General features: G+C 71.4%; 49 protein-coding genes and 1 riboswitch (2 of these 50 only partly in view). Of the genes, 26 read left to right on the forward strand and 23 right to left on the reverse strand.

Going from position 1 to position 57144, the window contains the following annotated elements; translation table 11 throughout:
* Window positions 1-769, forward strand: the 3' portion of a protein-coding gene (locus AB0B33_RS13205) for an aldo/keto reductase (RefSeq protein WP_360770516.1). The gene continues 71 nt to the left of window position 1, outside the view; the window shows 769 of its 840 coding nt (coding positions 72-840); the start codon falls outside the window, past its left edge; its stop codon occupies window positions 767-769.
* Window positions 770-838: 69 nt separating this feature from the next.
* A complete protein-coding gene (locus tag AB0B33_RS13210; protein ID WP_360770519.1) occupies window positions 839-1303 on the forward strand; it encodes a hypothetical protein in 465 nt (154 codons plus the stop codon).
* A 6-nt stretch (window positions 1304-1309) separates the two neighbouring features.
* On the opposite strand, the gene AB0B33_RS13215 is transcribed toward AB0B33_RS13210, so the two are convergent.
* Window positions 1310-2116 (reverse strand): GAF and ANTAR domain-containing protein, encoded by an 807-nt coding sequence (locus tag AB0B33_RS13215; protein ID WP_360770520.1) that lies wholly within the window; start codon window positions 2114-2116, stop codon window positions 1310-1312.
* 37 nt (window positions 2117-2153) lie between these two features.
* Window positions 2154-2696 (reverse strand): hemerythrin domain-containing protein, encoded by a 543-nt coding sequence (locus AB0B33_RS13220; RefSeq protein WP_360770523.1) that lies wholly within the window; start codon window positions 2694-2696, stop codon window positions 2154-2156.
* A gap of 124 nt (window positions 2697-2820) precedes the next feature.
* Between AB0B33_RS13220 and AB0B33_RS13225 the strand changes: the two genes are divergently transcribed.
* The gene (locus AB0B33_RS13225; RefSeq protein ID WP_360770526.1) at window positions 2821-4317 is read left to right on the forward strand and encodes a CYTH and CHAD domain-containing protein; all 1497 of its coding nucleotides are present in this window, start codon (window positions 2821-2823) and stop codon (window positions 4315-4317) included.
* Window positions 4318-4353: 36 nt separating this feature from the next.
* On the opposite strand, the gene AB0B33_RS13230 is transcribed toward AB0B33_RS13225, so the two are convergent.
* The 3 genes from AB0B33_RS13230 to AB0B33_RS13240 form a co-directional block, all read right to left on the reverse strand.
* The gene (locus AB0B33_RS13230) at window positions 4354-5145 is read right to left on the reverse strand and encodes a SigB/SigF/SigG family RNA polymerase sigma factor (RefSeq protein WP_360770529.1); all 792 of its coding nucleotides are present in this window, start codon (window positions 5143-5145) and stop codon (window positions 4354-4356) included.
* On the reverse strand, window positions 5142-5588 hold the full coding sequence (locus AB0B33_RS13235) for an ATP-binding protein (protein WP_247022954.1): 447 nt from the start codon (window positions 5586-5588) through the stop codon (window positions 5142-5144). Before AB0B33_RS13235 ends, AB0B33_RS13230 begins: the two co-directional genes overlap by 4 nt.
* A gap of 77 nt (window positions 5589-5665) precedes the next feature.
* Window positions 5666-5995 carry a plasmid stabilization protein gene (locus AB0B33_RS13240; protein WP_360770533.1) on the reverse strand — a complete coding sequence of 110 codons (330 nt, stop codon included), beginning with the start codon at window positions 5993-5995 and terminating at the stop codon, window positions 5666-5668.
* A 119-nt stretch (window positions 5996-6114) separates the two neighbouring features.
* Between AB0B33_RS13240 and AB0B33_RS13245 the strand changes: the two genes are divergently transcribed.
* Window positions 6115-7077, forward strand: coding sequence for a TIGR03557 family F420-dependent LLM class oxidoreductase (locus tag AB0B33_RS13245; RefSeq protein ID WP_360770535.1), 963 nt, complete (start codon window positions 6115-6117; stop codon window positions 7075-7077).
* Here the strand turns inward: AB0B33_RS13245 and AB0B33_RS13250 are convergent.
* Window positions 7074-7442: an STAS domain-containing protein gene (locus AB0B33_RS13250; RefSeq protein WP_360770537.1), complete on the reverse strand. Its 369-nt coding sequence runs from the start codon at window positions 7440-7442 to the stop codon at window positions 7074-7076. The two genes, AB0B33_RS13245 and AB0B33_RS13250, sit on opposite strands and share 4 nt — an antisense overlap.
* A gap of 292 nt (window positions 7443-7734) precedes the next feature.
* Between AB0B33_RS13250 and AB0B33_RS13255 the strand changes: the two genes are divergently transcribed.
* Window positions 7735-8466 carry a GAF and ANTAR domain-containing protein gene (locus AB0B33_RS13255; RefSeq protein WP_247025112.1) on the forward strand — a complete coding sequence of 244 codons (732 nt, stop codon included), beginning with the start codon at window positions 7735-7737 and terminating at the stop codon, window positions 8464-8466.
* 749 nt (window positions 8467-9215) lie between these two features.
* On the opposite strand, the gene AB0B33_RS13260 is transcribed toward AB0B33_RS13255, so the two are convergent.
* Window positions 9216-9425: a hypothetical protein gene (locus AB0B33_RS13260; protein WP_360770540.1), complete on the reverse strand. Its 210-nt coding sequence runs from the start codon at window positions 9423-9425 to the stop codon at window positions 9216-9218.
* Window positions 9426-9614: 189 nt separating this feature from the next.
* Here AB0B33_RS13260 and AB0B33_RS13265 point away from each other — a divergent pair, with 189 nt between their 5' ends.
* The 4 genes from AB0B33_RS13265 (at window position 9615) to ligD (AB0B33_RS13280) (ending at window position 12582) form a co-directional block, all read left to right on the forward strand.
* A complete protein-coding gene (locus AB0B33_RS13265; protein WP_360770542.1) occupies window positions 9615-9812 on the forward strand; it encodes a hypothetical protein in 198 nt (65 codons plus the stop codon).
* Between the two features lie 63 nt (window positions 9813-9875).
* A complete protein-coding gene (locus AB0B33_RS13270; protein ID WP_360770545.1) occupies window positions 9876-10781 on the forward strand; it encodes a Ku protein in 906 nt (301 codons plus the stop codon).
* Window positions 10778-11722, forward strand: coding sequence for a non-homologous end-joining DNA ligase (gene ligD / locus AB0B33_RS13275; RefSeq protein ID WP_360770548.1), 945 nt, complete (start codon window positions 10778-10780; stop codon window positions 11720-11722). Before AB0B33_RS13270 ends, ligD (AB0B33_RS13275) begins: the two co-directional genes overlap by 4 nt.
* On the forward strand, window positions 11719-12582 hold the full coding sequence (gene ligD, locus AB0B33_RS13280) for a non-homologous end-joining DNA ligase (protein ID WP_360770551.1): 864 nt from the start codon (window positions 11719-11721) through the stop codon (window positions 12580-12582). Before ligD (AB0B33_RS13275) ends, ligD (AB0B33_RS13280) begins: the two co-directional genes overlap by 4 nt.
* Window positions 12583-12593: 11 nt before the next feature.
* On the opposite strand, the gene AB0B33_RS13285 is transcribed toward ligD (AB0B33_RS13280), so the two are convergent.
* Window positions 12594-13220: a UdgX family uracil-DNA binding protein gene (locus tag AB0B33_RS13285; RefSeq protein ID WP_360770554.1), complete on the reverse strand. Its 627-nt coding sequence runs from the start codon at window positions 13218-13220 to the stop codon at window positions 12594-12596.
* A gap of 84 nt (window positions 13221-13304) precedes the next feature.
* Between AB0B33_RS13285 and AB0B33_RS13290 the strand changes: the two genes are divergently transcribed.
* Window positions 13305-13721, forward strand: coding sequence for a CBS domain-containing protein (locus AB0B33_RS13290; protein ID WP_360770557.1), 417 nt, complete (start codon window positions 13305-13307; stop codon window positions 13719-13721).
* Here the strand turns inward: AB0B33_RS13290 and AB0B33_RS13295 are convergent.
* Window positions 13712-14137 carry a hypothetical protein gene (locus AB0B33_RS13295; RefSeq protein WP_360770560.1) on the reverse strand — a complete coding sequence of 142 codons (426 nt, stop codon included), beginning with the start codon at window positions 14135-14137 and terminating at the stop codon, window positions 13712-13714. The genes AB0B33_RS13290 and AB0B33_RS13295 overlap by 10 nt on opposite strands.
* 176 nt (window positions 14138-14313) lie before the next feature.
* On the opposite strand from AB0B33_RS13295, the gene AB0B33_RS13300 reads away from it, so the two are divergent.
* On the forward strand, window positions 14314-14652 hold the full coding sequence (locus AB0B33_RS13300; RefSeq protein WP_360770563.1) for a malic enzyme-like NAD(P)-binding protein: 339 nt from the start codon (window positions 14314-14316) through the stop codon (window positions 14650-14652).
* Here the strand turns inward: AB0B33_RS13300 and AB0B33_RS13305 are convergent.
* The 6 genes from AB0B33_RS13305 to AB0B33_RS13330 form a co-directional block, all read right to left on the reverse strand.
* A complete protein-coding gene (locus AB0B33_RS13305) occupies window positions 14649-14957 on the reverse strand; it encodes a DUF3040 domain-containing protein (RefSeq protein WP_360770566.1) in 309 nt (102 codons plus the stop codon). The two genes, AB0B33_RS13300 and AB0B33_RS13305, sit on opposite strands and share 4 nt — an antisense overlap.
* A gap of 72 nt (window positions 14958-15029) precedes the next feature.
* Entirely contained in the window at window positions 15030-16796 is a 1767-nt protein-coding gene (locus AB0B33_RS13310) for an IlvD/Edd family dehydratase (RefSeq protein WP_247022968.1), read from the reverse strand.
* Between the two features lie 427 nt (window positions 16797-17223).
* The gene (locus tag AB0B33_RS13315; RefSeq protein ID WP_360770569.1) at window positions 17224-18636 is read right to left on the reverse strand and encodes a GH1 family beta-glucosidase; all 1413 of its coding nucleotides are present in this window, start codon (window positions 18634-18636) and stop codon (window positions 17224-17226) included.
* Window positions 18633-19505 carry a carbohydrate ABC transporter permease gene (locus AB0B33_RS13320; protein WP_247022970.1) on the reverse strand — a complete coding sequence of 291 codons (873 nt, stop codon included), beginning with the start codon at window positions 19503-19505 and terminating at the stop codon, window positions 18633-18635. The genes AB0B33_RS13315 and AB0B33_RS13320 overlap by 4 nt, the downstream gene beginning before the upstream one ends.
* Window positions 19502-20491, reverse strand: coding sequence for a sugar ABC transporter permease (locus tag AB0B33_RS13325; protein WP_247022972.1), 990 nt, complete (start codon window positions 20489-20491; stop codon window positions 19502-19504). Before AB0B33_RS13325 ends, AB0B33_RS13320 begins: the two co-directional genes overlap by 4 nt.
* Window positions 20492-20495: 4 nt before the next feature.
* A complete protein-coding gene (locus AB0B33_RS13330) occupies window positions 20496-21797 on the reverse strand; it encodes an extracellular solute-binding protein (RefSeq protein WP_247022974.1) in 1302 nt (433 codons plus the stop codon).
* A gap of 250 nt (window positions 21798-22047) precedes the next feature.
* Between AB0B33_RS13330 and AB0B33_RS13335 the strand changes: the two genes are divergently transcribed.
* The 4 genes from AB0B33_RS13335 (at window position 22048) to AB0B33_RS13350 (ending at window position 29914) form a co-directional block, all read left to right on the forward strand.
* On the forward strand, window positions 22048-23043 hold the full coding sequence (locus AB0B33_RS13335; RefSeq protein ID WP_360771149.1) for a LacI family DNA-binding transcriptional regulator: 996 nt from the start codon (window positions 22048-22050) through the stop codon (window positions 23041-23043).
* Between the two features lie 512 nt (window positions 23044-23555).
* A complete protein-coding gene (locus AB0B33_RS13340) occupies window positions 23556-26486 on the forward strand; it encodes a glycoside hydrolase family 48 protein (protein WP_360770574.1) in 2931 nt (976 codons plus the stop codon).
* Between the two features lie 10 nt (window positions 26487-26496).
* The gene (locus AB0B33_RS13345) at window positions 26497-28074 is read left to right on the forward strand and encodes a cellulase family glycosylhydrolase (RefSeq protein WP_360770576.1); all 1578 of its coding nucleotides are present in this window, start codon (window positions 26497-26499) and stop codon (window positions 28072-28074) included.
* 31 nt (window positions 28075-28105) lie between these two features.
* Window positions 28106-29914, forward strand: a complete 1809-nt coding sequence (locus tag AB0B33_RS13350; RefSeq protein WP_360770579.1) for a glycoside hydrolase family 6 protein — start codon at window positions 28106-28108, stop codon at window positions 29912-29914.
* 52 nt (window positions 29915-29966) lie between these two features.
* Here the strand turns inward: AB0B33_RS13350 and AB0B33_RS13355 are convergent, their stop codons facing one another.
* Both AB0B33_RS13355 and AB0B33_RS13360 read right to left on the reverse strand, forming a co-directional pair.
* Complete coding sequence (locus tag AB0B33_RS13355) at window positions 29967-30485, reverse strand: GNAT family N-acetyltransferase (protein WP_247022981.1); 519 nt, start codon at window positions 30483-30485, stop codon at window positions 29967-29969.
* A 48-nt stretch (window positions 30486-30533) separates the two neighbouring features.
* Window positions 30534-31805: an ABC transporter substrate-binding protein gene (locus AB0B33_RS13360; protein WP_360770582.1), complete on the reverse strand. Its 1272-nt coding sequence runs from the start codon at window positions 31803-31805 to the stop codon at window positions 30534-30536.
* Window positions 31806-31944: 139 nt separating this feature from the next.
* Between AB0B33_RS13360 and AB0B33_RS13365 the strand changes: the two genes are divergently transcribed.
* A complete protein-coding gene (locus AB0B33_RS13365) occupies window positions 31945-32901 on the forward strand; it encodes a LacI family DNA-binding transcriptional regulator (RefSeq protein ID WP_360770585.1) in 957 nt (318 codons plus the stop codon).
* Window positions 32902-32953: 52 nt separating this feature from the next.
* On the opposite strand, the gene AB0B33_RS13370 is transcribed toward AB0B33_RS13365, so the two are convergent.
* Window positions 32954-34033, reverse strand: coding sequence for a lytic polysaccharide monooxygenase (locus AB0B33_RS13370; protein ID WP_360770588.1), 1080 nt, complete (start codon window positions 34031-34033; stop codon window positions 32954-32956).
* A 156-nt stretch (window positions 34034-34189) separates the two neighbouring features.
* On the opposite strand from AB0B33_RS13370, the gene AB0B33_RS13375 reads away from it, so the two are divergent.
* A complete protein-coding gene (locus AB0B33_RS13375) occupies window positions 34190-35383 on the forward strand; it encodes an AGE family epimerase/isomerase (protein ID WP_360770591.1) in 1194 nt (397 codons plus the stop codon).
* 31 nt (window positions 35384-35414) lie between these two features.
* Entirely contained in the window at window positions 35415-36410 is a 996-nt protein-coding gene (gene mgrA, locus AB0B33_RS13380; protein ID WP_247022987.1) for an L-glyceraldehyde 3-phosphate reductase, read from the forward strand.
* 1 nt (window position 36411) lies between these two features.
* Here the strand turns inward: mgrA and AB0B33_RS13385 are convergent, their stop codons facing one another.
* Window positions 36412-37560, reverse strand: a complete 1149-nt coding sequence (locus AB0B33_RS13385; RefSeq protein WP_360770594.1) for a cellulose-binding domain-containing protein — start codon at window positions 37558-37560, stop codon at window positions 36412-36414.
* A 653-nt stretch (window positions 37561-38213) separates the two neighbouring features.
* Here AB0B33_RS13385 and AB0B33_RS13390 point away from each other — a divergent pair.
* Genes AB0B33_RS13390 through AB0B33_RS13410 form a run of 5 tightly spaced genes read left to right on the forward strand, consistent with a single transcriptional unit; the run spans window position 38214 to window position 43060 of the window.
* Entirely contained in the window at window positions 38214-39662 is a 1449-nt protein-coding gene (locus AB0B33_RS13390; protein WP_360770597.1) for a hypothetical protein, read from the forward strand.
* The gene (locus AB0B33_RS13395; protein ID WP_360770600.1) at window positions 39659-40495 is read left to right on the forward strand and encodes an AfsA-related hotdog domain-containing protein; all 837 of its coding nucleotides are present in this window, start codon (window positions 39659-39661) and stop codon (window positions 40493-40495) included. The genes AB0B33_RS13390 and AB0B33_RS13395 overlap by 4 nt, the downstream gene beginning before the upstream one ends.
* A gap of 35 nt (window positions 40496-40530) precedes the next feature.
* Entirely contained in the window at window positions 40531-41334 is an 804-nt protein-coding gene (locus AB0B33_RS13400; RefSeq protein WP_360770603.1) for a carboxymuconolactone decarboxylase family protein, read from the forward strand.
* Window positions 41331-42032 carry an HAD family hydrolase gene (locus AB0B33_RS13405; RefSeq protein ID WP_360770606.1) on the forward strand — a complete coding sequence of 234 codons (702 nt, stop codon included), beginning with the start codon at window positions 41331-41333 and terminating at the stop codon, window positions 42030-42032. Before AB0B33_RS13400 ends, AB0B33_RS13405 begins: the two co-directional genes overlap by 4 nt.
* Before the next feature lie 26 nt (window positions 42033-42058).
* Window positions 42059-43060, forward strand: coding sequence for an NAD(P)-dependent alcohol dehydrogenase (locus AB0B33_RS13410; protein WP_360770608.1), 1002 nt, complete (start codon window positions 42059-42061; stop codon window positions 43058-43060).
* 283 nt (window positions 43061-43343) lie between these two features.
* On the opposite strand, the gene AB0B33_RS13415 is transcribed toward AB0B33_RS13410, so the two are convergent.
* Entirely contained in the window at window positions 43344-46070 is a 2727-nt protein-coding gene (locus tag AB0B33_RS13415; RefSeq protein ID WP_360770611.1) for a cellulose binding domain-containing protein, read from the reverse strand.
* Window positions 46071-46322: 252 nt separating this feature from the next.
* Between AB0B33_RS13415 and AB0B33_RS13420 the strand changes: the two genes are divergently transcribed.
* The gene (locus tag AB0B33_RS13420) at window positions 46323-47708 is read left to right on the forward strand and encodes a sugar porter family MFS transporter (RefSeq protein WP_360770614.1); all 1386 of its coding nucleotides are present in this window, start codon (window positions 46323-46325) and stop codon (window positions 47706-47708) included.
* Window positions 47709-47789: 81 nt separating this feature from the next.
* Here AB0B33_RS13420 and AB0B33_RS13425 read toward each other — a convergent pair whose 3' ends face one another.
* A complete protein-coding gene (locus tag AB0B33_RS13425) occupies window positions 47790-48647 on the reverse strand; it encodes a TIGR03619 family F420-dependent LLM class oxidoreductase (protein WP_360770617.1) in 858 nt (285 codons plus the stop codon).
* 295 nt (window positions 48648-48942) lie between these two features.
* A riboswitch (S-adenosyl-L-homocysteine riboswitch) is annotated at window positions 48943-49021 on the forward strand.
* 14 nt (window positions 49022-49035) lie between these two features.
* Here AB0B33_RS13425 and metH point away from each other — a divergent pair.
* Window positions 49036-52665: a methionine synthase gene (gene metH, locus AB0B33_RS13430; RefSeq protein WP_360770619.1), complete on the forward strand. Its 3630-nt coding sequence runs from the start codon at window positions 49036-49038 to the stop codon at window positions 52663-52665.
* Here the strand turns inward: metH and AB0B33_RS13435 are convergent.
* Window positions 52647-53798, reverse strand: a complete 1152-nt coding sequence (locus AB0B33_RS13435) for an FAD-dependent monooxygenase (protein WP_360770622.1) — start codon at window positions 53796-53798, stop codon at window positions 52647-52649. The genes metH and AB0B33_RS13435 overlap by 19 nt on opposite strands.
* Window positions 53799-53850: 52 nt before the next feature.
* Window positions 53851-55248: a hypothetical protein gene (locus AB0B33_RS13440; protein WP_360770625.1), complete on the reverse strand. Its 1398-nt coding sequence runs from the start codon at window positions 55246-55248 to the stop codon at window positions 53851-53853.
* A gap of 268 nt (window positions 55249-55516) precedes the next feature.
* Here AB0B33_RS13440 and AB0B33_RS13445 point away from each other — a divergent pair, with 268 nt between their 5' ends.
* Window positions 55517-57144: the 5' portion of an AAA family ATPase gene (locus AB0B33_RS13445; protein ID WP_360770627.1), read on the forward strand. It continues 952 nt past the right edge of the window; only the first 1628 of its 2580 coding nucleotides appear in the window; the start codon lies at window positions 55517-55519; its stop codon lies off the right edge, out of view.

Below are 57144 nucleotides of genomic sequence, written 5' to 3' on the forward strand. Positions count from 1 at the left end.
CGGCGTCTTCCAGATCCCGCCGGAAGAAACCGCCCAGGCCGTGCGGACGGCCCTGGAGGCCGGCTACCGCCACGTCGACACCGCGCAGATGTACCGGAACGAAGCGGGGGTCGGCGCCGGGATCGCGGACGCCGGCTTGAAACGCGAAGACGTGTTCGTCACCACGAAACTGGCGAACGACGCGCACGGCCACGACAACGCGATCACCGCGCTGGAAGGCAGCCTGCGGCGGCTCGGCTTCGACCACGTCGACCTGTACCTGATCCACTGGCCCTTGCCGCACAAGGAGAACTACGTCCGGACGTGGCAGGGCTTCGAGGACATCCTGCGCGCGGGCAAGGCGCGCGCGATCGGCGTGTCGAACTTCCAGCCGGCGCACCTCGACCGGCTGGCGGAGGAGACCGGGACCGTGCCCGCGGTCAACCAGATCGAGCTGCACCCCGCGCTGCAGCAACCGGAACTGCGCGCCTACCACCGGGAGCACGGCATCGCGACCGAGGCGTGGAGCCCGCTCGCGCAGGGCGAAGTGCTCGACGACCCGGTGCTCACCGAGCTGGCGGGCAAGCACGAGCGCACGGCCGCGCAGGTCGTGCTGCGCTGGCACCTGCAGCTCGGGAACATCGTGTTCCCCAAGTCCGCGTCACCCGAGCGGATCCGGCAGAACATCGACGTCTTCGGCTTCGAACTGGACGACGAAGACATGAAGGCGATCGGCGAGCTCGACGCCGGCCGCCGCACCGGGCCGGATCCGGACGCTTTCACGGGGTGACCGCGGCGTTTCCCTGAGCGACGCGGCGGGTATCCCTGCGGCAAGGTCCCCCTGGAAGGAGTGTCCGGCATGACCACGAACGCGTATCTGTCGTTCCTCGCGATCGGCGTCGCGCTGGTCCTGATCGACGGGCAGATCATCTACCGCAGCGGCCGCCGGTACCTGGAGAACTCCTACGGCGATCCGGCGGCGGGCGCTTCGATGACCCGCCTGGTCACGGTGCTGTTCCACCTGGCGACGCTGGGTGTGCTGGCCTTGATCTCGACCATCGACATGGGCGAAAGCGACTTGCCGGGCGTCGTCGGCCGGCTCGGCGTACTACTGCTGATCCTGGCGATCGCGCACGCGATCACCCTCGGCGTGCTGGCCCGCATCCGCGGCGAGCAGGAGGTCGAGGCGGTCGTCCAGCGCGGCGGCCGGCAGCAGCGGGTGGAGCCGCAGACCCCGACGGTCACACCGGTGCCGGGCCAGAACGGCCGGTACCCGGACGTCAGCCCGTCGCTGGAGAACCGGTCCCCGTACTCGGCCCAGTAACCGCCCTCAGCCCTCGCGCCCGGCCGCCGGGAGATCGACCTCGGTGTGCCGGGCCGCGAGCGTTCCGGCCAGGTCGGCGAGTTTGACGTTCAGGTCCTGGGACGCGCGCCGCAGCACGTCGAACGCTTCGTCGGCGCTGATGCCGCGGCGCTGCATCAGGATCCCCTTCGCCTGACCGATGACGTCCCGGCTGTCGACCGCGCGGCGCAGGTGCTCGGCCTCCAGCTCGGCCGTGACGACGGCTTCGGTGTGGGCGAGCGCCAGCGAGGCGTGCGTGGCCAGCAGGAGCGCGGTGTCGATGGCCTGACGGTCGAACGCACCCGGCGTCCGCGAATAGATGTTGAGCGCCCCCGACAGGCGCGGCGGGCGGGCGTCCGGCACCAGCGCCGTCGCCAGCACCGAGTGGTAGCCGTGCCGGGCGGCCCCCGGGCCGAACGACGGCCACCGCGGGTCGCGCCCGACGTCCTGCGACCAGCAGAGGGCCGGGCCGTCCGGGCGGGCCGAATCCACGCAGGGACCTTCGCCGTGGTCGTACTGCAGCAGGTCGAGCTCCACGGCCACCGGATCGGTCTCGATCGGCGTGTGGAACCGGCCGTCCGGGTCGCGCAGGGTGACGCTGACCAGGTCGGCGTCCGGCACGATGGCGACCGCGGCGCCGACGACGAGCCTGAGCACGCCGCCGACGGTGTGCGTCACGTTCAGCAAGGTCCGCGTGAGGTCGGCGAACTGGCTCGCCAAGGGGCCCGGCGCCGGTTCGCCGTCCTGCCCGAACCAGGTCCGGTCCCGGGCCCATTCCTCTTCGCTGACGCTCATCGGTCCTCACTGTGTCGGTGATCGGTGTGGGGCCCATTCAACCCGATGCCGGCGCGTTCTCGCTCGAGCCCGGCCCGCGCAGGGCGTTTCGGGCGCGGTCGACGAACCCCGGGCCCGGCCACAGCTGCTCGGCGGCCGGCACCCGGTCGGCCAGGTCCGGGTGTGGCAGCGTCGCGGCGGCCTCCCGGGCTTCGAGGACCGCCCGGCCCAATGTGGTCCGCCGTTCGGGGGAACAGCGGCGCCGGACCTCGGTCACGGCGGCGGGCCCTTCCTCGCGGACGTGCCGCCGGACCGCGCGGATCAGCCCGCCCAGCAGCCGCTCGAACCGGACCTCCTGCGGCCCGGCGCCCTCCAGCTCCCGCATCAGCCGCTCCGCTTCGGCGAGGTCGCCTTCGCCCTCGAGGAAGGGCTCTTCGGCGACGGCGTGCCGGACCAGCTGCGCGGTCAGGTGGTCCGCGAGGTCCTTGCGGTTCTCCGGGCTGCCCTGGCCGAGTTCGAGCTCGGTGCACAGCCGGTCGAGTTCCCGGTGGTCGCCGGCGAGGACGATCGTCAGGTCGGTTGCGGGGTGGCTGCCGTTCATGCACGCTCCTGGTCCGGCTGGGGATTTTCCGAGACGGATACCCGCTGCTCGCGTGCCGAATCCCGTGTCGGCCGCCGGCGAGCCGGGTATGCCACCGGGAGAACCGGCTCCAGGGAGGACGACCATGGCACCGCCGTCGACGGTGATCGAGCGCGAACGCAAGTACGAGATCGCCGCGGGCAGCGGCGTGCCGCGGCTGATCGGCGTGGCCGGCGTCGCGGCGCAGGACGATCCGGTCGAGCAGATCCTCGACGCTTCCTACTACGACACGGAGACCTTCCGGCTGGCGGCCGCCGGCATCACGCTGCGGCGGCGCGTCGGCGGGCACGACGCCGGCTGGCACCTCAAGCTGCCGGTGTCGGCCGACGAACGGCAGGAGATCCAGCTGCCGCTGGGCGGCGACGCCCGGAAGGTGCCGGGCCGGCTCCGCCGCCTGGTGCGCGCGTACACGCTGGGGGAGAAGCTGGTGCCGATCGCGCACCTGCGCACCGACCGGTTCGCCCACCGGCTGGCCGCCGAAGACGGCCGCACGATCGCCACCCTCACCGACGACCACGTGACCGGCGAGGCGGGCGGGACGGCCGCGCACCTCGACGAGTGGCGCGAACTGGAACTGGAGCTCGACCCGGACACCGAACCTGGCCTGCTCGAGGAGTTCGACCACGCACTGGCCGGCGCCGGAGCCTCGGCCTCGCCGTGGCCCTCGAAGCTGCGCCGCCTGGTCGGCGACCGCGTCCCGGCGACGCCGCGCCCGGGCAAGAAGCCCTCGGCGGGTGACGTCGTGCTGGCGTCGCTGCGCGCGCACTCGGCCGCACTGCGCCGCGCGGACGTCGGGGTGCGCCTCGACGTCGGCGATTCCGTGCACCAGATGCGCGTCGCGGCCAGGAAGCTGCGGAGCACGCTTCGCAGCTTCGGCTCGCTCCTCGACCAAAATAAGACCGCGGGCCTGGCGGCCGAGCTGCAGTGGCTCGGACGGCAGCTGGCCCCGGCCCGGGACACCGAGGTCACCGAGGAGCGGCTGCGCGAGCGGCTCGGCGACGTACCGCCGGAGCTGGTGCTCGGGCCGCTGCGCCAGTTCCTCACCCGCTACTTCGCCCGCGAGGCGGAGGAGGCGCGCACGCGGGCGGCGACGGCGCTGACCGGCAAGCGCTACCTCGCGCTCCTGCGGGAGCTGGACGCGTTGGTCACGGCCCCGCCGTGGACCGCGAAGGCGCGCAAGCCCGCGAAGGCCGGACTGCGCAAGCCGCTGCGCAAGGCGGCCCGGAAGCTGACCCGCGCCGAGGCGGCGACCCACGGCCTGGCGGACGAGCAACTGGAGCACGCCCTGCACGACGTCCGGAAGAAGGCGAAGCGGGCCCGCTACGCCGCCGACACCGTGAAGCCGGTGTCGGGCAAGAAGGTGAAGAAGTGGCGCCGGAACGTCAAGGCGGTGCAGCAGACGCTCGGTGCGCACCAGGACACCGTGGTCGGCCGGGAAGTCCTGCGCCACCTCGCGATCGCCGGGCACGGCGAGGGGCAGAACACGTTCACCTTCGGAGTGCTGCACGCCCGGGACGCCGAGCGGGCGGAGAAGCTGCGCAAGCGGTTCGCGACGGAGTGGCGGCGGCTCCGGAAGGGCTGACCGCGTCCCGTCCCGGCCGGCTCGGCCGGGACGGGCTCAGCCGTCGCCGGTCAGCTTGCCGCGCAGCTGCTCGAGGGTCTGCGACAGCAGGCGCGAGACGTGCATCTGGGAGATCCCGACGCGGTCGGCGATCTGGGTCTGGGTCAACCCGCCGAAGAACCGCATGACCAGGATCGCGCGCTCGCGCTTGGGCAGTTCCTGCAGGAGCGGCTGGAGGGCCTCGTGGTTCTCCACCATGGCCATCTCGTGGTCCGGTTCCCCCATCGTGTCCGCCAGCGACAGCGCCTCGGCGTCGTCGTGGACGGGCTTGTCGACCGAGAGCGCCTGGTACGCGTTGCCCGCCATCAGCCCTTCGCGGACTTCGTCGACGTCCAGGTTGAGGTGCTCGGCCAGCTCCGTCGGCGTCGGGGCGCGGCCCAGGCGCTGCGAGAGCGTCGCCGAGCCCTGGCTCAGCGACAGGTGCAGTTCCTTGAGCCGGCGGGGGACGCGCACGGACCAGCCGGTGTCGCGGAAGTGCCGCCGCACCTCGCCCATGATCGTCGGCACCGCGAAGGACAGGAAGTCGTGCCCGCGGGTGGGGTCGAACCGGTCGACGGCGTTGATCAGGCCGATCCGCGCCACCTGGACGAGGTCTTCCCGGGGCTCGCCGCGGCCGGAAAACCGCGTCGCGATGTGCTCGGCGAGCGGCAGCAGCTCGGTGACCAGCTTGCTGCGGACCACGTCCCGCCGCGGGTCGTCCGCCTCGAGGCGGCCCAGCTCGTCGAACAGCGGCTCGCAGTGGGCGTATTCATCCGGGCGGTGGAGGACGGTTTTGCGCTCGCCGCTCACGCGCTCGTTCCCGGGTTCAGCACCAGCTCGATCGTGACGATCCCCGCGCCTCCTCCGGGAAGGACGTCGCAGTGCGCGGTCACCGATCGGCTGAGGGTGGTCAGGACGTGCCAGCCGAACGTGCGGTCGCTCGGCGGGCGCGGGTCGCTCGACCGGGTCGAGACGACGACGTGCAGCCCGTCGATCGCGAGCCGGAAGCGGCAGTGCAGCTGCGAGCCGAGCTCGGCGAGCTGGACCAGCTGGGCGCACGCCTCGTCGACCGCCATCTTCGCGTCGGCGATCGCGTCCAAGCCGAAGTCCGCGCGCGAGACGACGCCGTGCGTGAGCATGCGTACCAGGGGGATCTGCTCCGCCATGGCGGGGAGCCGCAGCTCGACGAGCTCGTCGAGCATCTCGTCGACGGTGGGTTTACCGCCGAACGAGCCACTTCGTGTTTCTTCCATGCTGGAGGTACTACCCATCCGGGCGAATGCCGACACTTGCTGTTCAGGGGTTTCGGAGTTGTCCATCGGGCTCGACGTCACCGGCCGAGCGCCCGTTCGAGTTCCTTCTTGGTCATCTTCGAGCGGCCGTCGATGTTCTTCTTCTTGGCTTCGTTGTACAACTGGTCCTTCGTGGGGCCGCCCGGGCCCTTGCGGTTGCCGGAACGCTCGCCGCCGCGCTGCTGCGGGGACTTGTCCTTGATCGAGGTCCGGCTGGCTTCCCGGGACTCGCCCGATCGCGCGCGGTTCTTGTTCACGGTGCGGGCCGCGATCTCCTTGGCCCGCCCGGTGCTCGCGCCGCGGTCCTCGGCCGAATCCTTGATGTGTTCGTACTGGCGTTCACGCTTGCCGCTCCACGACTGAGGCATGGCAGCTCCCTTCCTAGCTCAAGCTGGGTACCCGGGTGATCACCGGGTAAACGTCGTCTCCGCGTGGTTACCCACCGCATCGGCCGGGTACGCGACGGACTGACCGAGAGGAGGCGCCGATGCGGATCGGCTACACCCTGATGACCGAGCAGACCGGGCCGAACGAACTGGTCCGGTTCGCCGCCGGTGCGGAAGCGGCCGGCTTCGACTTCGAGGTGATGAGCGACCACTACTCGCCCTGGCTGGCCGAGCAGGGGCACGCGCCCTACGCGTGGAGCGTGCTCGGCGCGGTCACCCAGAGCACCGAGCGCGTCGAGCTGATGACCTACGTGACCTGCCCGATCATGCGGTACCACCCGGCCGTGGTGGCGCAGAAGGCGGCGACCGTGCAGGCGCTCTCGGCCGGCCGGTTCACCCTCGGGCTCGGCGCCGGCGAGAACCTCAACGAGCACGTCGTCGGCCGCGGCTGGCCGCCGGCCAACGTCCGGCACGACATGCTCGCCGAGGCCGTCCAGATCATCGGCGGCCTGTTCGACGGTGGGCACTTCGACTACGAGGGCAAGCACTTCCGCGTCGACTCCGCGAAGCTGTGGGACCTGCCGGAGAAGCGGACGCCGGTCGCCATCGCCGTGTCCGGCTCGCAGTCGGTCCGCCGGTTCGCCCCGGTCGCCGACGCGATGATCGCCGTCGAGCCGAAGGTGGAGCTGTCACGGGAGTGGGACGCGACCCGGCTCGGGCCGCCGACCCGCAAGATCGCGCAGCTGCCGATCTCGTGGGGTCCCGACCGCGAGGCCGCGGTGAAGCGCGCGCACGAGCAGTTCCGCTGGTTCGCCGGGGGCTGGAAGGTCAACGCCGAGCTGCCCGGCCCGGCCGGGTTCGCCGGGGCGACGCAGTTCATCCGCGAGGAGGACGTCGCCGGTTCGATCGCGTGCGGCCCGGACGTGGAACCGATCGTCGAAGGCGTCCGCGAGTTCGAGAAGGCGGGCTTCACCGACGTGGCGCTCGTCCAGATCGGCGGTGACCAGCAGGAGGGCTTCCTCGACTTCGCCGAGAAGGAACTGCTGCCGGCGCTGCGCGGCTAGCGAGCGGGCTCGGGAGCGGGCGCGGGTCCGGCCTCGGTGAGCCGCCGGTCCGCGCCCGTCACCCGCAGGGCGCGGCGGACCGCCGCGCTGGTCCCGGTGACGACGAGCAGTTCGGTGCCACGCTGCTCGGCCTCGAGCGCGGCGTGGAGCAGCACCCGCACGCCCGCGACGCCGAGGAAGTCCACTTCGGACAGGTCGACGGCGAGCTGCTCCGGCGCCGCCCACAGCCGGTCGGTGAGCAGGGCGCCCAAATCGCCGGCGGTCGCGCTGTCGAGTTCGCCGCGCACGGTGACGCGGACGGTGTGCGGGGCGGGCCACGTGGTGCGCAGCCGCAGGGCGGGACATCGGGCTCGGGGAGCGTTCATCGCGGTTCGCCGCCGTCCTGGCGCGGCCGGGCGCCGCGCCCTCGAAGGGGTTCGGGGCCGGCTGCTGGTTGAACCGTCCCCGAAGCCTTGACCAGGTGTGAGCGGCCCGCAACCGCCGTTGCTCCGAACGGGCGCGTGCCGCGCCGAGGCGGTGACCGCTCGTGCCCGCGCTGATCGTGATGCAGTAATCTCGCGCTGGACCCGTTAAAGCGCTAGCGGCCCACTAGTGGCGCGCGCCCGGGTCCTCCCTGGTCTTGAGCGCCCTGAACAGAGGATGGGGGGCGTCGACCAGATGACGGGCGGCCACGAGCAGCTCACCGCGCGGCTGGACGAAGTCACGGTCGCGATGGAATCGCTGACCGCGATGCTGGACACCGAGCTCGACCTCGGCCAGATGTTGCAGGCGGTGTGCGACAACGTGGTGCACGTGGTGCCGGGAGCCGACATGGCGAGCATCACCCTGGTGCGCGACGGCGTACCGGAAACGGTGGCCAGCACCGATCAGCGAGCGGTCAACTTCGACCGCGAGCAGTACCGCATCGGCGACGGCCCGTGCCTGCGCGCGGCGGAGACCGGCCAGCCGGTCCGGGTGGGTGTCGGCGCGGTGGGTGATCTGTGGCCCCAGTTCGTGACGTCGGCGGAGCAGCTGGGCGTGGCGAGTTTTCTGGCGGCCCCGCTGACGGTGGACGAGGACATGTCCGGCGCGGTCAACCTCTTCGGCTTCGGCGAGCACGGTTTCAGCGAGCTGGGCACGAAGATCCTGGAGCTGTACACGGCGACGGTGGTGTTCGGCTTGCGCAGCGCGCGCAGGTATTTCGCGGGCCGGGAGCTGGCGGACCAGCTCAACCGGGCACTGGAGACGCGAGCGGTGATCGACCAGGCGAAGGGGATCCTGATGGCGGCGCACCGGATCACCGCGGAGGAAGCGTTCCAGCGGCTGGTGAAGAGGTCGCAGGACGGGAACCGCAAGCTGCACGAGGTGGCGGCGGAGTTCGTGGCAGCGGTGGCAACGACAACGGCTTGAGTGCCGCGCGGCGGTCGTGGTTCGGTGGCGGCCGGAGTCCGGCGGGACGGAAGTTGCGGTCCGCGACGGTCCGGCGGGCGGCGGTGGTTCCGGTCGTGTGCGGTGGCAACCGGTGGGTGGCGCTGCCTGGATGGGGTGGATGCCGAGTTTGCGGCGCCCCGGACGGGCGCAGAGTTGTTCCCGGCGAGCGGCGATTCCGGCCGTGCGGGGCCGACCGGCGACCCGGCGGGCCGCGGCGATTCCGGCCGTGCGGGGCCGACCGGCGACCCAGCGGGCAACGGCGATTCCGGTCGTGCGGGGCCGACCCGGCGGGCGGCGGCGATTCCGGTCGGGCGACCCGGCGAGCGGTGCTGCCTGGGTGGGGTGGATGCCGAGTTTGCGGCGCCCCGGACGGGCACGGGGTTGTTCCCGGCGAGCGGCGATTCCGGCCGTGCAGGGCCGACCGGCAACCCGGCGGGCCGCGGCGATTCCGGCCGTGTGTGGGACCGACCCGGCGGGGCGGCGGCAGTTCCGGTCGTGTGGGGCCGACCCGGCGACCCGGCGGGCGGTGCTGCCCGGCTGAGGTGGATGCCCAGTCTGCCGCACCCCAAGCAGGCGCGGGTCTGTTCCCACGGCCTCGCTTGGCTGCGGCGGGCACCCTCGGTCCGCGGCAGCCAAGCGGTCACTGCCGGTGGCCGCCCGCATCGAGTCGCCGGGGACACTGTGCCCGTCGACCGCGCCCACAGCGCGTAGTCGCCGCCCCGGCCCACTCACCCCGCCGGTACCTCGTCCGGCGGCGCGTCCGGCTCCACCGCCTGCTCCTGGCGGCCTCGGCCCAGCTGGCACGTCGTGCAGACCAGCGTCCGGCCGAGCACCGTGCCGTCGTCCGCGACCACCTGCGCCACGTGCATCGTCGGGAAGCCGCAGACCTCGCAGGGGAGTGAGCCGCTTTCGCGGCTGATGCGGATCTGGGTGCCCATCCGGCCTCCTGGTGTGACGTGGGTCTCACCTACCTTGCCGTCTCCTGGGCCTGAGCCGGGCGATTTCACTCGTTCGGCGCAACGTTCGGTGTCTCCGGAGGGCGTGCCGGCGCCTCCTGTGTTTCAGGGAGTGATCCGGGGTAACCGGCCGGTGAAAACGCACTGGCGGATGCCCGGAGGGGAGCGGAGATGCGAGACAAGCGGAACGACCTGCGACCGGTGGCCGACCTCCTGCTGGAGGGCGGTGACTCCCCGCAGCAGGAGCGCACCCGGCACAAGGCGGCGCTGGCGGTGGCCGCGCAGGCCAAGGATCCGGAGGACTGCGCCCAGCTGCTGGAGATGCTCGGCCTGCACCGCGGTGGCAGGCGCGCCAGCGAAGTCGCCTGAGCGTCGTCACGCTGAGTTTCGGGCGGCCGCCGGACGGGTATCGCTGCCCGTGAGGAGGTCGACATGGCGAGACCGGTGTGGAGCGGCGCGCTGAGCCTGGGGCTGGTCACCGTCCCCGTGGAGCTGTACCCCGCGGTGGCGGACCACACGATCCACTTCCACCAGTTCGAACGCGGCACGTCGGACCGGATCCGCAACCGCCGCGTCAACGAGCGGACCGGCGACGAGGTCGACCGGGACGAGATCGTCAAGGGCTACGAGCTCGGCGGCGGCGACCACGTGCTCGTCGAGCCGGACGAGCTGGACGAAATTGCGCCCGAACGGTCCCGCCGGATCGACATCGAGCAGTTCGTCGAGCTCGACGACATCGACCCGTGGTTCTTCGACAAGACGTACTGGCTCAAGCCGGCGAAGGACGACTTCGCGAAGGCGTACGGCCTGCTGCTGCAAGCCATGGATCGCAGCGAGAAGGCCGGCGTCGCGAAGTTCGTGCTGCGCGGCAAGGAATACCTCGCGGCGGTCCGCGCCGGCGAGGGCGTCATGGTGCTCAACACCCTGCACTTCGTCGCGGACCTGCGGAAGCCGAAGGACGTCATGGGCGAGCTGCCCAAGCTCCCGAAGCCGCGGCCGAAGGAGCTCGACATGGCGCTCGCGCTGGTCGACGAGATGACCGCGCCCTGGAAGCCCGAGGACTTCCGCGACGAGTACTCCAAGCGCGTCGAAAAGCTGATCAAGGCCAAGAAAGCCGGTAAGGAGATCACGCACGAGGAGGAGCCGGCACCGTCGGCCGACGTCGTCGACCTGTTCGAGGCGCTCTCGCGCAGCGTGAAGAACCGCAAGAAGCCGGCCGGGAAGGGCCTCGCCGAACTGTCCAAAGCGGACCTGGACAAGCTCGCCCGCGAGCAGGGCGTCAAGGGCCGGTCGAAGATGACGCGCGCCCAGCTCGAGAAGGCGCTGAAGGCCTCGTGACCGGACCCGGCTGGCGCGAGCCCACCCTGGCCACGCTCACCGGCCGCCGGTTCTCCGACGCGGACTGGATCTTCGAGCGCAAGCTGGACGGCGTCCGCGCGATCTGCGTCCGCGACGGCGGCCCGCCGACGCTGTACTCGCGCAACCACAAGGTGATGGACAACGCCTACCCCGAGATCGTCGAGGCACTGGCGGCCCAGGGCGGCCCGCGGTTCGTCGCCGACGGGGAGATCGTGGCGTTCGACGGCGCGAACACGAGTTTCGCCGCGCTCCAGCCGCGGATCCACGTGAGCGACCCGGATCGCGCCCGCGCGACCGGTGTGCGCGTCTACTACTACCTCTTCGACCTGCTGTACTTCGACGACCAGGACACGACCGGCCTGCCATTGCGGCAGCGGAAGGCGCTGCTGCGGGACGCGTTCGGCTTCGAGGGCCCGCTGCGGCTGTCGTCGCACCGCAACACCGAGGGCGAAAAGTTCTTCGAAGAGGCTTGCCGACGCGGGTGGGAGGGCGTCATCGCCAAGCGGGCCGACGCGCCCTACCACCACGGGCGGTCACCCGACTGGCTGAAGTTCAAGTGCGCGCAGGGCCAGGAGCTCGTCATCGGCGGCTTCACCGACCCGCAGGGCTCGCGGCACGGCTTCGGCGCGCTCCTGCTCGGCTACCACGAAGACGGCGGCCTGAAGTACGCCGGCAAGGTCGGCACCGGCTTCGACGAGGAGCTGCTGGCGTCACTGCACGCGCGGTTGCGGAAGCGGGAGACGCCGGACTCGCCGTTCGCCGGCGCGGTGGGGGAGCGCGGCGCGCACTGGGTCCGGCCGGACCTGGTGGCGCAGATCGACTTCTCCGAATGGACGCGCGACGGGCGGCTGCGGCACCCGCGGTTCGCCGGGCTGCGCGAAGACAAGAAGGCCGGCGACGTCGTACGGGAGCGGGCATGAAGATTTCGCACGCGGACAAGGTGTTCTACCCGGCCGACGGCGTGACCAAGGGCGACGTCGCCGAGTACTACCGGACCGTCGCGGACGTCATGCTGCCGCACCTGCGCGGCCGCCCGCTGACGTTGCGGCGCTTCCCCGACGGCATCGCGAAGCAGGGCTGGTTCCAGAAGCACCCGGGCGAGCACTTCCCGGACTCGATCCGCGTCGAGAGCGTTCCCCGCAGCGGCGGCGGCACCGACGACTACGTGGTGTGCGACGACGCCGAAACGCTGGAGTACCTGGCGAACCAGGGAACCGTGGAGTTCCACGTCTGGCTGTCCACTGTGGACGTGCCCGGGCAGCCGGACCGCTTGGTGCTGGACCTCGACCCGCCGGACGGCACCCCCGTCGCCGAGCTGCGCGCGGTCGCCCGGCGCAACCGCGACCAGTACGAGCGCGTCGGGTTGACGGCGTTCGTCCAGGCCACCGGCGGCCGCGGCTTCCACGTGCTCGCACCGCTGGACGCGAAGACGGACACGGAGGTCGTGCTGGAGCTGTCCCGCGCGCTCGCCGACCGCGTGGCGGAGTCCGGCCCGGACCGGCTGACCACGGCCCAGCGCAAGGAAAAGCGCGGCGACCGGATCTTCCTGGACGCCAACCGCAACGGGTACGCGCAGACGTTCGTGGCGCCGTATTCGCTGCGGGCCCGCCCCGGTGCGGCGGCGGCGACACCGCTGGACTGGCGGGAACTCGGCAAGGCCGAACCGGCCGGCTGGAGCCTGGCGAAGGAGAAGCAGCGGCTGGCCCGCAAGGACGACCCGTGGCGCGACCTGGACCGGCACGCGGGGTCGGCCGAGGCGGCGCTGAAGCAGCTGGACTGAGGGCGCGCGGCTCAGCCGAGCAGCTTGCCCGCCGCCTTCAGGTCCGCCACGAAAGCCGCGTACGCTTCGTCCCGGTCCGGTGCCCGCAACACCGCCGACGGGTGCACCGTCGCCACCGCGGACGGCACCAGGTCGGCCAGGTCCTCCGGCGGCTCGACCGGCTCCCCGCGGTGCTGGGTGAGCCGGAACTGGGTGCCCAGCAACGACTGCGCGGCCGTCGCGCCCAGCAGCAGCACCAGGTCCGGGCGGACCGCCCGCAGTTCCGCCAGCAGCCACGGGCGGCAGGCGACGACCTCGGTGCGGCCCGGCTTCCGGTGGATCCGGCGCTTCCCCTCGCGCTTGAACTTGAAGTGCTTGACCGCGTTGGTCACGTACAGCGACCGCCGGTCGAAGCCCGCTTCCTCGAACGCGCGGTCCAGGAGCTTCCCGGCGGGCCCGACGAACGGTTCACCCGCCACGTCTTCCTTGTCACCGGGCTGTTCTCCGACGACGAGGACCTTCGCCCCGGTCGAGCCTGCACCGAAGACGGTCTGCGTGGCGTCCTGGTACAGCGAGCACCCTTCGCAGCCGGACGCCGCCGACCGCAACCGGGCGAGATCGGTGGTGTCCGGCGGCTCGGCGCGGCGGTGCTCCGGCATGGGGCGGGAGATTCCCGTTCGCCGCGCCGAGTAAACCCGGCGACCCCGGGTAGCCGCCGGGTAACCGGATGGAAGGAGTTCACGATGACCACCGCACGCGACATCATGACTCCGGACGCGACCTGCGCCCGCGAGTCGGACACCGTGCACGACGCCGCGGTCACCCTGGCCCGCAAGGGAGTCGGCGCGCTGCCGATCTGCGGTGAGGACGACCGGCTGAAGGGCATGATCACCGACCGCGACATCGTCGTGAAGGTGCTGGCCGAGGGCAAGGACCCGCGGGCGCTGCACATCGGCGAGCTGGCGGGGGGCGAGGTCGTGACGATCGGTGCCGACGACGACGTGGCGGAGATCCTGCGCACGATGTCCGAGCACCGCGTCCGCCGGCTGCCGGTGATCGACGGGCACGAGCTGGTCGGGATCGTCGCGCAGGCCGACGTGGCCCGGGCGCTGCCGAACCCGAGCGCCGGCGAACTGGTCGAGGCGCTGTCCTACGACTGATCGCCACGCGGCGCGGGGACCCGAGGGGGTATGACGCGCAGCCGGGGAAAGTGGAAGTGGCGACCCGCGTCGCCCTGGACACGCCGGCGGACCTGGCCGAGCACTACCCGCCGGGCGTCGCGGACCAGGCGAAGCGGGTCGCCGGCGACCCGGCGGTGCTCGGGCGCGAGACGGTCGAGGCCAACTCGGTCGCCATCGTCTCCGACGGCTCCGCCCTGCTCGGGCTCGGCGACGTCGACGCCTGGCCGATCTGCCCGGTCAGCCGCGAACTCGACGACCCGGTCCGCACGGTGAAGGACCTCGCGACCTCGTTCGGCGCGATCGACCCCGAAGACATCGCCGCCCCGCGCTGCTTCACCGTCGAGCGGCGGCTGCACGACGAGCTCGACATCCCCCTCTTCCACGACGATCAGCACGGCACCGCGGTGGTCGTGCTCGGCGCGCTGCACAACGCGCTGAAGCTGACCGGCCGCGACCCGGCCGAGACGTCGGTCGTCATCTCCGGTGCCTGCGGGGCGGGCAGCGCGATCGCCCGGCTTCTGCTGCGCGCGTCAGCGCTGGCGGGATCCTGGCGCCGGCGGACGTGGCGGCCGTGGCCGGCCGCGCCATCGTGTTCGCGCTGGCCAACCCGGACCCGGCGGCGGCCGGGCGGCACGCGGGGATCGTCTCAACCGGCCGCAGCGACTTCCCCAACCAGATCACCAACGTACTGCCGTTCCCGGGGATGTTCCGCGGCCTGCTCGACTCGGGCGCGCCGCGGGTGGCCGCGCACATGCTGCTCGCGGCGGCCCGCGCGCTGGCCGACGTCGTGGGGGAGGACCTGGCACCGGGGCGGATCGTGCCGAGCGTGTTCGACGAGGCATTGGTGCCCGCGATGGCCGAACCCGTGGCGGGCACGGCGAAGGCCGCCGATCAGTCCACTGTGGACTAGTGGGCGCCCGCGGTCGGGGAGGCGCCGTCTTCGGTGGGCTGGCGCTCCGTCTCGGCGCGGGCGATGTGCCACGCGACCAGCGCGCCGGCGCTCACCGTGCCCCAGAGCACGAGGGCGGCGTCCCTGGCGAACAACCCGACGAGCAGCATGACCACGGCCGTGACGTCGCAGAGGACCAGCAACAGGTTGAACCGCCTGGACCCGCGCAGCTCGCGGCCGCTGAAGGCGGCGGCGAACGCCGGGTCGCTCGCCCGCAGCTCGGCTTCGATTTCGCGCAACGCGTGGTGGTCTCGCTCCGGAAGCATGGGTCCTCCTAGCCTCGGCTACCGGAGTGGTACCCGCTCGCGGCCCGTTCGAAGCGGTCCTTCACCGGAAAGTCAGTGGTTGTCGCGCGGAATGCCCTTCGTCTCGGCGATCCGCTGGTACGCCACGGCCGGGCGCAGCACCATGCCGTCGCAGAGCTGGTCGACCATCGACCGCTGGATCTCCTGCCACGGCGTCTGCGACTCCGGCACCGGGTAGCCGCCCGCTTCGGCGAGCTCCTGGTGGCGCGCCGCGAGTTCGTCGTCCGGGATGAGGACGTCGGCGGTGCCCGCGGCCAGGTCGATCCGCACCCGGTCGCCGGTCCGCAGGACGGCCAGCCCGCCACCCGCCGCGGCTTCGGGGGAGGCGTTGAGGATCGACGGCGAGCCGGAGGTGCCCGACTGGCGGCCGTCGCCGAGGCAGGGCAGCTCGTGCACGCCGCGTTTGATCAGCTCCGCCGGCGGCCGCATGTTCACGACCTCCGCGGAGCCCGGGTAGCCGAGCGGGCCCGTGCCGCGCATGACCAGCAGCGAGTGCTCGTCGACGCCGAGACCGGGTTCGTCGATGCGGGCGTGGTAGTCCTCCGGGCCGTCGAAGACGACCGCGGTGCCCTCGTAGACCCCGCCGGCCAGGTAGCGGCGCCGGAACTCGGGGGAGATGACGCTCGACTTCATGATGGCCGCGTCGAAGAGGTTGCCCTTGAGGACGAGGAACCCGGCGTCGGCGGTGAGGGCGGTGTCGAACGTGCGGATGACGTCCCGGTCGCCGGCCTCGGCGTCGCGGCAGTTGTCGCCGAGCGTGCGGCCGTTGACCGTGCGGGCGTCTTCGTGGATCAGGTGGTGCCGCATGAGCTCGTGCACGACGGCCGGGACACCACCCGCGCGGTGGAACTCCTCGCCGAGGTACTTGCCGGCGGGCTGCAGGTCGACCAGCAGCGGGACGGCGTGGCCGAGCCGCTGCCAGTCGTCGAGGGGCAGGTCGACGCCGATGTGCCGGGCGATGGCCCCGATGTGGATGGGCGCGTTGGTCGAGCCGCCGATCGCCGAGCTCACCACGATGGCGTTTTCGAACGCTTCGCGCGTGAGGATGTCCGACGGCTTGATGTCCTGGTGCACCATCTCGACGATCCGGCGGCCGGTCAGGTAGGCGATCCGCGCGCGATCGCGGTGCGGCGCGGGGATGGCGGCGCACCCGGGCAGGCTCATCCCGAGCGCCTCGGCGAGCGCGTTCATGGTGGAGGCGGTGCCCATGGTGTTGCAGTGCCCGGGCGACGGCGCGGACGACGCGACGAGCTCCATGAACCCGGCGTCGTCGATCTCCCCGGCGGCGAGCAGTTCGCGCGCCTTCCAGATGATGGTGCCGGACCCGGTGCGTTCGCCCTTGTACCAGCCGTTGAGCATCGGCCCGCCGGACAGCACGATGGCCGGGAGGTCCACGGTCGCGGCGGCCATCAGGCACGCGGGCGTGGTCTTGTCGCAGCCGGTGGTGAGGACGACGCCGTCGATGGGGTAGCCGTAGAGCGTCTCGACGAGCCCGAGGTAGGCGAGGTTCCGGTCCAGGGCGGCGGTCGGGCGCTTGCCGGTCTCCTGGATGGGGTGCACGGGGAACTCGATGGCGATCCCCCCGGCCTCGCGGATGCCTTCCCGGGTGCGGTCGGCGAGCTGGAGGTGGTGGCGGTTGCAGGGGGTGAGGTCGGAGCCGGTCTGCGCGATCCCGATGATCGGCTTGCCGGACTGCAGCTCCTCCCGGGTGAGACCCCAGTTCATGTACCGCTCGAGGTAGAGCGCGGTCATCCCGGGGTCGGCCGGGTTGTCGAACCAAGCTTCGCTGCGCAGTCCCATACCGTGCAGTCTGTCAACGGCGGCGCCGGAATGCACGCCCCTCCCGGCCACCCCGGCTCCGGCACCAGGCGGCGCAGCGGCGCCGCGTATGACTCATTGGGGGCGTTGGTGGTCGCGAATGAGTCATTCACGACCTTCGGGTGCGCTGGGGGCTGCCGGTGTGGGCGTCCGCCCGGGCCGGTCCTCGGGTCGTGCCGCATCCCTCGCTGGGGATCGTGGCGGCGATCCGCGGCGTCGGGCCGTGGTGCCGCGAATGACTCATTGGGGCGTTGGTGGTAGCGAATGAGTCATTCGCGACCCTCGGGCGAGCCGCGGACCGCCGGGTGCGGGCGTCCGCCCGGGTCCGGATCCCTCGGGCCAGGCGAACGCCCACGGCGCGGGATCGTGGCGGCCACCCGCGCCGGTGGCCGCCACGAATCCCCAGGGCTCAGCCCAGGCCGTTCATCCCGATCACCCGGGAGTACCACTGCGCGCTGCGCTTCAGCGTGCGCACCTGGGTCGCGTAGTCCACGTGCACCAGCCCGAACCGCTTCGCGTACCCCTCGGCCCACTCGAAGTTGTCGAGCAGCGACCAGTAGAAGTACCCGCGCAGGTCCACCCCCGCCGCCAGGGCGTCGTGCGCCGCTCGCAGGTGGGAGTCCAGGAACGTCACCCGGTCGGTGTCGACGATCTCGCCGCCGTCGGCGATCACGTCCGGGTAGGCCGCGCCGTTCTCCGTGATGTACAGCGGCACCCGCCGGTAGCCGCGGTGGACCTGGAGCAACGACTCCGTCAGCCCGGCCGGCTGGACCTCCCAGCCCGAATCCGTGCGCGGGGCCGCCGGGTCCGGGACGAAGTGGACGTCGCCCGCGCCGACCCACTCCGGGCCCGCCGGCTCGCTGCCCGGGACCGGGCGGCCCGCGACGCGGTAGTCGCGGTAGTAGTTCACGCCCAGCCAGTCGACGTGGGCCGCGATGACCGCCGCGTCCTCGTCGCGCACGACGTCGGCGAGCCCGAACGGCGCCAGATCGGCGACCAGGTCGTCCGGGTAGCCGCCGCGCAGGACCGGGTCGAGGAACAGCCGGTTCTGCAGGCCGTCGATGCGCCGGGCCGCCGCGACGTCGGCGACGTTCGCCGGGTCGTGCGGGGCGACCGGGTACAGGTTCAGCGTGATCCCGCCCGGGACGCCCGGTGCGTGGCGGCGGATGGCGTCCATCGCCAGCCCGTGGCCCAGCAGCAGGTGGTGCGTGGCCGCCACGGCGGCGGGGTGGTCCGTGCGGCCGGGCGCGTGGATGCCGCCCGCGTAGCCCAGCATCGCCGCGCACCACGGCTCGTTCAGCGTCGACCAGCTGGCGACGCGGTCGCCGAGGCGCTCCAGCACCGTCTCGGCGTACTCGGCGAACCGGTAGGCGGTGTCCCGCGAGGTCCAGCCGCCCTTCTCCTCCAGCGCCTGCGGCAGGTCCCAGTGGTAGAGCGTCGCCCACGGCTGGACGCCCGCCTCCAGCAGGCAGTCGACCAGCCGGTCGTAGAAGCCGAGCCCGGCGGCGTTCGGCTCGCCGCCGTCCGGCCGCACCCGCGGCCAGGCCAGCGAAAAGCGGTAGGCGCCGAGGCCGAGACGTCGCATCAGGGCGACGTCCTCGCTGTACCGGCGGTAGTGGTCGGCGGCCGGGTCGCCGGTGTCGCCGCCCACGACCGCACCCGGACGGCGCGCGAAGACGTCCCAGACCGAGTCGGTGCGACCGTCGGCCGAGGTGGCCCCTTCCACCTGGAACGCCGCGGTGGCAGCGCCCCAGACGAACCCGGTCGGGAACATCAGCGCTGTCTCCGCCCGAACGCTGTCGGGATGTACGGACATGTTCACCCTTTCACGGCACCTTGCATGATCCCGGCCACGATCTGGCGGCCGAGGAGGACGAAGACGATGAGGATCGGGATGGTGGCCAGGGTCGTGCCGGCCAGCACCAGCGAATAGTCGACGTAGTAACCGCTCTGGAGCTTCTCCAGCGCGACCTGGACGGTGGGGTTGCCCGCGTCCAGCACGACGAGCGGCCACAGGAAGTCGTTCCAGGACGTCATGAACGTGAACATCGCGAGGATCGCCGCGGCCGGGCGCACGGCGGGCAGGCAGACGTTCCAGAAGATCCGGATCATGCTGCACCCGTCGACGCGCGCGGCCTCGATGAGCTCGTACGGCAGGGCGTCCACTGTGTACTGACGCATCCAGAAGACGCCGAACGCGGTGACCAGGTTGGGCACGATCACCGACTGCAGGCCGCCCGCCCAGCCGAGCTCCGACATCGCGATGAACAGCGGGATGATGCCGAGCTGCGTCGGCACGGCCAGCGTGACGACGATGAACACGAACATCCCGTTGCGGCCCTTGAACCGCAGCTTGGCGAAGGCGAACCCGGCCAGCGACGAGAACAGCACCGTCGTGAGCGTCACCGTGCCGGACACGATGACGCTGTTGGCCAGCGCCTTCCAGAACGGGACGGTGTCGAACACCCGGGCGGCGTTGGCGAAGAAGTTGCCGCCGGGCACGAAAGGCGGGATGCGTTCGGTGAGCATCCCGTTGTCACGGCTGGCCACCAGGAACGACCAGTAGAACGGGAACAGCGAGCCCAGCACGAAGATCGCGAGCACGATGTACGTCGCCTTGCGCGGTTTCCCGAGCGTGGCGACGGACTTCCGGATGTCCGCGTTGCGGATTCTGCTCTGCAGGGTCGTCATTTCTTCTTCACCGCCGGGGTGCGCGCCAGCCGGCCGGTGAGGAAGAAGTTCACCAGCGCGATGAGCACGATGATCACGAACAGCACCCAGGCGATCGCCGAGGCGTAGCCGAGGTTGTAGTTCTCGAACGCCGACTGGTAGAGGTACAGCGTCACGGTCTGGAACTGGTTGGTGGAGCCGCCGTTGTTCGACCCGGGCATGGCGTCGAACAGCTTGGGCTCGGTGAAGATCTGCAGACCGCCGATCGTCGAGGTGATGGTGACGAAGATCAGCGTCGGCTTCAGCAGCGGCAGCGTGACGGCGGTGAACCGCCGCCACATGCCCGCGCCGTCGATCAGCGCGGCCTCGTGCAGCTCCTTCGGGATGGCCTGCATGGCGGCCAGCACGATCAGCGCGTTGTAGCCGGTCCAGCGCCAGTTCACCATGATCGCGATGGCGACGTGGCTGCCGAAGCGGCTGGCCTGCCAGTCGATCGGGTCCAGCCCGATGGTCTGCAGGACACCGTTGATCAGGCCGTACTTGGGGCCGAACAGGTTCGCGAAGATGATGCCGATCGCGACGAGGCTGGCCGCGTACGGCAGCAGGATGCCGACGCGCCAGCCGGTCGCGCCGCGCAGCCGGGCCCCGAGCAGGGCCGCCAGCAGCACCGCGATGACGAGCTGCGGGATGCTGGAGAGCAGGAAGATGCTGACCGTGTTGGCCAGCGCGTTCCAGAACTGGCTGTCGGCGAACAGTTCCTTGAAGTTGTCGAAGCCGATGAACTCCGGGTTGTCGTCCCCGGCCTTCCAGTCGAACATCGAGACGTATGCGGTGTAGAGCAGCGGGAACAGCCCGACGATCCCGAACACGATGAAGAACGGCGCGACGTAGAGGTACGGCGATACCTTGACGTCCCACCGGCTCAGCTTGTGCCGGAAGGTGGGCCGGGGAGACGTGCGCTCCCCGGCCTTGCTCCCTTCCGGCGCGACTTTGTCGATGACGGTCATGAGGTCAGCGGGTGATCTTCTTCGCCTGGTCGACCAGTTGCTGCCAGCCGTCCGCCGCCGACTTGCCCTGTTCGACCGCCTGCAGCGCCGGGCTGGAGGCGTTCTCCTGGATCTGGCCGTCGCCCGGGCCCTTGTACTGCGGCTTCTGGACCTTCTTGGCCTGCTCGGCGAACAGCTCGCCGACCTTCGCGCCGCCGAAGTAGGCGTCGGTCTGGCTCAGCAGCGTGGGGTCCGAAAGCGCCTTGACCTGGCTCGGGAAGGTGCCCTTGGCCTGGAACGCCTTGATCTGCTGCTCCGGCGCGGTCAGCCACGCGGCCAGCTCGGCGGCTTCCTTCGGGTGCTTGGACTGCGTCGGCACGGTCAGGTACGAGCCGCCCCAGTTGCCGCCGCCGCCGGGGAACGCCGCGGTGACGGCCCACTTGTTCGCGTTCTCCGGGCCGGCCTGCTCCTTGATCACGCCGAGCATCCACGCCGGGCACACCTTCGTGGCGAAGGCGCCCTGCTTGAAGCCGGAGTTCCACTCGTTGCTGAACGCGGTCAGCTTGGCCGACTCGCCCTTCGCGACGGCGTCGGTGACCTTGGTCCAGGCGTCCTTGATGCCCTGGTTGCCCTCGACGGCGAGCTTGTCGTCGCTGCCGATGTAGCCCTGGGGGAGCTGGTTGACCATGGCGTTGAAGTTCTGCGCGGCCGAGTCGAACCAGGCCTTGCCCTTGGACTTGGCGACGTAGTCGGCGCCGGCGGCGAAGTAGCTGTCCCACGTGGCGAACAGCGGCTTGACGGCCTCGGGGTCGTCGGGCAGCCCGGCGGCCTTGAACATGTCCTTGCGGTAGCACATGGCGAGCGGGCCGATGTCGGTCCCGTAGCCGATGACCTTGCCGTCCTTGGTCTTGGCGGCGTCGTACTTCCAGCCGAGCCAGCGGTCGGGGGAGGCGTCGGCGGGGCCGATCTTGGTCAGGTCGTTGAACTTCGAGCCCTTGTCGAGCACGTCGGACAGGTGGCCCTCTTCCACCGCGGCGACGTCGGCGAGACCCGAGCCGGCGGCCAGCTTGGTGATGAGGTCCTGGTGGTACGGGCCGCCCTGGCCGGTCTTGCGGTGGGTGACCTTGATGTTGGGGTGCAGCCGCTCGTACTCCGGGATGAGTGCCTCGTAGCCGAACTCGGTGAACGTCGACAGCGTGAGCTCGACGTGCTCGTTCGGGTTCGCGGCGGCCGGCGTCTGGTCACCACCGCCACCGCAGGCCGTGGCGCCGAGCGCCGTCATCGTGATGCCCAGTGCGAGGACCAGGCCGTTCCGGATCGTTCTCACGTGTCCAACCACCTTGTTGACGGGAATGAGCGCTCTCACTGCTGGGAGCCGATCTGGGAGCGCTCCCAGGTGTCGCAGAGTCTGCTGGGGCCCTCCACCGGTGTCAAGGGGTCGTAACCGGAGTGTTTCCTGCGAGGAGCGCTCCCGGACTTCGTCCACGCTTGCCGGTTAAGCTGTCGACGTCCGGGTGGTTGAGGGAGCGAGGGCGGTAGGTGTGGGGCCTCGAGCAGGGGATGAAGAGCGGCCGACGCTGGAGGACGTCGCGGCGTTCGCCGGCGTCTCGCGGTCGACGGCGTCGCGCGCGCTGAACGACGACGCGTACGTCAGCGCGGCGGCGCGCGAGAAGGTCCAAGCCGCGGCCCGTGACCTGGGCTATTCCCCGAACCAGGCGGCCCGCTCGCTGGTCACCCGCCGCACCGGCGCGATCGCCGTGGTGCTCTCGGAGCCGGAAGCCCGGCTCCTCGACGACCCGTACCGGACGTCGGTCATGCGCGCCGGGTACCGCGAGCTCGCCGACATCGGCCGCCAGATGGTGCTGATCTTCAGCGACACGCGCGAAGACCTGAGCAAGACGGTCCGGTTCCTCGAGGGCGGCCACGTCGACGGCGCGCTGGTGTTCGCGCCGCACCGCGCCGACCCGCTCCCCAAGGCACTGCGCCTGCTGCGCATCCCGGTGGTGTTCGGCGGCCAGGCGGCCGGCATCCGCCGCGGCGTCCACGTGGTCGACTTCGACAACGAGGGCGGCGCCCGCCTGGCGGTGGAACACCTGGTCGCGGCCGGGCGGCGGCGCATCTGCACGATCGCCGGGCCCCAGGACCAGAGTGCCTCGATCGACCGCCTCGCCGGCTGGCGCAAGACCCTCCTCGACGCCGGCCTCGACCCCGCCGACCTGGTCGAAGAGGCCGACTTCACGCTGTCCGGCGGCGCGAACGCGATGTCCGCCCTGCTCACCCGCCACCCGGACCTCGACGCGGTGTTCGTGGCGAGCGACATGATGGCGGTGGGCGCACTGCGCACCCTGGACGCGGCGGGCCGCCGCATCCCGGCCGACGTGGCGGTGGTCAGCTTCGACGACAACGCGACCCTCGCCCCGGCGATGGACCCGCCGCTGACGTCGGTGCACCAGGACCCGCGCGAGCAGGTCCACGCGATGGTGGAGACGCTGCTGCAGCTGCTCGACGACCAGAGCCTGAAGCCGCGGCAGCAGGTCCTGCCGGTCTCGCTGGCGGTGCGCGCCTCGAGCTGAGGTTCGGTTGCGCGCGCCTCCAGCTGACGTTCGGGCCGCTCCCGCCGGGCGGTCCTCGGCGGTGCGCGCCTCGGGCTGAATTCCCGCACCGGCGGAGGCGAGGGCCGCAGCCGGCGCCCGCGTCGACCCGCCCTTCGAGTCCGCCCGTTTCACGCGCTGCCGCCGTTCGGGCGTGCGCCGATCTCTCGCGTGCTCAAACCGTGGGTCCGGTCGACGGCGTCGATAGGTGTCACCCTTCCGGCCGAGATGTACGCCTTCGGCGCTAAACAGCGTTTCCTCACCACTCCAAGTCACCAGAAGACTGCGCCGAACGAGTGAGGCACCCACCATCGGGTGGAGCTGTTCAGGAGCGTTCAGCGGACCGTCGTTCGCCCCGTGCGCAGAAGTGACGTCGGCGGCCGGGGTGTCCTTCTGACTCGATTCTTTACATCCAGGTTTCCGGCTGGCTACCGTCTGCGCCTGGAAGCGCTCCCAGATCGCTGGCTCCCTACGGACAAAGGAGTTCCGCAGCCATGCGTTCCTCTCCCCGATGGCGCAGAACGCGCCGCTCGCGCGGCTTGGCCCTGGCCACCGCCGTGGTCGCGGCCGCCGCCGCGCTGATCGCCCCACCACCGGCGCTCGGCGCCGATGTCGCCTGTTCCGTCACCTACACCACCAACGACTGGGACTCCGGGTTCACCGCCAACGTCTCGCTGCGCAACGACGGCTCGCCGCTCGACAGCTGGAAGGTCGGCTGGACCTTCCTCGACGGCCAGAAGGTCCAGCAGGGCTGGAGCGCCACCTTCGCCCAGACCGGCGCCGCGGTCACCGCGTCGAACCTGTCCTACAACGGCCACCTCGACACCGGGGCGAGCACCAGCTTCGGCTTCAACGGCTCGAAGGGCTCCGCCAACCGGCCGCCGGCCGACTTCTCCGTCAACGGCACCGCGTGCACCGGCGCCAACAAGGCCCCGACCGTCACCCTGACCGCGCCCACGTCCACCGGCACCTACTACGCCCCCGCGACGATCCCGCTCGCCGCGACCGCCGCGGACAGCGACGGCACCGTCAGCAAGGTCGAGTTCTACGCCGGTGACACGCTGCTGGCCACCGACACGGCCGCGCCGTTCGAGGGCAGCTGGGGCAACGTCCCGGCCGGGACGTACTCGGTCACCGCGAAGGCCTACGACAACAAGGGCGCGAGCACGTCGTCCAGCCCGGTCAGCGTCAAGGTGCTGTCCGGACCCACGATCGTCGCCACCCCGGCGACCGCGCAGGTCAAGCAGGGCGGCACGGCGACGTTCGCCGTCAGCCTCGCCGGCGCGCCGACCGCCCCGGTGACCGTCGCCGTCGCGCGGACGGCGGGCAGCACCGACCTCACCGCGAGCCCCACGAGCGTCACCTTCTCGACGACGAACTGGAACACCCCCCAGAACGTCACCGTGACGAGCGCCGACAACGGGGGAGCGCTGGGCAGCGCCACCTTCACCGCGAGCAGCTCCGGCTACACCGCGGCCACGGTGACGGTGAACGAGATCTCGTCGTCCACTTCGGACTACCAGCTCGCGTTCCTCACGCAGTACAACAAGATCAAGGACCCGAACAACGGCTACTTCCGCAAGTTCGGGAACATCCTGGTGCCCTACCACTCGATCGAGACGCTCATCGTCGAGGCGCCGGACCAGGGGCACGAGACGACGTCGGAGGCGTTCAGCTACTACCTGTGGCTGGAGGCGTCCTACGGCCGGATCACCGGTGACTGGGCCCCGTTCAACCAGGCCTGGACGTCGATCGAGACCTACGCGATCCCGTCCGCGGCCGACCAGCCGGGCAACTCCGGCTACAACGCGAGCAAGCCGGCGACCTACGCGGCCGAGTACCCGAGCCCGAAGCAGTACCCGTCGCAGCTGCAGTCGAACGTCTCGGTCGGGGCCGACCCGATCGCGGCGGAGCTGAAGGCGGCCTACGGCTCGGCGGACGTCTACGGCATGCACTGGCTGCTCGACGTGGACAACATCTACAAGTTCGGCCACTGCGAAGACGGCACGAACACCGCGCCGGCGTTCATCAACACCTTCCAGCGCGGTTCGCAGGAATCGGTCTGGGAAACGGTCACGCAGCCCAGCTGCGACGTGCTGAAGTTCGGCGGCAAGAACGGCTACCTCGACCTGTTCACCGGCGACTCGTCGTACGCGAAGCAGTGGAAGTACACCAACGCGCCCGACGCGGACGCCCGCGCCGTGCAGGTGGCCTTCCAGGCCGAGAAGTGGGCGGCCGCGCAGGGCAAGAGCGCGGACGTTTCGGCGGTCGTCAAGAAGGCGTCGAAGATGGGCGACTACCTCCGGTACTCGCTGTTCGACAAGTACTTCAAGAAGATCGGCAACTGCGTCGGCGCGTCCAGCTGCGCCGCGGGCACCGGCAAGGACAGCGAGCACTACCTCGTCTCCTGGTACTACGCCTGGGGCGGCTCGATGGACTCGTCCAGCGCCTGGGCGTGGCGGATCGGTGACGGCGCGGCCCACCAGGGCTACCAGAACCCCTTGGCCGCGTACGCGCTTTCGGCGGATCCCGGCCTGAAGGTCACCTCGGCCACCGGCGCGAGCGACTGGGCGACCAGCCTCGGCCGGCAGCTGGAGTTCCTGCAGTGGCTGCAGTCGTCCGAAGGCGGGCTCGCCGGCGGCGCGACCAACAGCTGGGAAGGCCAGTACGGCACCCCGCCGTCCGGCACGCCGACGTTCTACGGGATGTTCTACGACCAGCAGCCGGTCTGGCACGACCCGCCGAGCAACCAGTGGTTCGGCTTCCAGACGTGGGGCATGGAGCGGATCGCCGAGTACTACCAGGCGACGAACGACGCCCGCGCCAAGAAGATCCTCGACAAGTGGGTGCCCTGGGCGATCGCGAACACCACGGTCGGGGCCGGCGGGAGCTTCCAGATCCCGGCGGACCTGGGCTGGAGCGGCGCGCCGGACACCTGGAACGCGACCAGCCCGGGCTCGAACACGAGCCTGCACGTCACGGTGAAGAACTACAGCAACGACGTCGGGGTCGCGGCCTCGCTCGCCAAGACGCTGCTCTACTACGCGTCCGGGTCGAGCAACGCCCAGGCGAAGACGGTCGGCGAGCAGCTGCTGACCGCGCTGTCGGCGAACACCGACACCCAGGGCATCGCGGTGCCGGAGACCCGGACGGACTACAACCGGTTCGACGACGCCTACAACGCCACCACGGACCAGGGGCTGTACGTCCCCACCGGCTGGACCGGCACGATGCCGAACGGCGACGCGATCAACTCCAGCTCGACGTTCGGATCCATCCGCTCCTTCTACAAGAGCGACCCGCAGTGGCCGAAGGTCCAGGCCTACCTGGACGGCGGCGCCGCGCCGACGTTCACCTACCACCGGTTCTGGGCGCAGTCGGAGATCGCCACGGCGTTCGCCGCGCACGTCGCCCTGTTCGGCTGAAAGGCACTCGATGAAGCGACTGCTCTCGTTGGTGGTCGCCGCACTGGTCGGGGGCGCCGTTCTCACGGCGTCCCCGGCCGCCGCGGCCCCCACCCCCGCACTTTCACGTGAAAGTGCCCACCTGGGAGCGGCACTTTCACGTGAAAGTGCCGCACTGGGAACCGGCACCGGGTTCTGGCACGCCAGCGGTTCCCAGCTCGTGGACGCGACCGGTGCGCCGGTGCGGATGACCGGCGTCAACTGGTTCGGCGCCGAGACCGGCAACTACTCGCCGCACGGCCTGTGGAGCCGCAACTACAAGGACATGCTCGACCAGATGGCGAGCCTCGGCTACAACACGCTGCGGCTCCCGTACTCCAACCAGCTCTTCGACAGCGGTGTCAAGCCGACCAGCATCGACGCCGTCCAGAACCCGGACCTGCAAGGGCTTTCCGGGCTGCAGGTGCTCGACAAGATCATCGCCTACGCCGGCACCAAGGGCATGCGCGTCATCCTCGACCAGCACCGGCCGGACTCCGGCGCGCAGTCCCCGCTCTGGTACACCAGCGCCTACCCCGAGAGCCGGTGGCTGTCGGACTGGACCATGCTGGCCCAGCACTACAAGGGCAACGCCACGGTGATCGGCGCCGACCTGCACAACGAGCCCCACGCCATCCAGGGCGGCGGGGGAGCGTGCTGGGGCTGCGGCGACACCGCGACCGACTGGCGCCTGGCCGCCGAACGCGGCGGCAACGCCGTCCTCTCGGCCAACCCCGACTGGCTGGTCATCGTCGAAGGCGTCGACTGCGTGAGCGGCACCGGCGACCCGCAGTGCGGCTGGTGGGGCGGGAACCTGTCCGGGGCCAAGCAGTTCCCGGTGCGGCTGTCCAAGCCGGACAAGCTCGTTTACTCGGCGCACGAGTACGCGACTTCCGTGTTCGCGCAGCCGTGGTTCTCCGACCCGTCGTTCCCGGCGAACCTGCCCGCGCTGTGGGACCACTTCTTCGGCTACCTGCAGAAGCAGAACATCGCGCCGGTGCTGCTCGGCGAGTTCGGCAGCACGCTGGCCGACCCGCGCGACAAGACCTGGCTGCAGGAACTGATGAAGTACGCCGGCACCGGGCCCACCGGGATGAGCTTCACGTACTGGTCGTGGAACCCGAACTCGGGCGACACCGGCGGCATCCTCAACGACGACTGGACCACGGTCAACCAGGTCAAGCAGGGGATCCTGCAGCCCTACCTGATCCCGCCGGTGGGATCCGGCGGCGGGACGACCGATCCGCCGCCCGCGGTGAGCTGCGCGGTCACCTACCACGTCGACAACACGTGGCAAGGCGGGTTCGTCGCCTCCGTGACCCTCAAGAACACCGGGACCGCGCCGCTGAAGACCTGGGCGCTCGGCTGGACCGAGCCTTCGGGGGTGCAGATCACCGGGGGCTGGGGCGCCACCGTCACCCAGTCCGGGCAGCAGGCGACCGCCAAGGCGCCGACCTGGGCACCCGACCTCGCCGGCGGCGCCTCGACGTCGATCGGCTTCCAGGCGACCGGCGCCTCGACCGGCTCGCCCGGCGGCTTCGCCGTCGGCGCGACCGCGTGCACCACCTGACCCGTCCACCGAACACGAAGGAGCACACTCGATGAGGAGTGAATTCTGGTCCCCGAAGAGGAAAGTGCGGCTCGCCGCGGCTTCCTCGGTGACGGCCGCCGCGGTCGTCGCGGGGCTGCTGGTGGCCGGCGGCAGCCCGGCGACCGCCGCCACCGGGTGCAAGGTCACCTACACCACCAACCAGTGGGACACCGGCTTCACCGCGAACCTCGCGGTGACCAACCTCGGCGACGCCCTCACGAGCTGGGACGTCCAGTGGGACTTCGCCGGCAACCAGCAGGTGCAGCAGGGCTGGAGCGCCACGTTCAGCCAGAGCGGCAAGCACGTGAGCGCGAAGAACCCGTCGTGGGGCGGCGCGCTCGGCTCGAACGCGACGGCGAGCTTCGGCTTCAACGGCTCGTACTCCGGCACGAACGCCGTCCCCGGCACGTTCACGCTCAACGGCGTCGTCTGCGACGGCAGCACGGGCGGCTCGACGACGACCCCGACGACGCCGACGACCCCCACCACGCCGACCACCCCGACCACGCCCACCGGGCCGACGACCACGCCGCAGCCGGGCACCCATGTGGACAACCCGTACGCCGGTTCGAAGGGGTACGTGAACCCGGACTGGTCGGCCGAGGTGAGCGCGGCGGCCGCGGCCAAGGGCGGCACGCTGGGCGCCCAGATGGCCAAGGTGGCCAACACCTCGACCGCGGTGTGGCTGGACCGGATCGCGGCCATCGAAGGCACGTCGAGCGCGCGCGGCCTGCGCGGGCACCTCGACGCGGCGCTGGCCCAGCAGAGCGGCGGGACGCCGGTGACGATCCAGATCGTCGTCTACGACCTGCCGAACCGCGACTGCGCGGCGCTGGCGTCCAACGGTGAGCTGCAAGCCGGCTCGGACGGCCTGGCCCGGTACAAGAGCGAGTACATCGACCCGATCGCGTCGATCCTCTCGGACGCGAAGTACGCGCCGCTGCGGGTCGTGGCGGTCGTCGAGCCGGACTCGCTGCCGAACCTGATCACCAACACCGCGACGGCCAAGTGCGCCGAAGCGCAGTCGACCGGGGCGTACACCCAGGGCATCCAGTACGCGCTGAACAAGCTGCACGCGATCTCCAACGTCTACAACTACCTGGACATCGCGCACTCGGCGTGGCTGGGCTGGGACAGCAACTTCCAGCCGTTCGTCAACCTGGTCAAGCAGGTGCTGCAGGGCACCACGGCCGGGGTGAGCAGCATCGACGGGTTCATCAGCGACACGGCGAACTACACCCCGCTGACCGAGCCGAACCTGCCGGACTCGAACCTCAACGTCGGCGGCCAGCCCTTGCGGTCGGCGACCTTCTACCAGTGGAACCCGTACTTCGCCGAGGTGCCGTTCGCCACGGCGATGTACAACGCGTTCGTGTCGGCGGGCCTGCCGAGCGGCATCGGCATGCTGATCGACACCTCCCGCAACGGCTGGGGCGGCGCGGCCCGGCCCAGCGGTGCGTCGGGGTCCACTGTGGACAGCTACGTCAACTCCGGCCGGGTCGACCGGCGGCTGCACCGCGGCAACTGGTGCAACCAGAGCGGAGCCGGGCTGGGGACGCGGCCGACGGCCTCGCCCGCGGCGCACTTCGACGCCTACGTCTGGATCAAGCCGCCGGGTGAGTCCGACGGCGCGAGCTCGCAGATCCCGAACGACGAAGGCAAGGGCTTCGACCGGATGTGCGACCCGACCTTCCACGGCAGCGACCAGGCGAACGGCGGCAACCTGACCGGCGCCCTGCCGAACTCGCCGCTGTCGGGCAAGTGGTTCCAGGCCCAGTTCGAGGAACTGGTCCAGAACGCCTACCCGGCGGTGCAGTAACGGTTTCCGGGCCGGGCGGTGCCGCGCAGCCGCCGCCCGGCCCGGGCTCCACTCACAGGTCTTTGCGGAAACTCAGCCGGTCCAGGCCCGGCCCGTCGTAGTCGGGCTGGACCGGCAACCCCTCGAACTCCTTCGGCCCTGGTTCGGTGACGAACCCCATCCGGGTGTGGAACGCGTGCGAACCCTTGTTCACCGGCGACGTGATCGCCCGGACGACCGACCGCCCGTTTTCGCGGCTGTGGGCGAAGAAGCGCTCGTACAGCGCCGCGCCCAGGCCGCGCCCGCGTTCGGCGGGATCGACCCCGACGAAGTGGATGTAGCTCTCGGCCGGCCGCGACGGCGAGAGGAACCCGATCAGGAACGCGACGATCCGGTCGTCGCCGGTCACGAGGAAGCTGCTGCCGGTGAAGTGCTGGAACATGAGCTTCGGCAGGAGCAGCGCCCGTTGACGGGACCCTTCCGCACCGCCGAGCCCGCCCCACCAGGTGTCGAGGACGGCGAGCACGGGCAGGTGGTCGTCCGGCCCGGGGCGGCGGACGGCGTGGCCGAGGAGCGGCGCGAGATCGGTCATGGCGCCCACCCTGCCAACCGGCCCGGGCCGAAGCGAGCGGGTTTCGCCTCACGGCACCAGGCGGTGCACCCCCACCAGCACCTGCTGCCAGACCGCGGCCGGGTCGGCGCCCTGCTCGACGGCCTTGAGCCCGGGCGCGATCACCGTCTCCTGGATCTTGCCGTCACCGGGACCCTTGTACTGCGGCTTCCCGACCTTCTGCGCCTGCGCGACGAAGACCTGCCCGCTCAGTGCCCCGCCGAAGTAGCCGTTCATCTCGCTCAGCAGGTCGGGGGAGGTGAAGGCCTCGACCTGGCTGGGGAAGTTGCCGCTGACCCGGAACGCGTGCAGCTGCTGCTCCGGCGCGGTCAGCCAGGCGGCGAGGGCGGCGGCTTCCTTCGGGTGCGCGCTCGCGGCCGGGACGGTCAGGTAGGACCCGCCCCAGTTGCCACCGCCGTCGGGGAAGGTGTCGGTGATCGCCCACTTGCCCGCGTTGCCCACGCCGGCCTGCTGCTCGATGACGCCGAGCATCCACGAAGGACAGACCTTCGTCGCGAACGCGCCCAGGCGCAGGCCGTTGTTGCCGTCGTCGGCGAACGCGGTGAGCCCCGCCGACTGGCCCTGCTTCACCGCGGTGGTGACCTGGTTCCAGGCGTCCCGCAGCGCGGTGTTCGTTTCCAGCGTCGAGTGGTCTTCGCGGTCGAGGTAGCCAACCGGGAGCTGGTTGACCATGGCGTTGAAGTTCTGCGCCGCGGAGTCGAACCACGCCTTGCCCTTGGAGCGCTTGACGTACCGCTCGCCCGCCTGGAAGTAGCTGTCCCAGGACTCGAACATCGTCTTCACCGAGCCGGGGTCGGTGGGCAGGCCGGCGGCTCCGAGCAGGTCCTTGCGGTAGCACATGGCGAGCGGGCCGATGTCGGTGCCGTAGCCGACGAGCTTGCCGTCCTTGCTGCGACCGGCTTCGTACTTCCACTCGAGCCACCGGCCGGGCCGGACGTCGGCGGGACCGGCCTTCGCCAGGTCGGTGAACTTCCCCGACTGCGCGAGGACGTCGGCGAGGTGGCCTTCCTCGACTGCCTGGATGTCGGCGAGCTCCTGGCCGTTCTGCAGCTTGGCCAGCAGGTCCTGGTGGTACGGTCCGCCCTGCTCGGTGCGGACCTGCCGCACCGTGATCCCGGGGTGGGTGAACTCGTAGCCGGGGATCAGGTCGTCGTAGCCGAACTGCCCGAACGTCGCCAGCGTCAGCGTGATCTTCTCGGGCGTGGCCGGCCCGCAGCCACCGGTCAGGACCAGCAGGACCACTGCGACGGCGCAGGTCAGCCGTCTTCGGATTTGCTTCATGTGCGCGCACTCCCCGTCCACGATTCACTCCCTCGTGATTGGGAGCGCTCCCGGAGGGGAGTCTCGTTCCGGGTGCGGCGGGTGTCAAGGTGCGCGACGGCGGGTGTCCGGACGGACACCGGGCGAACGGAGGAGCGCGGTGAAGCGGCCGACGATCACTGACATCGCGCGGGAGGCGGGGGTGTCGAAGGGCGCGGTGTCGTACGCGCTCAACGGGCGCCCGGGCGTCTCCGAGGCGACGCGGGCGCGGATCACGGAGATCGCCCGCCGGCTCGGCTGGTCCCCGAGCAGCGCGGCGCGGGCACTGGCCGGCGGCCGGACCGGGGCGATCGGCCTGGTCCTGGACCGCGCCCCGGACGTCCTCGGCGTCGAGCCGTTCCTGGTAGCACTGCTGGAGGGGGTCGAACGCGAACTCGGGCCGGTGTCGTTGCTGCTGCCGGTGCGCGGGGCGGGGCACCGCAAGGTGGACGGCCTGCTGCTCGCGGGCCCGTCGTGCGCGGTGGCCGCCCCGGGCGTACCCGCGGTGCTGCTGGGCGGCCCGCGGCCCGGGCCGCCGGGCGTCCCGTCGGTGTGGGTGGACGACACCGCGGCCGCGGGCGAGGTGCTGGGCTACCTGGCGGCGCTCGGCCACCGCCGGGTGGTCCGGATCGCGGGCCGGGCGGTGTTCGCCGACCCCCGGGCGCGCGCGGAGGCGTTCACTTCGGCGGCGGCCCGCCTGGGTTTCGTGGAGACGGCGACGGCCGACGCGGGCACGGCGGAAGCGGGCGCGGGGGTGGCCCACCGCGTGCTGGCGGTCCCGAATCCCCCGACGGCTTTGGTGTGCGACACGGACGTACTGGCGGTCGCGGCCCTGGCCGCGGCTCGGGAGCTGGGGCTGGCGGTACCGGGCGACGTTTCGGTGGTGTCGTGGGACGACTCGCCGTTGTGCCGTCTGGTCCGTCCGGCTTTGTCGGCGGTGCGGCGGCCGTTGGCGGAGTTGGGTGCTTTGGCGGCGGTGGTGTTGCGGGATTTGCTGGTGGGGGAGGCGGCGGGGGATGTGTGTGCTCCGCGGCCGTCGTTGGTCACTCGGGGGAGTACCGGGCCCGCTCGGCCGTGAAGGCCGCGCCGGTGGACCGGCGCGGCCTTCGTGGACTGTCCACTGCGGATGGTCAGGTGCCCTGGCAGGACAGCGAAGGTTGCGCCGGGTTGGTGCCCGTCGCGTTGACCACCAGGCCGAACGTCGTTTGCCCGTCCGGGGCGATGCGGCCGTTCCAATCGGCGTTGCGGACTGTCACCACCGAACCGGACTGGCTCAGGGTGCCGTTCCAGACGCTGCCGACCGTCTGCCCGGCGGGCAGGGTCCAGCCCGCCTGCCAGCCGTTGTACGCGGACGTGCCGTGGTTCATCACCGTCACCGTGGCCTGGTAGCCGCCGCTCCACGCGTTGGTGATCTCGTACATCGCCATGCACGAGCCGACCGGGGTGGTCGGGGTGGTCGGCGTCGTCGGGGTGGTCGGCGTGGTCGGCGTCGTCGTCGGCGTACCCGGGTCCTTCACGCCGGTGACCTCGCCGTGCCCGCCGTCGAACGTCACGTCCGAGCAGCCGTAGAACGTCTCCGCGCTGTCGGAGCGCTTCCACACCGAATAGATGATGTGCCTGCCCGTCTTGTTCGACGGCAGCGCGCCGCTCCACTTGTACTGGCCCTCGACCGTGCCGACCTGGCCGGTGACCGGCGGGTGGTCGATCGTCAGGAACGGCTGGTCCTCCAGCGAGTCCCAGGTCAGCGGCTGGTTCGGGTTCCAGCCGTCCTTCGTGACGTAGGTGTAGAACCAGCCCGGGTGCGCCGCCCACGCGTTGTAGGAGAAGTCGAACGTCGCCCCGGACGTCAGGTGGGTCAGTGGCCAGTCGCCGACCTGGTCGAAGCCGGCGTAGCCCGGGTTGCCGCCGGAGCAGAGCTTCCCGTCCGGGATGAAGCCGCGTGTGCGCCCGGCGCCGTCGGAGCGCAGCACCGCGAACCAGTTGTACAGCGAGTTGGCGCCGCTGGTGTTCACCGCGGCCGAGCAGGCCGGGTTCTGCGGGATGATCTGGCCGGTCGAACTGAGCCCGTCCTGCCAGCACAGGAACGTCCGGCTGCCCGGTTTCATCATCGCGCCGTGCGCCTCGGCCGTGCCGGTGTTCAGCAGGATGGCGGTCAGGCTCGCCAGCAACACGGTGACGGCGGCGAGGATCGTACTTCGTCTCCTGGTCACGTCTGTCCCTTCGTCGGGTAGCGTGCGTCGAAGACTGGGAGCGCTCTCAAGGTCAGGATACGCGGTGGCGGTCACTTCCGGAACAGCCCGCGGTGACCGGGGCGGCCCCCTTGGCCTACGTTGACGGAGGTCGTCGATCACCGAGGAAGGCACAGCGTGGAAAGTCCGTCTCCGGTCCCCGCCTGGGTGCGGGCCGAACCCCTCCGGCTGCTCGGGTTCGCCGCGCACGCGGCCCACCCCGATGGCGGGTTCGCCTGGCTCGACGACACCGGGCGGCCGGTGCTCGACCGGCCCGTCGAAACCTGGATCACCTGCCGGATGACGCACGTCTTCGCGCTGGCGCAGCTGCAGGGCGCCGCGACCGGGGCCCAGGTCGCCCACGGTGTCGAGGCGCTGACCGGCCTCCTCCGTGATCCGGACCACGGTGGCTGGTACGCGACGACAACGTTGTCAGAGAAGCGCGCCTACGAGCACGCCTTCGTCGTCCTGGCCGCGTCGAGCGCGACGGCCGCCGGGGCGGCGGGCGCGGAAGAACTGCTGGCCGAGGCGCTGGACGTCGTCGAACGCCGGTTCTGGGAACCCGGGCCAGGGCTCGTCGCCGACGTCTGGGACCGCGGCTGGACGCGCCTGGAGGACTACCGCGGCGCCAACGCGAACATGCACACCGTCGAGGCGTTCCTGGCCGCCGCCGACGTCACCGGCGACCGGGTCTGGGCCACCCGCGCGCTGTCCATTGTGGACCACCTGGTGCACGGCGAAGCCCGCGCGCACGGCTGGCTGCTGCCGGAGCACTACGACCCGGCCTGGCGGGTGCGCCTCGAGTTCAACCGGGACGAGCCCGCGCACCCGTTCCGCCCGTTCGGCGCGACGATCGGGCACCTCTTCGAGTGGGCGCGCCTGGCCGTGCACCTCAAGCGCGCGCTCGGCGGCGACGCACCGGACTGGCTGGTCCCGGACGCGGCGGCGCTGTTCGAGACGGCGACCCGGACCGGCTGGGCCGTCGACGGGCACGCCGGCTTCGTCTACACCACGGACTTCGACGGCACGCCGGTCGTGCGCACCCGGCTGCACTGGGTCGTGGCGGAGGCGATCGCCGCCGCGTGGACGCTGCACCAGGAAACCGGCGAGCCGGTCTACCTCGAGCGGTTCGAGGAGTGGTGCGCGCACGCCGAGGCCTGCTTCGCCGACCGGGAACGCGGGTCGTGGCACCACGAACTCGACCCGGAGAACCGCCCGGCCGCGACGGTCTGGGCGGGCAAGCCGGACGTCTACCACGCCTACCAGGCGACGCTGCTGCCCACGCTCCCGCCCGCCGCGTCGTTCGCCGGCGCACTCACCGCGCGTCGCTAGACTCCCCACGACCCGCCGACCGAGGAGAACCATGTCGCCTTTCGCCGCCGCCGGGAACCGGTACGCGGACATGCCGTACCGGCGGGCCGGACGCAGCGGGCTGAAGCTGCCCGCCGTGTCGCTCGGCCTCTGGCACAACTTCGGGGACGACAAGCCCCTCGACGTCCAGCGCGCGGTGCTGCGCCGGGCCTTCGACCTCGGCGTGACGCACTTCGACCTGGCCAACAACTACGGGCCGCCGCCCGGCGCGGCCGAGGCGAACTTCGGGCGGCACTACGCCGCCGACTTCCGCCCGTACCGTGACGAGATCCTGGTGTCGTCCAAGGCGGGCTACCTGATGTGGGACGGCCCGTACGGCGAATGGGGCTCGCGCAAGAACCTCCTCGCGAGCCTGGACCAGAGCCTCGCCCGCACCGGACTGGACCACTTCGACGTCTTCTACTCCCACCGCCCGGACCCGGAGACGCCGATCGAGGAGACCATGGGTGCCCTCGACACCGCCGTCCGGTCGGGCAAGGCGCTGTACGCGGGCATCTCGAACTACTCGCCCGAGCAGACCGAGGCCGCGCTGGCCGCGCTTCGCGACCTCGGCACGCCGCTGCTCATCCACCAGCCGTCGTACTCGATCCTCAACCGGTGGGTCGAGGACGGTCTCCTCGACACCCTCGACGAGCACGGCACCGGCTCGATCGCGTACTCGCCGCTGAGCCAGGGCCTGCTGACCGACCGCTACCTCGACGGCGTCCCGGCCGACTCGCGGGCGGCCGGCGCGAGCCCGTTCCTCACCCGCGACCGCCTCACCGAGGAGACGCTGGACAAGATCCGCGCGCTGAACGATGTCGCGAAGCGGCGCGGGCAGACACTGGCCCAGCTCGCCATCGCCTGGGTGCTGCGCCGCGGGCGCGTGACGTCGGCGCTGATCGGCGCCAGCAGCGTCGCGCAGCTGGAGAACACCGTCGCGGCCACCGCGAACCTCGAGTTCACCGACGACGAGCTGGCCGAGATCGACCGGATCGCCGCCCGGTAGCTCAGCAGCCGATCCGCGACGCGCCCACGGCGACGTCGTCGAACCACAGCGTGTCGGCGTCGCCGGCGTAGCTCTCCCAGCCGAGCCGCAGGTCGGTCACGGCCGGGTGCCAGGACCGCGCGAGCCACTGCTGGTCGACGTCGGCGGTCGGGACGCCGTCGACGACGAGCCCGGGCACTTCGGCCGAACCCAGCCACGTCCGCAGCTGCCCGCCCGCGCCGTCGAGCCGGAACTCGAAGCAGGACCAGGCGCCCGTGGGCAGCGGGACGCTCTGGGCGACCCCGGCCGGGCTCTGCGCGGGCAGGGTGGCGTCGTCGGACTCGCGGTTCCACTGCAGCGCACGGTTCTGCCCGCCCGCCCGCAGGTCCTTGCCGTCGGTGCTGTCGCGCATCGCGAGGAAGGTGACGTGCCCGGCGGGCAGCGCCGTCGTGTGCCGGACCCAGAACCGCCCGTAGAGCACGCCGGTGCCGCTCACGCCGGTGCCGAGGAACGCGTGGTTGCAGTAGCCGCCCTGGCCGGTGACCTTCACCGAGCGGCTGCCCGAGTGCGCCACCGAGGCGTCGACGGTCACCGTGCCGGTGCCCTGGCAGTTCGCCGCGCCGACGGTCCAGCGGCCGCCCGGGGTGCCGCCGGTCTGCTGCTCGAAGTCGTCGCAGAGCGCGGCGTCCGCGCAGCCCGCGGGCGGGGGCGCCGACGTCGTCGTCGTGGGCAAGGTGATGGGCGTCGTGGCGGTCGTCGTGACCGGGGGAGCGGGGTCGCCGCACGCGACGCCGTTGAGGGCGAAGTCCGTGGGATCCGCGCCGCTCCCGGTGCCCTGCAGGCCGAACGACACCGCACCGCCTGCGGGCAGGGCGGCGTTGTAGGGCATGCTTTCCGCGGTGACGGCGGTCCCGGACTGGCGGACGGTCGCGTTCCACGCCGAGGTGACGGTCTGGCCACCGGGGTAGTGCCACGTGAGGGCCCACGAGGAGAGCGCGGTCGCGCCGTTGGTCACGGTGAGGTCGGCGGTGTAGCCGGTCTGCCACTGGTTCACCCGGTACGCGACCGAGCAGGCGGGCGCGGCGGCGGCCGGGCCGGCGGCGAGGACCGCGGTGGTGCCCGCCGCGGCGAGGCAGAGGGCGGCGAGGGCACCGGCGAACCTGCTGGGCATCGGGATCCTCCCGGGACGCGGACAGGGGCGCCGTGGCCTGCACCACGACGCCCCTGGGTGGTGGCCGCGTTCTGGCGAGGCGACCTGGCATGGGAGCGCTTCCAGCCGCCGAAAAAGTAACCCCCGGATGTCGCTCTTGTAAAGCGGGACCCGGACGCGCCGCGATCCGGTGGTCGGTTTTCCGGCGCCGCCGGGCCCGTGCTCGGCCACTGAACGGTACTGAACGGCCGAACCCGTTGGCGGGCAACGAGTACGGTGCTCGCGCTGCGCTACCGCCCCGCACCCCGGGATGCCGCCGTTGGGGTGGAATCCGGCAATCCGGTTCAAGATCACGACGGGTCCTCGCCGGAGCAGGAACGGACTCGGTGTCCCGCTTGAGTGGGAGCGCTCTCATTTCCTCCGGGGTGGACGGTCGAGTCCTCTGTGGAACGGATCGGCCCGCGGGGACGTCGAAGCGCCGTGCCCGAAACCGCAGACCGACGTCCGGCCGCACCTCCTCCCCGCCGGGCCCGCCCGGCGCGGAAACCCTTGTTGCGGGCTCAACATCTCGAAAATCACACGGTCCCGGCAGCGGTGACGCCCTGGGCCCCCGCTGTCACGCTGGGGTACTGTCATCCGTGTGCACCAGTACTCCGAACCGCACTGGGTGAACGATGAGCCGACAGGTCAAGCCAGGGAGTAAGCCGTACCGTGCACAACTGCGCGACCGGCTGGCCGCTCTGGGCTTCCCCGAAACGGCGATCCCGGCCCGGGTGGCGGAGAACCTGGTGGTGGAATGCGGGATCCCGCCGCGCACCGCGTGGCGGCTGGCGTCCGAGCTTTCGCTCGACGTGGCGGCGCACCGCTACAACGCCGCGACCGGCGATCCCCGCGCGGGGATGCGCGGGACGCGGATCTGGGAGTACGAGCAGTGGCCCGAACGCGGTGTCCGGCCGACGATCGCGGCACTGCGGGTGCTGGCCGGCGTCTACGGCACCAGCTGGAGATCCCTGCTGGGCCTGCGTGATCTCGAGCAGCTGCCGGCCAAGGACCTCGCCGAGTACCACGCGGAAGAAGAACCGGTGGCGGTCGTGCCCGTCTCCGCGCCGCCCGCTCGCGCGGAGGTGCGCGGCGAAGCCCGGCCGGACGAGGAAATCGGGGCAAGTGCACTCGATGACGCGATTCTGCTGACCCAGACCAACGTCGACGACGTCCAGCTCGACGACCTGTGGTCCGACCTGGACTTCCTGGGCGGCGCCTACACCCGCACCGCGCCCGACGCGGTCCTCGGCCAGCTCGCCGTCATCGACGAACGGACGTCGGCGCTGCTGAAGGGCAGGCAGCGGCCGAAGCAGACGCAGGACCTGTTGCTCGTCGGGGCGAAGTGCTCGGCGATGATGGCGTGGATCGCGGGCGACCTCGGCCGGTACCGGCTTTCGCGCCAGCTGAACTCCGCCGCTTGGCTCTACACGCAGTACGCCGACGACTTCCTGGCCCGCCGCTGGGTGCGCACTTCGCAGGCGCGGGTGGCGTTCTGGTCGGGCAACGGCATCGAGTCCGCGCGGCTGGCCGCCGACGGGCTCAGCTACCACGTCGGCCCGCGCCTCACGGACGCGCCGCTGATCCTCGCCGAGGCGCGCGGCTGGTCGTCGGTGCAGGCCGAGCCACAGGTGCTGGACGCGATCGCGCGCTGGACCAGCATCGAAGACCCGGACCTCGGTGCCGGTGGCGAAGACCGGTTCTTCAACATCACCAAGGACCGGCGCCACTACATGGCCGGGACCTCGCTGCTTTCGGTCGGCCAGGCGTCGGCCGCGCTGCGCGAGTTCACGACCGCCCGCGAGGCCTACGAGAAACTGTCCTTGGAACACCGCTGGGAGGCCATGGACCCGATGATCCGGATCGACACGGGCCGCGCGCACCTGAGGCTCGGCGACCTCGACGGCGCCGCCGCGCAGGTGGAGCAGGTGCTGGCCGCGGACGTCGGCAGCCAGCCGGACATGGTGCACTCGATGCTGAAGGTGCTCGCCACCGAGCTGACCGAGCCGCGCTGGCGCGCGGCGGTGACGGCGCGGAACCTGGCCGAGGCGGTCCTGGACGCCCACGCTTCGGCGCGGCCGTGACCGGCGACCCCACCCGGGCGGAGGTGGCGCCGGACGCTCCCGCGCGCCCTGGGACCGGGCACGAGGACGACTGGGCGCTCGAAGGCCGCACCCGCCGGGACGTGGTCGTCGTCGCCGATCGCTTCGCGCGGTTCGCCCGCGGGGAGCGGGTCCTCACCGTGTCCGGCCTGCTGGCCCTGCTCGCCGCCGACGACACCGACCCCGAACCTGCCTCCTGCCACTGGGTCGTCCACCTCGGCCAGGGCATCGACGCCACCGACCACGACCTGCTCGAAGCGGCCCGCGAGAAGAGCGGGGTCACCGTGACCTTCGCGGACCCGCCGGCCTTCCGGCGCGTCCCGGAACGCTCGGTCCTCGTGCACAAGGACCGCTCCGAGAACGTCCTGCTGGCGGGCGTGCACAGCCCGTCGGCCGGGCACTGCCAGGCCGAGCTGCGGATCCACCGGGACAACGAGCTGATCCTCGACCACCACACCGGCGAGCACGTGCAGGGCATCGTGATCGTCGAGGCGATGCGGCAGATCTGCATCGCCCAGTTCGAGACCGCGATCCGGCCCGGCCTGGCCACGCCCGCGTACGCGGGGGTCTGGAAGCGGATCGACCTGTCGTTCCAGGACTTCCTGTTCCCGCTGCCGGCCACGGTCGAGTCGCTCATCGAGGAGTCCGACCTCGGCCGGGAGAGCAACCTGAAGTTCCGCGCCACCACGGCGGTGCGCCAGCAGGGGCGCACGGTGGCCACCGCGAACATCGAGTACTCGATGATCGCGCAGGGGCGCATCGACGCACTGGAACGCCGCAAGGCCGACCAGGCGACCCACGCCTACCTCGGCTGAGCCGAAACCCACTCCGGAAGGGAAACCACACCACGATGTCCGAAGAGCCGGACCGTTCGGCGTCCTTCGCGCAGGGACTCAAACTCATCCAGCAGCTCGGCGGGGTCGACCGCCCGGCCGTGCTGGACCTGTTCGAGAGCATCGGCGAGGCCGAGTTCGGCGAGCAGTGCGTCGGGTTCATCTACGGCGACGTCTACCACCGGCCCGGGCTCGAGCTCCCGGAGCGGCAGCTGACGACCGTCGCCGCGCTCACCGCGCTCGGCTACGCGGGCTCGCAGCTGCAGTTCCACGCCAAGGCCGCGCTCAACGTCGGCTGCACCCGCCGCCAGCTGGTCGAGGCGGTCATCCACGTCAGCTCGTTCGCCGGGTTCCCCGCCACGCTCAACGCGCTCACGGCGCTCAAGGCGGCGTTCGAGGGCCTGCCCGAGGACGAGCCGGCGGCCGAGCCCGCCGAAGTGCCGTGGGCGGGCATCGAAGACCGCTACGAGCGCGGGCTGGCCGCGATGAAGGCGGTCGACGGCGAGGCGGGGGAGAAGGTCGCCGTCGCACTGGCCGACATCGCGCCCGACCTGGCCGGCTACATCATCGAGTTCACCTTCGGCGAGCTCTACACCCGGCCGGGGCTGAGCCTGCGCCACCGCGAGATCGTCACGATCGCCGCGTGCGTCGCGCTCGGCACGGCGCTGCCGCAGCTGAAGGTGCACATCCACGGGCTGCTCAACGTCGGCGGCACCGAGAAGGAGGTCGTCGAGACCGTCCTGCACCTGGCGTTCTACTGCGGGTTCCCGGCCGCGCTCAACGCGATCGGCGCGGTGCGGGAAGTGTTCGCGCAGCGATGAGCGGGTTCGGGAAGCTGCGCGCCGTCGCGCTCGACTGCGACGGCGTGCTCATCGACGACACCTACCTGGCCATGATCGCCCGGTTCGTCACCGCGCACGGCGGGGTCTACGACGCCGCGGCCGAGCGGGACGTGATCGGGCTGCGCGACATCGTCGTCGCCGAGAAGATCACCGCGCTCTGCGGCCTCGACCAGCCGGCCGAAGAGACGCTCAAGCAGCTGTGGGCCGCGCGGCAGGAGTACCTCGCCGAGCACCCGATCCGCGTCGCCGAAGGGGCGCGGGACTGCCTGGAAGCGCTCTCGAAACTGCCCGTGCGGCTGGTCTGCTACGGCGGCCGGACCCGCGAGCACACCTTCGACCGGTACCTCGGCGAGTTCGTGGACCTGCTTGACCCGGCGGTGCCGTACGTGAGCATCAACGAGCACCGCCCCGGCGTCGAGCACATCACCCGGACCGTGCTCGGCGCCGGCTTCGACGAGATCGTGTTCGTCGACGACGTCAGCCGGGTGGCCGAGGACGCCCGCGCGCACGGCGCCGGGTTCATCGGGTTCCCGTCGAGCCCCGCCCACGCGCGGCAGCGGGACTTCATGGCCGGCCACGGCGTCCGCCACTTCGCGGCGTCGCTCGCCGAATTGACCCCGGAACTCCTGGAGATCGTCGACGCGGAGCTCGCGACTTCGACACACTGGCTTCGTTGAGGATTCCCCGCACCCTTGGAGCCGCCGTGAAGTACTTTTCGCTGCCCCGTCCCGGCGCCGGGCTCGTCTCGGGCGAGCGCGACGTTCCCGAACCCGGTCCCGGGCAGGTCCTGGTCCGGCTGCGCGGGTGGGCGGTCAACGCCCGCGACCTGATGATCGTCAAGGGTTTCTACCCGAAGCCGGTGAAACCGGACGTCGTGCCGCTGTCCGACGGCGCGGGTGAAGTCGTCGCGGTCGGCGAGGGGGTGCGTGCCTGGGCCACCGGCGACCGGGTGGCCGCGACCTACTTCCCGGACTGGCTGTCCGGGCCCGGCACGCCGGAGAAGACGGCCGACGACCTGGCCGGCACCCTCGACGGCGTCCTCGCCGAGTACGCCGTCTTCGCCGAGGACGCGCTCGTCGGCGTCCCGGCGCACCTCGACTACGCCGAAGCCGCGACGCTGCCCAGCGCGGGCGTCACGGCGTGGCGCGCGGTCGTCGAGGAAGGCGGGCTCGTACCGGGCCAGACCGTGCTCACCCTGGGCAGCGGCGGCCTGTCCACCTTCGCGCTCCAGTTCGCCGCGCTCGGGGGCGCGCACGTCGTGTCGACGTCCGGCTCGGACGAGAAGCTCGAGCGGCTCCGCGAGCTGGGCGCCGCCGAGACGCTCAACCACGCGACGACGCCGGAGTGGGGTGCCGCGGTGGCCGAGCTGACCGGCGGCGGCGTCGACCACGTCGTCGACGTGGGCGGCGGCGGCACGATCGGGCAGTCGATGCTCGCCGCGCGCTACGGCGGGCACGTCAGCGTCGCCGGCGTGCTGACCCACGAAGGCGGCGCCGACCCGATCCTCGTGCTGGTCAAGCAGCTGACCCTGCGCGGTCTGACCAACGCCTCCCGCGAGACGTTCCAGGCGATGAACCGGGCGATCGAGCACACCGGGCTCCGGCCGGTGATCGACCGCCGGTTCGCCTTCGACGAGGTCGAAGAAGCCCTCAAGCACCTCGAGTCCGGCAGCCACGTCGGGAAGGTCGTGCTCGAAAGCGCCTGAGCGGCCGCGGGCCCCGGGTAACTTTTGCCGTCCCGGCTGGGTATTTGTGTACCTCGGATCGTTCTTTTCGCAGGTCAGCGGGGGTGTGCCCGGGCAAAAAAGTCGGGTTTCGGCAGGAATGGCGGCTGTCGGCGGCACCGGGGAGAGTGGTGTTCACCAGGACATCGCCCGAGCAGGCTGCGGCTGCTCAGGCGGAACGTCCGGGACTGGGGGCGCGGGGAGGGGGTTTCAACCGCCTGGGGGTGGGTTGAAACCCCCTTCCCGCCCGTGCCCCCCGGCGGGCTCAGGAAGTGGTGCAGGCCCGGCCGTTGAGCGAGATCGCCGTGGGCCTGGTGTTCGCCGTGCCGGACGTGCCGGTGAACCCGAACTCCGCGCTGCCGCCCGGCGGGATCGTCTTGTTCCAGCCCGCGTCCACCGCCGACACCGCCGTGCCGGTCTGGGTGACCTGCGCGTTCCACGCCTGCGTCACGCGCTGGCCGTCCGCGAACGTCCACGCCACCGTCCAGCCGGCCACCGCGGCCGTGCCGGTGTTGCCCACCTCGACCGAGGCCTGGAACCCGCCCTGCCACTGGTTCGTGACCGTGTAGGCCGCCGTGCACGAACCCGACGGCACCGGGGTGGTCGTCGTCGTGGGCGGTGTGGTCGGCGTCGTAGTGGTGGGCGTGGTGGTGGTCGTCGGCGGTGGCTCGGTGCCCCCGGAGTCGCCCACGATCACGCCGCGCCCGTTCGTGCCGACGTAGACCCGGCCGTACACCCGCGGGTCGCCGCTCAGCGCCGCGCCGATGTTGCCGTACTGGTGCCGGTCGTCGTTGATCCGCGTCCACGAGCCGCCCGCGTCGTCCGACCGGAAGATCCCGCGCACACCCCCGATCTTCGCGATCGTGTATAACGTCGCATACGTCCGGCCGGTGGCGGCCTTGCCGAACCCGATGTTGTCGGCCTCGGTGACCCCGCTCAGCTTCGTGAAGGACGCTCCGGAGTCGGTCGAGTGCCAGAGGCCGTACGCCGTGCCGGAGCCGCCGGCGAGCCAGACGTCGCCGGTCACCCCGGGCATCGCCTTGAAGTGCGCGGAGCCGGTGGGCAGGCCGGTGGCCGCGGTCGCGGTGAAGGTCGCGCCGCCGTCGGTGCTGACGTAGAACTTCCCGGCGGCGAACCCGTAGAACCGCTTCGGGTCGACGCGGTCGGCCTCGACGACCGCGCCGGCCGGGATGCCCGCGGACGCCGTCCACGACGAACCGAAGCCGACCGAGTAGTTCACCGGGGTGCCGTCCGGGCTCCACACGAACCGGCTGCCGTCGGCGGCCGCGGCGACCGTGCCGCCGCTCGCGCCACCGGACGGCTCCGCGCCCTGGAACCAGTTCTTGCCGCCGTCGGTGGAGAAGGCGATCCGGTTGTCGTTCGGCCGCGCGCCGCGGTCGAGCGTGCCGGCGCGGACGATCGTCGCCGGGGTCAGCTCCGCGTAGTCGAGGCTCGTGGTCGTGGTGAAGACCGGCTGGGTGTACATGGTGGCCGGGACGGCGTCGAGGCTGTCGTGCCGGAACCCGCCGATGTCGCCGAGCCCGGAGAGCAGGGGAGCGCCCGACGGTGGGCTGATCAGGTCGAGCACCGCGGTCTCCTCGAGGCCGCCGACGACCGGTTTGAGCGTGAACTTCCCGCCGCTGTCCCACTTCGTGAGGTCGGTCGTCCCGTAGATCGTCGCGCCGGTGCCGTAGAGGAAGTGGTTCGAGTCGAAGGGGTCGATCTCCGCGGATTCGGTCATCCAGCCGAGCTTCGGCGACGGCACCGGGGGAGCGGCCGGGAGGCCGAAGGTCAGCCACGGCACCGAAGAGATGTCCTGGGTGAACCGCTGCGACCGGTCGGGGTAGCTCGTGAAGTCCCAGATCCGCGTCCAGGTGGCGCCGCCGTCGGTGCTGCGGAAGAAGATCACGTCCGGCCACCACGACACCTGCGTGGCAACCATGAGCGTGTTGGGGTGCTGGCGGTCGATCGTCAGTCCGCTGTAGCCGAAGTAGTCGTCGGTGCTGTCGGACGGGATCGGGCTGATCCGCGTCCAGGTGCCGGTCTTCGTGGCGTACTTCCAGACGTCGCCCTTGGCGCCGTCGTAGGGGCCGCCGGTGTCGCTGGTCGTGAGGTAGAGGTAGCCGCCGACCGGGTCGAGGACACCCTTGTGCGCCAAGTACCCGGTGGGCTGGCCGGCCAGCCGCGCCCAGGTCGTGCCGCCGTCGGTGCTGCGGTAGACGGTGTTCTGCTTGTCCGCGACGCCGGCGTAGATGGTCTGCGTGGTGCTGCCGCGGGTGCCGGTCGACGGGTCGAACGTCACCCAGGTGACGCCTTCGTTGTCGCTGGAGTAGCCCGACGGGTCGCTCGGGTCGGGCGCGTAGTTGCCGGGGTTCGGGAAGGCCGTCACCTTCGCCCAGGTGACGCCGGAGTCGGTGCTGCGCCAGAGCCCGTTGCCGCTCGGGGTGCCGAGGTAGAGGACGCTGTCGCGGTTCGGGTCGATCGCGAGGCGCTCGCCCATGCCGCGGCCGGGCATGTTGCCGCCGAGCTTGAAGGGCAGCGCCGCGGCCTGCCAGGTGGCGCCGCGGTCGGCCGACCGGAGGACCGCGCCGGTGTTCGGGTCCCAGCTGTTGGTGTACATCCCGGCCGCGACGTAGACCCGGTCCGGGTCGACGGGGTCGGTGGCGAGGCTGACGACGCCGTTGTGGCCCCAGTCGGTCCAGCCGACGGCGTCCAGCAGCGGGAGCCAGCGCCCGGTCGAGGGGTGCCAGCGGTACGCGCCGCCGATGTCGGTGCGCGCGTAGACCAGTCCGGGTTCGGTCTGGTTGAAGACGATGCCGGGGACGAACCCGCCGCCGCCGATCTCGGCGTTGCGCCACGTGTAGGCGGCCGCGGCGGCGGGGGCTTCCGGCGCGCCGGCGGTGATCGCGACGGCGGCCGGCAGGAGGAGGGCGAGCGCGGCCGCGAGGAGCCGGCGAGCCCTGGGTGCGCTGGGGGAAAGCAGTCGTCTCACGTCGGCCTCCACGGCTCTGGGAGCGCTTCCAGAGGGACGGTAAACCAGCGTTCGGAACGTTGTAAAGCGTTCGACGATTTCGTCGTCCGCCACTGTCCACAGTGGATTCGAAGACGCTTGAGAGCGTGTCACGTATGTGAACGGCGATCAGGTGACTGAATTGTTATCGCGCACGGCCTTGTCGGGCTTTTTCCGGCGTGTGAGTGTGGTGCCCGCTGGCTGGACTGGACCTACGAAAGAGGCGACCCGGCAATGACGCAGACAGCCCCGGCGCGGCACATCAGCCGGACCACTTTGTACTTCTTCGGCGCGCTCGGCGGCATCCTCTTCGGTTACGACCTCGGCGTCATCTCCGGGGTGCTCCCGTTCATCGGGAAACTGTGGGCGCTGACCAGCTGGGACAAGGGCGTGATCACCGCCAGCCTGTCGGTCGGTGCCATCGTCGGTGCGCTGTTCTCCAGCCGCACCAACGAAGCGCTCGGCCGCCGCCGCACGATCATGGTCGCCGCGGCGATCGTCATCGTGGGCACGCTGGCGGCGACGTTCTCGCCCACGTTCACGCTGCTGGTGCTTTCCCGCTTGATCATCGGCCTCGGCATCGGGCTTTCGTCGTCGACGGTCCCGACGTACTTGTCCGAACTGGCGCCGGCGCGGCTGCGCGGCGCGATGGGCGCGCTGAACCAGATCTTCATCGTCACCGGCATCCTGATCGCGTTCCTGGTCAGCTACTGGCTCGGGCCGATTTCGGCGTGGCGCTGGATGTTCGCCGGCGCGATCGTCCCCGCGGCGATCCTGCTCGTCGGGCTGGCGTTCCTGCCCGAGACACCGCGCTGGCTGGTCAAGAACGGCCGTGAGGAGGAGGCCCGGCGCGTGCTGGCCAGCGCCCACGGCAACTCCGTGAACCTCGACGAGGAGATCACGACCATCCGCGACGTCATCCGGATGGACACCGAGGAGAAGCCGCGCTTCCGCGACCTGTTCGCCGGCTGGGTGCGCCCGATGCTGTTCGTCGCGGTGCTGCTCGCGGTCGGCCAGCAGTTCAGCGGCGTCAACGCGATCAACGCCTACTTCCCGACGATGCTCATCGGCCTCGGCTTCGCCACGCAGGCGGCGCTGCTGTCCGGCGTGCTGCTGGGCGTGACGAAGTTCCTGTTCACCGCGTGGGTCGTGTTCGTGGTCGACCGCTGGGGCCGCAAACCGCTGCTGCTCATCGGCAACGTGATCATGGTGCTGACCCTCACCGCGGCGGGCCTGGTCGTGCTCAACGTCCACGACACGTCTCTGCGCGGCATCCTGATGCTGGTGATGATGGTGCTCTACCTGGTCGGCTACGAACTCGGCTGGGGCGCGGTCGTCTGGGTGATGATGTCCGAGGTCTTCCCGCTCAAGGTCCGCGCCGCGGGCATGGGCGTGAGCAGCGTGGTCCTCTGGGCCGCGACGGGCATCGTGAGCGCGGTGTTCCCGATCATCTCCGACCCGAAGTCCCTCGGCATCGGCGGCTCGATGTTCCTGTTCGCGGGCATCAACGTGGTGCTGTTCGGGCTCACGAAGTGGCTGGTCCCGGAGACGAAGGGCCGCTCGCTGGAGCAGATCGAGCTGGACCTGCGGGCGCGGCAAGGGGTGGCGGTCGAGAGCTGACCCGCCCGGCGGTGCCGCGAATGACTCATCCGGGACCTCTGACGTCCCGGATGAGTCATTCGCGACCTCCGCGAACCGGCTTCAGCCCACGGGTGCGGCCAAGCCCAGCTTGCCGGCGAGGCGGCCGACCCACGCTTCCACTTCCTCCGGGGCCCGGTCCGGCAGCCCGAAGATCGTCTCCGTCACCCCGAGCGCGTCCAGGTGCGCCAGCCGCGAAGGGTCCGGGCGCTCGCCCAGCGCGCAGATCCGCGGCGCTCCCGTGCGTCCCTCCGCGGCCCAGATCTCGTTCAGCAGCGCCACGTGCCCGTCCAGATCGGTGTCCGCCGGGGTCGTGATCCAGCCGTCCGCGTGGCGGGCGATCCAGCGGAACGTCTTCTCCGTCGGGCCCGCCCCGAGCAGCACCGGGACGTGCGCCTGGATCGGCTTGGGCCACGCCCAGCTCGGGCCGAACGACACGAACTCCCCGGCGTAGGCGGCTTCCTCCTCCGTCCACAGTGCACGCATCGCCTCGAGGTACTCGCGCAACGCCGTGCGGCGGCGGTTGCCGGGGACGCCGTGGTCGTTCAGCTCGTCGACGTTCCAGCCGAAGCCCGTGCCGAGCGTGACGCGGCCGCCGGACAGGTGGTCGAGGCTCGCGATCGTCTTGGCCAGGGTGATCGGGTCGCTCTCCACCGGCAGGGCGACCGCCGTGGACAGCCTGATCCGCGACGTCACCGCCGCGGCCGTCGCCAGTGCGACCCACGGGTCGAGGGTGCGGCTGTAGCGGTCGTCGGGCAGGGACGCGTCGCCGGTGCGCGGGTGCGGCGACTCCCGCTTGACCGGGATGTGCGTGTGCTCGGGTACGTAGAAGGTGGCGAACCCGGCGGCTTCCGCGACACGCGCGGCGGCCGCCGGGGTGATGCCCCGGTCGCTGGTGAACAGCACGATTCCGTAGTCCACGGAGCGAGCGTATTAGAACGTGTTTCAGTTTTCAAGGTTGCCGCTCGCTCGCGGGGGGTCGCCGGTCGAGTACGGTTGGTGACCGGGTCCACGACCGGTCGAGCGGCTCTGGACGCGCGGCGGGTGCGCAGGCGGGGAGCAGTGCGACGGAGGGCGTCACGGGCACGGTGGGTGGGTCCGCGACCGAACGGGGAGGCGACGTGTCAATCCTTTGTGGACGGAGAGTGTCCCAGTCAGTGGACGCCCGGGCGGGGCGGGATGGCGTGCGCGGCCCGGGATCCGATACCGTGGACCACAGGCCGAGAGGCGCTGCAACGGACCACCGGGTCCGCCACGCTCGGCCGGGATTGACCAACCAAGGGCGCCTCCCGACAAAGGGAGGCTGCCGGTGAGTACCCCGCGAGAGTCCGAGGCGCGCCTGCGCGAGCTGTTCGACCAGCGGGTGGCGGTGCTGGACGGCGCCTGGGGCACCATGTTGCAAGGTGCCGGGCTGACCCCCGCCGACTACCGCGGCGACCGCTTCGGCGAGCACACCCACGACGTCACCGGCGACCCCGACCTCCTCAACCTCACCCGCCCGGACGTCATCCTCGACGTCCACCGCCAGTACCTGGCCGCGGGCGCGGACATCACCACGACGAACACCTTCACCGCCACCAGCATCGGCCAGGCCGACTACGGGCTGCAGGACCACGTCCACGAGATGAACGTCCGCGGCGCGCAGCTGGCCCGCCAGGCCGCCGACGAAGCGGGCGGCAAGTTCGTCGCCGGCTCGATCGGCCCGCTCAACGTCACGCTCAGCCTGTCGCCGAAGGTCGACGACCCGGCGTACCGCGCGGTCACGTTCGAGCAGGTCAAGGCCGCGTACGCGGAGCAGATCGCCGGCCTCGCCGAGGGCGGCGTCGACCTGCTGCTCGTCGAGACGATCTTCGACACCCTGAACTGCAAGGCCGCGATCGCCGCCGCCCGCGAGGTGGCGCCGGACCTGCCGCTGTGGATCTCGGTGACCATCGTCGACCTGAGCGGCCGGACGCTCTCGGGCCAGACCGTCGAGGCGTTCTGGAGCTCGATCGAGCACGCGAAACCGCTGGTCGTGGGCGTGAACTGCTCGCTGGGTGCCGAGGAGATGCGCCCGCACGTCGAGGAGCTCGCCCGGATCGCCGACGCCTACGTCGCCTGCCACCCCAACGCCGGGCTGCCCAACGCCTTCGGCGGGTACGACCAGACGCCCGAGGAGACCGCCGGGCTGATCGGCGGGTTCGCCCGCGACGGCCTGGTCAACCTGGTCGGCGGCTGTTGCGGCACGACGCCGGCGCACATCGAGAAGATCGCGGCGGCCGCGAAGGGGATCGGCCCGCGCGAGGTCCCCGCGCCGCGCACGCACACCCGGTTCAGCGGGCTCGAGCCGTTCGGCATCGGCCCGGACACCGGGTTCGTGATGATCGGCGAGCGCACCAACGTCACCGGCTCCAAGCGGTTCCGCCGGCTCATCGAGTCCGACGACCACCAGGCCGCCGTGGACGTCGCGCTGGAGCAGGTCCGCGGCGGGGCCAACCTGCTCGACGTCAACATGGACGCCGACCTGCTCGACTCCGAGCAGGCGATGACCACGTTCCTCAACCTGATCGCCACCGAGCCCGAGGTGGCCCGGATCCCGGTGATGGTCGACAGCTCCAAGTGGACCGTGCTCGAAGCCGGGCTGCGCTGCCTGCAGGGCAAGGGCGTGGTCAACTCGATCAGCCTCAAGGAGGGCGAGGAGCCCTTCCTGGCCCAGGCCCGCACCATCCGCAATTACGGCGCCGGCGTCGTCGTGATGGCCTTCGACGAGCAGGGCCAGGCCGACACCGCCGACCGCAAGGTCGAGATCTGCGGCCGCGCGTACGACATCCTCACGCAGAAGGCCGGCTTCGCGGGCGAGGACATCATCTTCGACCCGAACGTCCTGGCCGTCGCGACCGGCATCGCCGAGCACAACGGCTACGCGAAGGCGTTCATCGACGCCCTGCCCCGGATCAAGGAACGCTGCCCGGGCGTCCACATCTCCGGCGGCATCTCGAACCTGTCGTTCTCCTTCCGCGGCAACGACGTCGTCCGCGAGGCGATGCACTCGGCGTTCCTGTTCCACGCCGTGCAGGTCGGCCTGGACATGGGCATCGTCAACGCCGGCCAGCTCGCGGTCTACCAGGACATCCCGAAGGACCTCCTCGAACTGGTCGAGGACGTGCTCTTCGACCGCCGCGAAGACGCGACAGACCGGCTGGTGGCCTTCGCCGAGAACGTCAAGGGCAGCGGCACCAAGCGCGTCGTCGACCTCACCTGGCGCGAAGGCACGGTCGGGGAGCGGCTGTCCCACGCACTGGTCCACGGCATCGTCGACTTCATCGAGGACGACACCGAAGAGGCGCGGCAGCAGCTGGCCCGCCCCCTCGACGTCATCGAGGGCCCGCTGATGGACGGCATGAAGATCGTCGGCGACCTGTTCGGCTCCGGGAAGATGTTCCTGCCGCAGGTGGTCAAGAGCGCGCGCGTGATGAAGCGGTCCGTCGCCTACCTCGAGCCGTTCATGGAGGCGGAGAAGGAGAAGGCGCGCCAGGAGGGCCGGCTCGCCTCGACCGGCGGCCAGGGCAAGATCGTGCTCGCCACGGTGAAGGGCGACGTCCACGACATCGGCAAGAACATCGTCGGGGTCGTGCTGGGCTGCAACAACTACGAGGTGATCGACCTCGGCGTGATGGTGCCCGCCGGCAAGATCCTCGACACCGCGGTCACCGAAGGTGCCGACGCCGTCGGGCTGTCCGGCCTGATCACGCCGTCGCTCGACGAGATGGTCGCCGTCGCCACCGAGATGCAGCGGCGCGGGCTGAAGCTGCCGCTGCTGATCGGCGGCGCCACGACGTCGCGCCAGCACACCGCGGTCAAGATCGCCCCGGTCTACGACAACGTGACCGTGCACGTGCTGGACGCCTCCCGCGTGGTCGGCGTGGTGTCGGACCTGCTCGACGCGGACCGGTCCATCGTGCTGGCCGAGAAGAACCGGGCCGACCAGGAAGTGCTGCGCGAGCAGCACGCGAACAAGCAACGCCGCCCGATGCTCACGCTGGAGCAGGCCCGCGCGAACCCGGAGAAGGTGTCGTTCGACGGCCTGCCGACCCCGGCGTTCACCGGGCGCCGCGTCGTCGAGCCGAGCATCGCCGAGCTGCGCGAGATGGTCGACTGGCAGTTCCTGTTCCTCGCCTGGGAGCTCAAGGGCAAGTACCCGGCCATCCTGGAGCAGCCGGTCGCCCGTGAGCTGTTCGACGACGCGAACACGCTGCTCGACGAGATCATCGCGAACGGCAGCTTCCGCGCGAAGGGCGCGTACGCGTTCTGGCCGGCGCACCGCGAAGGCGACGACATCCGGCTCGACGGCGACTACGCGCACGTCGGCTTCCCGATGCTGCGGCAGCAGACGTCGAAGCCGCTGGACCGCGCGAACCGCTGCCTCGCCGACTACATCGCCCCGGCGGGCGACCACCTCGGCGGCTTCGCGGTCACCATCCACGGCGCCGACGAGCTCGCCGCGAAGTACGAAGCCGAGCAGGACGACTACAAGGCGATCATGGTCAAGGCGCTGGCGGACCGGCTCGCCGAGGCCTTCGCCGAGCACATCCACCTGCGGGCGCGCCGCGACTGGTTCGAGCCGGACGCCGAGCCGTTGCTGGCGGACCTGCACGCGGAGCGGTTCCGCGGCATCCGCCCGGCGCTGGGCTACCCGGCCAGCCCCGACCACAGCCAGAAGCGGGAGCTGTTCGAGCTGCTGGAGTCGGACGAGCTGGGCATGGCGCTGACGGAGTCGTTCGCGATGACGCCGGCGGCCAGCGTGTCCGGGCTGATCTTCGCGCACCCGGACTCGAAGTACTTCACCGTCGGGCGGCTCGGCCGCGACCAGATCGAGGACTACGCGCGCCGCAAGGGTGTCGAGGTCGCCGAGGTCGAGCAGTGGCTGCGGCCCAACCTGGCCTACGAGCCCGGGGCGTAGTCCTTCAGCTCGATGTCGGTGGCGAACCTGTCGGTCGCCTTGAGCATCAGGCCGAGCAGGAAGCGGGACTTGAACGTCCAGTCCCGCAGCTTGATCCGCAGCGGTGACGGCGGCGCGAGGAACGGGCCCGCGCTGCCGCGCTGCGAGATCTTGGCGTAGCCGCGGAACTGCTCTTCGTAGCACGCGAAGGCCACGCGGTGGTCGCCGCCGGCGGCGAGGAGCTCCCCGGCGAGGACGTACGCGCCGACCAGCGCCAGCCCGGTCCCGAACCCGCCGAGGGTGTTGCCGTAGGCCGCGTCGCCCAGCAGCACGACGCGGCCGCGGGAGTAGCGGTCGATCGTGACGCGGCTGAGCGAGTCCAGGTAGAACTCGCGGGCTTCGGGGACCTTGGCGATCAGTTCGGGCACCCGCCAGCCGGCTCCCCGGTAGGCGTCGGCCAGCAGTTTCCGCTGCCGCGCGGTGTCCGTGCGGTCGTAGGCCGGCTCCGGCGAGGCGAAGACGAAGAACGCCGACGCCTTCGGGCCGCCGACGGCGGTCATCCGGCCCGGCTCGTTGTACATCACCGCGTCGCCGTCGGCGACGTCCTCGCCCAGCTCGGCCAGCGCGTAGTGGTACCCGAGGTACTCGACGTAGTCGCGTTCCGGGCCGAACGCCAGCCGCCGGACGTTCGAGTGGATGCCGTCGGCGCCGACGACCAGGTCGAAGCGGCGCGGCTCGGCGGTGGCGAAGGTGACGTCGACGCCGTCCGCGGTCTCGGTCAGCGCCGTGATGGTGTCCCCGAAGAGGTATTCGCAGTCGCTGTGCGCGTAGAGGATTTCGGCCAGGTCGCCGCGGCGGATCTCGATGTCGCCGCCGGTGAACTCGCCGGGGATGACCGCCCGCGGCTTGCCGGCGGCGTCGATGATCGTCTGGTCCTGCCCGCCGGTCTGGCGCGCGAGGACGTCGTCGAGGATGCCCATCCGGTCGAGCACGCTCCGGTGGGTGGCGCCCTTGAAGTCGACCGCCTGCCCGCCGGGCCGCACCGCCGGAGCGCGTTCGACGACGGTGACGGTGCAGCCGTAGCGGGTCAGCCAGTGGGCGAGCGCGGGCCCGGCGATGCTGGCGCCGGAGATCAGGACGGTGAGGTTCTTCATGCCGCCGAGCTTCGCCAGGGACGCTTACCGGTCCCTGGCGAAGCGCTGACGGCTATTCGGCGGCGCCGGTCAGCAGCGACTGGTACCAGGCGTCGTACGGGTGGTTCGTCGCCGGGTAGTTCGCCAGCGGCGTCGTCGCCTGGTTCGCCGAGTCGAAGTCCCAGCCGCGGACGAGCTTGCCCGACTGGCGGGCCGAGGTGATGAACGCCGACTCCGTCGCGGGCGCGCCGTAGAACAGCGCGCCCTGCTGCAGCTCCGCGCTGTCGCCCTGCTGGAACTCGTCGAACGCGACCTGCCGGTAGCGGATCCGGTCGCCGGCGACGCTCGCGGTGTCCGCGCGCAGGGTGTTCGACGGCGTCGGCCCGTCGGCGCCGGTCCACACCCGCACGCGCCGGGTGCCGCTGGTGGCGGTGTCCTTGGCGAAGCGCGCGTCGGACGTCTTGGCGTTGCCGGTCCAGGCGACCGTCGTGGCCGACAGGGTGCCGGTCCAGTTCCAGTTCTGGCTGCCGCTCTGGCTCCGGTGGATCTCCCGCAGGTGCGTCGCGTCGGTGAACGCGACGGTCGGCTGCACGCCGTTGTCGTACTGGTGGGACGCCTGCCAGGTGAGCTCGCCGTCCGCGCCGAGCTTGCCGACGTGGTACCAGAGCGTGGTCGCGGTCTGCGACTGGTGGACCTCGACGAGGTCACCGTTGTCGTTCAGCGCGACGGCCGGGGTCTGCCCGCTGTCGTACTTCCCGTGCCGCAGCCAGGTGACCCGGCCGTCGGCGCCGTAGGTGCCCGTCCAGTACCAGAGCGCGCCGCCGCCGGAGTCGTGCACCTCGACGAGCTGGCCGCGTCCGTTGAGCGCGACCGCGGGGTGGTAGCCGACGTCCCTCTTGTACTCGGCGCGGCTGGTGCCGTCGCCGGACAGCAGCGGCAGCACACGCCCGCGCAGCGCGTCCACGGTCGGCTGCCCGGCGGGGTAGTCCTGCGCCCGCAGCAGCCGGCTGCCGAAGACGGACTCCAGCTCCTGGTTGACGGCGGTGAGGTTGCCCGCCGCGAACGAGGGGTTGTCGGTCAGGTTGTCCTTGAGGTCGAGCATGACGACGATCGGCGCGGCGGCCGGGTGCTGCGCGGACCAGGTGTTCACCGCCGTCAGCCAGTCGCGCAGGTCGTTCGACGCCGGGTTGCCGCCGCTGTGGTCGACGAGGTTGCCGGGGAAGTCGTGGCCGACCCCGTAGTCGTAGGTGGTCGCGTAGCCGTTGTCGTGGACGTCGAGCTCGATGAACCGGACGCCGTGGTCGAGCTGGTAGGCGATCGAGTTCTTGGCGCCGTCGACGTTGCCCGAATAGCTGTTGTGCGTCGCCCGGAACACCGAAGCGGTGAACGGCGGGCTCGCGGCGTGGGCCGTGCCGGTCAGCAGCGCGGTGGTGGTGAGCGCGGCGACGGCCAGTGCGGGCAGGCGGATCATCCTCGGGTCCTCACGTCGGGGAACGGGGTGTGCCCATCCTGGCCGTTGTGCGAGTGGTTGTCTTGAATTCCGTGAAAACGGTTGATCACGGTGTCGGGAGAATACCCGGAAAATGCTCACGGAATAGCAGATCAAGTGTCCGATGTGTCGGGTTTGTTGAGCCGCTTGGCGAATTATGCCAAATCGCTTCGCGCGTTCGGGTACTTGGCGGGCCCCTTCGTTGTCATTATCCGGAGAACAGCTGTGCGCGGGTGGGGAGGCAGTGGGTGTGGCGAACGACTGGCCGCTGGTCGGCCGCGAACAGGAGCTGGCGTTCGCGCGCCGGGCGCTGGCCGACGCCGAGGTGTGCGGCCTGCTGCTGACCGGGCGCGCCGGCGCCGGCAAGACCCGCTTGGCCAAGGTGCTGCTGGCCGAACTGGCCGCCGGCGGGGCGCGCACGCACTGGGTGCGCGCGATGTCGTCGGCGTCGACGATCCCGTTCGGCGCCTTCGCCCACCTCCTGCCGGGCAGCGCCGACGGCACGGCGGACCGCGCGCACCGGCTGAACCAGGTCGCGGGTCACCTCACGCGCGGCGCGGAAGGGCGGCGGCTGGTGCTCTGCGTCGACGACGCGCACCTGCTCGACGACCTGTCCGCGACCCTGGTGCACCAGCTGGCCGCGACGGCGTCGGCGTTCGTCATCGTGATCGCGCCGCACGGCGTGAGCGTGCCCGACCCGGTGTTCGCGATGTGGAAGGACCGCGTCGCCGAGCGCCTCGACGTCGGCGAGCTGAGCCGAGCGCAGACCATCGAGCTGATCACCGCGGCGCTGGGCGGGCGGCTGGAGGACGGCGCGGAGCACCGGCTGTGGCACCTGAGCCTCGGGAACCCGCTGTTCCTGCGCGAACTCGTCCAAGGCGGGCTCGACAGCGGTTCGCTGGCGGCCACGGACGGGCTGTGGCGGTGGAGCGGCGCGCTCACCGCGACCCCGCGGCTGGTCGAGCTGATCGAAACCCGCACCGACCGCGTCGACGCCGACGAACGGCGGCTGCTGGAACTGCTGGCGTTCGGGGGGCCGCTGGGCTGCGAACCGCTGGTCCGGCTGGGCGCCGCGAACGTCCTCGCCGCGGCCGAGCGGGCCGGGCTCGTCGTTTCGGAACGCACCGGGCGGCGGCTGAACGTCCGCCTGGCGCACCCGCTCTACGCCGAGGTGATCCGGCGCCGGACGTCGCCGCTGCGGCAGCGCGACACCTACCGCATCCTGGCCAGGACGCTCGACCTGACCGGCGCCCGGCGCGCCGAGGACAAGCCGCGGCTGGTCCGCTGGCGGCTGGCCGCCGGGCTGCCGACCGACCCCCAGCTCGTCCGCGCCGCGGCGGAGACGTTGCTGCGCAAGGACTTCCCGCAGGCCGAGCAGCTGGCCGCGGAAGCCGTCCGGCTCGGCGGCGGGTTCGCCGGGAAGTACCTGCTGGCCCAGGTCCGGATCGCGGGCGGGCGGCACGCGGACGCCGACGCGCTGCTGGCGGAGCTCGACGGCGAGACGGTGTCGGACGCCCAGCACGCGCGGGTCGCCGGGACGCGGGCGCGGAACCTGGCGTTCGGCCTGAACCGCTTCGCCGAGGCGGAAGCCGTCCTGGACACGGCGGAGACGGCGGTGTCCGGCCCGGCCGACGAACTGGTGGTCGCCCGTGCGGCCCTGCGCGCGGCGGAGGGGGCGTGCCGCGCGGCGCTGGACCTGCTCGGCCCGGTGCTGGACCGCAACCCCCGCGGCGACGCGCTGCGCCTCGGCGCGCTGGTCGTGGCGGCCGGTGCGCTGGCCGAGTCCGGCCGCACGGAGGCGTGCCTCGGCGTCGTCGAGGAAGGACTGGCGATCGCGGTCGCCGACGCGTCCGCGCCGGGCGCCCGCGTCCGCCTGGA

This window comes from Amycolatopsis sp. NPDC049159 (genome assembly GCF_040648295.1).
In the GTDB taxonomy this organism is placed as follows: domain Bacteria; phylum Actinomycetota; class Actinomycetes; order Mycobacteriales; family Pseudonocardiaceae; genus Amycolatopsis; species Amycolatopsis pretoriensis_A.

Coding starts and splice junctions, on each gene's coding strand:
- AB0B33_RS13210 (WP_360770519.1), top strand. CDS start 839: ATGACCACGAACGCGTATCTGTCGTTCCTCGCGATCGGCGTCGCGCTG.
- AB0B33_RS13305 (WP_360770566.1), bottom strand. CDS start 14,957: ATGCTTCCGGAGCGAGACCACCACGCGTTGCGCGAAATCGAAGCCGAG.
- AB0B33_RS13435 (WP_360770622.1), bottom strand. CDS start 53,798: ATGAAGAACCTCACCGTCCTGATCTCCGGCGCCAGCATCGCCGGGCCC.
- AB0B33_RS13245 (WP_360770535.1), top strand. CDS start 6,115: ATGCGGATCGGCTACACCCTGATGACCGAGCAGACCGGGCCGAACGAA.
- AB0B33_RS13265 (WP_360770542.1), top strand. CDS start 9,615: ATGCGAGACAAGCGGAACGACCTGCGACCGGTGGCCGACCTCCTGCTG.
- mgrA (WP_247022987.1), top strand. CDS start 35,415: ATGTCGCCTTTCGCCGCCGCCGGGAACCGGTACGCGGACATGCCGTAC.
- AB0B33_RS13340 (WP_360770574.1), top strand. CDS start 23,556: ATGCGTTCCTCTCCCCGATGGCGCAGAACGCGCCGCTCGCGCGGCTTG.
- AB0B33_RS13400 (WP_360770603.1), top strand. CDS start 40,531: ATGTCCGAAGAGCCGGACCGTTCGGCGTCCTTCGCGCAGGGACTCAAA.
- AB0B33_RS13320 (WP_247022970.1), bottom strand. CDS start 19,505: ATGACGACCCTGCAGAGCAGAATCCGCAACGCGGACATCCGGAAGTCC.
- AB0B33_RS13385 (WP_360770594.1), bottom strand. CDS start 37,560: ATGCCCAGCAGGTTCGCCGGTGCCCTCGCCGCCCTCTGCCTCGCCGCG.
- ligD (WP_360770551.1), top strand. CDS start 11,719: ATGAAGATTTCGCACGCGGACAAGGTGTTCTACCCGGCCGACGGCGTG.
- AB0B33_RS13420 (WP_360770614.1), top strand. CDS start 46,323: ATGACGCAGACAGCCCCGGCGCGGCACATCAGCCGGACCACTTTGTAC.
- AB0B33_RS13440 (WP_360770625.1), bottom strand. CDS start 55,248: ATGATCCGCCTGCCCGCACTGGCCGTCGCCGCGCTCACCACCACCGCG.
- AB0B33_RS13225 (WP_360770526.1), top strand. CDS start 2,821: ATGGCACCGCCGTCGACGGTGATCGAGCGCGAACGCAAGTACGAGATC.
- AB0B33_RS13215 (WP_360770520.1), bottom strand. CDS start 2,116: ATGAGCGTCAGCGAAGAGGAATGGGCCCGGGACCGGACCTGGTTCGGG.
- AB0B33_RS13405 (WP_360770606.1), top strand. CDS start 41,331: ATGAGCGGGTTCGGGAAGCTGCGCGCCGTCGCGCTCGACTGCGACGGC.
- AB0B33_RS13285 (WP_360770554.1), bottom strand. CDS start 13,220: ATGCCGGAGCACCGCCGCGCCGAGCCGCCGGACACCACCGATCTCGCC.
- AB0B33_RS13255 (WP_247025112.1), top strand. CDS start 7,735: ATGACGGGCGGCCACGAGCAGCTCACCGCGCGGCTGGACGAAGTCACG.
- AB0B33_RS13310 (WP_247022968.1), bottom strand. CDS start 16,796: ATGGGACTGCGCAGCGAAGCTTGGTTCGACAACCCGGCCGACCCCGGG.
- AB0B33_RS13260 (WP_360770540.1), bottom strand. CDS start 9,425: ATGGGCACCCAGATCCGCATCAGCCGCGAAAGCGGCTCACTCCCCTGC.
- AB0B33_RS13390 (WP_360770597.1), top strand. CDS start 38,214: ATGAGCCGACAGGTCAAGCCAGGGAGTAAGCCGTACCGTGCACAACTG.
- AB0B33_RS13345 (WP_360770576.1), top strand. CDS start 26,497: ATGAAGCGACTGCTCTCGTTGGTGGTCGCCGCACTGGTCGGGGGCGCC.
- AB0B33_RS13360 (WP_360770582.1), bottom strand. CDS start 31,805: ATGAAGCAAATCCGAAGACGGCTGACCTGCGCCGTCGCAGTGGTCCTG.
- AB0B33_RS13220 (WP_360770523.1), bottom strand. CDS start 2,696: ATGAACGGCAGCCACCCCGCAACCGACCTGACGATCGTCCTCGCCGGC.
- AB0B33_RS13325 (WP_247022972.1), bottom strand. CDS start 20,491: ATGACCGTCATCGACAAAGTCGCGCCGGAAGGGAGCAAGGCCGGGGAG.
- AB0B33_RS13350 (WP_360770579.1), top strand. CDS start 28,106: ATGAGGAGTGAATTCTGGTCCCCGAAGAGGAAAGTGCGGCTCGCCGCG.
- AB0B33_RS13355 (WP_247022981.1), bottom strand. CDS start 30,485: ATGACCGATCTCGCGCCGCTCCTCGGCCACGCCGTCCGCCGCCCCGGG.
- AB0B33_RS13270 (WP_360770545.1), top strand. CDS start 9,876: ATGGCGAGACCGGTGTGGAGCGGCGCGCTGAGCCTGGGGCTGGTCACC.
- AB0B33_RS13250 (WP_360770537.1), bottom strand. CDS start 7,442: ATGAACGCTCCCCGAGCCCGATGTCCCGCCCTGCGGCTGCGCACCACG.
- AB0B33_RS13290 (WP_360770557.1), top strand. CDS start 13,305: ATGACCACCGCACGCGACATCATGACTCCGGACGCGACCTGCGCCCGC.
- AB0B33_RS13240 (WP_360770533.1), bottom strand. CDS start 5,995: ATGCCTCAGTCGTGGAGCGGCAAGCGTGAACGCCAGTACGAACACATC.
- AB0B33_RS13235 (WP_247022954.1), bottom strand. CDS start 5,588: ATGGAAGAAACACGAAGTGGCTCGTTCGGCGGTAAACCCACCGTCGAC.